Annotated in this window: 41 protein-coding genes (1 of these 41 running past the window's edge); 30 read left to right on the top strand and 11 right to left on the bottom strand. The window is 36.5% G+C overall.

Annotation, left to right across the window (positions count from 1 at the left end):
* The 12 genes from EPI11_RS18040 to EPI11_RS17985 all read left to right on the top strand — a co-directional run.
* A protein-coding gene (locus EPI11_RS18040; RefSeq protein WP_128391392.1) for a hypothetical protein crosses the window boundary here: on the top strand, positions 1–459 show its 3' portion. Its footprint begins 534 nt before the window's first position; only the last 459 of its 993 coding nucleotides appear in the window; its start codon lies beyond the left edge, outside the window; the stop codon is at positions 457–459.
* A gap of 339 nt (positions 460–798) precedes the next feature.
* Positions 799–2673: a leucine-rich repeat domain-containing protein gene (locus EPI11_RS18035; RefSeq protein ID WP_128391391.1), complete on the top strand. Its 1875-nt coding sequence runs from the start codon at positions 799–801 to the stop codon at positions 2671–2673.
* Between the two features lie 52 nt (positions 2674–2725).
* Positions 2726–3967 (top strand): hypothetical protein, encoded by a 1242-nt coding sequence (locus EPI11_RS18030; protein WP_128391390.1) that lies wholly within the window; start codon positions 2726–2728, stop codon positions 3965–3967.
* Positions 3968–4033: 66 nt separating this feature from the next.
* On the top strand, positions 4034–4720 hold the full coding sequence (locus EPI11_RS18025) for a hypothetical protein (protein WP_128391389.1): 687 nt from the start codon (positions 4034–4036) through the stop codon (positions 4718–4720).
* A 47-nt stretch (positions 4721–4767) separates the two neighbouring features.
* Positions 4768–5343, top strand: coding sequence for a hypothetical protein (locus EPI11_RS18020; RefSeq protein ID WP_128391388.1), 576 nt, complete (start codon positions 4768–4770; stop codon positions 5341–5343).
* Positions 5344–5398: 55 nt separating this feature from the next.
* Positions 5399–6070 carry a hypothetical protein gene (locus EPI11_RS18015; RefSeq protein WP_128391387.1) on the top strand — a complete coding sequence of 224 codons (672 nt, stop codon included), beginning with the start codon at positions 5399–5401 and terminating at the stop codon, positions 6068–6070.
* A gap of 51 nt (positions 6071–6121) precedes the next feature.
* Positions 6122–6640 (top strand): hypothetical protein, encoded by a 519-nt coding sequence (locus EPI11_RS18010; RefSeq protein WP_128391386.1) that lies wholly within the window; start codon positions 6122–6124, stop codon positions 6638–6640.
* A gap of 147 nt (positions 6641–6787) precedes the next feature.
* Positions 6788–7795: a hypothetical protein gene (locus EPI11_RS18005; protein WP_128391385.1), complete on the top strand. Its 1008-nt coding sequence runs from the start codon at positions 6788–6790 to the stop codon at positions 7793–7795.
* 247 nt (positions 7796–8042) lie between these two features.
* A complete protein-coding gene (locus tag EPI11_RS18000) occupies positions 8043–8450 on the top strand; it encodes a helix-turn-helix domain-containing protein (protein WP_128391384.1) in 408 nt (135 codons plus the stop codon).
* Between the two features lie 101 nt (positions 8451–8551).
* A complete protein-coding gene (locus tag EPI11_RS17995; protein ID WP_128391383.1) occupies positions 8552–8908 on the top strand; it encodes a hypothetical protein in 357 nt (118 codons plus the stop codon).
* A gap of 664 nt (positions 8909–9572) precedes the next feature.
* A complete protein-coding gene (locus EPI11_RS17990; RefSeq protein ID WP_128391382.1) occupies positions 9573–10586 on the top strand; it encodes a terpene synthase family protein in 1014 nt (337 codons plus the stop codon).
* A 107-nt stretch (positions 10587–10693) separates the two neighbouring features.
* Positions 10694–11692 (top strand): terpene synthase family protein, encoded by a 999-nt coding sequence (locus tag EPI11_RS17985; protein WP_128391381.1) that lies wholly within the window; start codon positions 10694–10696, stop codon positions 11690–11692.
* Positions 11693–11950: 258 nt separating this feature from the next.
* Here EPI11_RS17985 and EPI11_RS17980 read toward each other — a convergent pair whose 3' ends face one another.
* From EPI11_RS17980 to EPI11_RS17960, 5 genes are all read right to left on the bottom strand, one after another.
* Positions 11951–12925: a polyprenyl synthetase family protein gene (locus EPI11_RS17980; RefSeq protein ID WP_128391380.1), complete on the bottom strand. Its 975-nt coding sequence runs from the start codon at positions 12923–12925 to the stop codon at positions 11951–11953.
* Between the two features lie 237 nt (positions 12926–13162).
* Positions 13163–13354, bottom strand: coding sequence for a cold-shock protein (locus EPI11_RS17975; RefSeq protein WP_128391379.1), 192 nt, complete (start codon positions 13352–13354; stop codon positions 13163–13165).
* Positions 13355–13513: 159 nt separating this feature from the next.
* Entirely contained in the window at positions 13514–13738 is a 225-nt protein-coding gene (locus tag EPI11_RS17970; protein ID WP_128391378.1) for a hypothetical protein, read from the bottom strand.
* A 59-nt stretch (positions 13739–13797) separates the two neighbouring features.
* On the bottom strand, positions 13798–14922 hold the full coding sequence (locus EPI11_RS17965) for a DEAD/DEAH box helicase (protein WP_128391377.1): 1125 nt from the start codon (positions 14920–14922) through the stop codon (positions 13798–13800).
* Between the two features lie 443 nt (positions 14923–15365).
* On the bottom strand, positions 15366–16874 hold the full coding sequence (locus EPI11_RS17960) for a PAS domain-containing sensor histidine kinase (protein ID WP_128391376.1): 1509 nt from the start codon (positions 16872–16874) through the stop codon (positions 15366–15368).
* A gap of 520 nt (positions 16875–17394) precedes the next feature.
* Between EPI11_RS17960 and EPI11_RS17955 the strand changes: the two genes are divergently transcribed.
* The 7 genes from EPI11_RS17955 (at position 17395) to EPI11_RS17925 (ending at position 27328) form a co-directional block, all read left to right on the top strand.
* The gene (locus EPI11_RS17955; protein ID WP_128391375.1) at positions 17395–18189 is read left to right on the top strand and encodes a hypothetical protein; all 795 of its coding nucleotides are present in this window, start codon (positions 17395–17397) and stop codon (positions 18187–18189) included.
* A 355-nt stretch (positions 18190–18544) separates the two neighbouring features.
* Positions 18545–19834 (top strand): HEAT repeat domain-containing protein, encoded by a 1290-nt coding sequence (locus EPI11_RS17950; RefSeq protein WP_128391374.1) that lies wholly within the window; start codon positions 18545–18547, stop codon positions 19832–19834.
* A gap of 25 nt (positions 19835–19859) precedes the next feature.
* Positions 19860–21311, top strand: a complete 1452-nt coding sequence (locus tag EPI11_RS17945; RefSeq protein WP_128391417.1) for a glycosyltransferase family 2 protein — start codon at positions 19860–19862, stop codon at positions 21309–21311.
* Positions 21304–24156 carry a tetratricopeptide repeat protein gene (locus EPI11_RS17940; RefSeq protein WP_128391373.1) on the top strand — a complete coding sequence of 951 codons (2853 nt, stop codon included), beginning with the start codon at positions 21304–21306 and terminating at the stop codon, positions 24154–24156. The genes EPI11_RS17945 and EPI11_RS17940 overlap by 8 nt, the downstream gene beginning before the upstream one ends.
* Positions 24157–24158: 2 nt before the next feature.
* A complete protein-coding gene (locus EPI11_RS17935; RefSeq protein ID WP_128391372.1) occupies positions 24159–26294 on the top strand; it encodes a DUF4838 domain-containing protein in 2136 nt (711 codons plus the stop codon).
* A gap of 11 nt (positions 26295–26305) precedes the next feature.
* On the top strand, positions 26306–26833 hold the full coding sequence (locus EPI11_RS17930) for a DUF1573 domain-containing protein (protein ID WP_128391371.1): 528 nt from the start codon (positions 26306–26308) through the stop codon (positions 26831–26833).
* Positions 26834–26944: 111 nt separating this feature from the next.
* Positions 26945–27328: a hypothetical protein gene (locus tag EPI11_RS17925; protein WP_128391370.1), complete on the top strand. Its 384-nt coding sequence runs from the start codon at positions 26945–26947 to the stop codon at positions 27326–27328.
* A 23-nt stretch (positions 27329–27351) separates the two neighbouring features.
* Here EPI11_RS17925 and EPI11_RS17920 read toward each other — a convergent pair whose 3' ends face one another.
* Positions 27352–30726 (bottom strand): CheR family methyltransferase, encoded by a 3375-nt coding sequence (locus EPI11_RS17920; RefSeq protein ID WP_128391369.1) that lies wholly within the window; start codon positions 30724–30726, stop codon positions 27352–27354.
* Positions 30727–31211: 485 nt separating this feature from the next.
* On the opposite strand from EPI11_RS17920, the gene EPI11_RS17915 reads away from it, so the two are divergent.
* Positions 31212–31667, top strand: coding sequence for a hypothetical protein (locus EPI11_RS17915; protein WP_128391368.1), 456 nt, complete (start codon positions 31212–31214; stop codon positions 31665–31667).
* A 229-nt stretch (positions 31668–31896) separates the two neighbouring features.
* On the opposite strand, the gene EPI11_RS17910 is transcribed toward EPI11_RS17915, so the two are convergent.
* The gene (locus EPI11_RS17910) at positions 31897–32955 is read right to left on the bottom strand and encodes a 3-oxoacyl-ACP synthase III family protein (protein WP_128391367.1); all 1059 of its coding nucleotides are present in this window, start codon (positions 32953–32955) and stop codon (positions 31897–31899) included.
* A gap of 167 nt (positions 32956–33122) precedes the next feature.
* Complete coding sequence (locus tag EPI11_RS17905) at positions 33123–34661, bottom strand: SulP family inorganic anion transporter (RefSeq protein WP_128391366.1); 1539 nt, start codon at positions 34659–34661, stop codon at positions 33123–33125.
* Between the two features lie 582 nt (positions 34662–35243).
* Here EPI11_RS17905 and EPI11_RS17900 point away from each other — a divergent pair.
* Positions 35244–38093 (top strand): TonB-dependent receptor, encoded by a 2850-nt coding sequence (locus EPI11_RS17900; protein WP_128391365.1) that lies wholly within the window; start codon positions 35244–35246, stop codon positions 38091–38093.
* A gap of 68 nt (positions 38094–38161) precedes the next feature.
* On the opposite strand, the gene EPI11_RS17895 is transcribed toward EPI11_RS17900, so the two are convergent.
* Positions 38162–39238, bottom strand: coding sequence for a zinc-binding dehydrogenase (locus EPI11_RS17895; protein WP_128391364.1), 1077 nt, complete (start codon positions 39236–39238; stop codon positions 38162–38164).
* Positions 39239–39552: 314 nt separating this feature from the next.
* On the opposite strand from EPI11_RS17895, the gene EPI11_RS17890 reads away from it, so the two are divergent.
* Genes EPI11_RS17890 through EPI11_RS17880 form a run of 3 tightly spaced genes read left to right on the top strand, consistent with a single transcriptional unit; the run spans position 39553 to position 42727 of the window.
* Positions 39553–40848, top strand: coding sequence for a DUF5690 family protein (locus EPI11_RS17890; RefSeq protein ID WP_128391363.1), 1296 nt, complete (start codon positions 39553–39555; stop codon positions 40846–40848).
* A 33-nt stretch (positions 40849–40881) separates the two neighbouring features.
* Complete coding sequence (locus tag EPI11_RS17885) at positions 40882–42042, top strand: TIGR03364 family FAD-dependent oxidoreductase (protein WP_128391362.1); 1161 nt, start codon at positions 40882–40884, stop codon at positions 42040–42042.
* 1 nt (position 42043) lies between these two features.
* Positions 42044–42727 (top strand): phosphonatase-like hydrolase, encoded by a 684-nt coding sequence (locus EPI11_RS17880; protein ID WP_128391361.1) that lies wholly within the window; start codon positions 42044–42046, stop codon positions 42725–42727.
* Between the two features lie 32 nt (positions 42728–42759).
* Here the strand turns inward: EPI11_RS17880 and EPI11_RS17875 are convergent, their stop codons facing one another.
* A complete protein-coding gene (locus tag EPI11_RS17875) occupies positions 42760–43338 on the bottom strand; it encodes a helix-turn-helix domain-containing protein (protein ID WP_128391360.1) in 579 nt (192 codons plus the stop codon).
* 500 nt (positions 43339–43838) lie between these two features.
* Positions 43839–44438 carry an FMN-dependent NADH-azoreductase gene (locus EPI11_RS17870; RefSeq protein WP_128391359.1) on the bottom strand — a complete coding sequence of 200 codons (600 nt, stop codon included), beginning with the start codon at positions 44436–44438 and terminating at the stop codon, positions 43839–43841.
* 183 nt (positions 44439–44621) lie between these two features.
* Between EPI11_RS17870 and EPI11_RS17865 the strand changes: the two genes are divergently transcribed.
* From EPI11_RS17865 to EPI11_RS17835, 6 genes are all read left to right on the top strand, one after another.
* On the top strand, positions 44622–44993 hold the full coding sequence (locus EPI11_RS17865) for a winged helix-turn-helix transcriptional regulator (protein ID WP_128391358.1): 372 nt from the start codon (positions 44622–44624) through the stop codon (positions 44991–44993).
* Between the two features lie 355 nt (positions 44994–45348).
* Complete coding sequence (locus tag EPI11_RS17855) at positions 45349–46257, top strand: PhzF family isomerase (RefSeq protein ID WP_128391357.1); 909 nt, start codon at positions 45349–45351, stop codon at positions 46255–46257.
* A gap of 77 nt (positions 46258–46334) precedes the next feature.
* The gene (locus tag EPI11_RS17850; protein ID WP_128391356.1) at positions 46335–47213 is read left to right on the top strand and encodes an alpha/beta fold hydrolase; all 879 of its coding nucleotides are present in this window, start codon (positions 46335–46337) and stop codon (positions 47211–47213) included.
* Between the two features lie 759 nt (positions 47214–47972).
* Positions 47973–48479 carry a DUF4402 domain-containing protein gene (locus EPI11_RS17845; RefSeq protein WP_128391355.1) on the top strand — a complete coding sequence of 169 codons (507 nt, stop codon included), beginning with the start codon at positions 47973–47975 and terminating at the stop codon, positions 48477–48479.
* Between the two features lie 63 nt (positions 48480–48542).
* Positions 48543–49400 (top strand): fimbrial biogenesis chaperone, encoded by an 858-nt coding sequence (locus EPI11_RS17840; RefSeq protein ID WP_128391354.1) that lies wholly within the window; start codon positions 48543–48545, stop codon positions 49398–49400.
* Positions 49401–49457: 57 nt separating this feature from the next.
* On the top strand, positions 49458–57671 hold an 8214-nt coding region (locus EPI11_RS17835; RefSeq protein ID WP_164879211.1), incomplete at its 3' end, for a beta strand repeat-containing protein.

Below are 57671 nucleotides of genomic sequence, written 5' to 3'. Positions count from 1 at the left end.
AACAAATCTGAAATCGCCGAATTAAAATCTTATCTGGTCGAATCATTCGCTGCAAAAAATGGTATAGCCGATGCGTTAAAATTATGCGCACATAAAAACCTGGGTGCTAAATATCATTCTAATGCGTTGTTGGCGTTTGCCAAGACGGGCAAATATGCTGAATTAAAATCGATTTTTGACCAGTATCCGGAATTGAAACATAATGAAACAGAGCTTGGCCTGTTATCTACAGCATATTATCAGGCAAAGAAAAACAAGTTTGTGGTAGATGACGATTTTGAAAGCCTGTTTGAAAGGGCTTTACAGCTGGACAGGAAAATTAAATACGGAGATATAAAAATGCAGGATGCAGTGTTGTTTGATTTATGCCTGGCTGAATTTGATAATAAAGAGCGAAGGGAAAAGTGCCGGAAGGCTATTAAAAACAATAGTATTAAAAAAGAACTTAATGATTATTAGATTTAATCAAAGTCTTAATTTATTTTCAGTAAAACACTGTATAAAAATATAAAAGCCTACTTAAAAAATTTAAGCAGGCTTTTTTTGTGGACTTGGCCGGACAATTTTCGAATACTTTTATAGAAGACTTATTAGTATTGATGGGACTTTTTGCCAAATAAGTTTTAACCGACTGTTCTTGTTGATAATTATTCAAAAATTATCCTAAATATCACGAAATAAATTTTGCAATTATTCACATAATGAATATGTTTGTTATGATCAGAAAATGATTACTAAAAAAGTTAAAACATTACGATTTTAGTATTTAGAAAAAACGAACAAAATTTGTGCAATTTTATGGATAAAATTACTCTAACAGGGCTTATCGAAACATGGGATGCCGAAAGCATTGCTACTGCATTATTGGCATTGAAGAAAGATAAAACTCTCGAAGCTGATATCTTATTGCACTACAATTATTTTCTCGAAGCCATTAGTGGAAAAACATTGAAATCTCTCGTGGACTTACCGAAGAAGTGGGATAAATTGTCTAACACTAAGAAAGCTTATTTTATTAAGGATTTCCCGGATGGATTGCCATTTCCGGTAAAAATACTTAACCTCAATGCATCAAGAAGGGTAGATGCATGGCGTGACAGCCATTATTCGAACCAAGTTTCATTTCCTGAAAAAATATTAAAATTTAAAGAGTTGACCGAATTGCACCTGATTCATCAACAATATGAGGAAATGCCCGAAAGTATAGGTGATCTTGAGAATCTTGAAGTACTTAATCTACATGACAACGATTGGAAGTCGCTTCCTGAATCGCTTGAAAAACTTACTAAACTGCGTATTTTTAACGTTAGTCAGAATTATAGACTTTCTAAAATACCTGACCTTTCTAAATTCCCTGATCTTGAAGAAGTCGATTTCAATTACACCAAGATTGATTCACTTTCCGATAGTTTCTTCGATTTGAAACATCTTAAAAAAATCGTTACGATCTCTTCACCTCTTGACAAGAATATGAGCATCATGCGTAAGATCTTTGCAGCGTTTCCGAATGCAGAGATTAACAGTAATGCGAAGAAAGCTATTGAACTCGAAGACCAATCTGATGCGGGTGTATATGCCGGGCAGGAAGAGATCAAAATAAGGGATTGGAACATCAATAAACTTCCTGCGTCACTTTTTATGGCCGATTCGGTAAAGTCATTGATCATAGACTGTAACAGCCTAACTGAACTTGCAGACCAATTCGATCAACTGCAAACGCTTGAAATACTTGAATTGAAGGTGAGTGATGATGCGACCGAATTTCCGAAAAGCATATACAAGCTCAAAAATCTAAAGGAATTACGAATCAACTGCGGATTCGTATTATTGCCTGAAGGTATTGATGCTCTTGAATCGCTTGAGGTTTTAGAAATAGATGACTATAAGCTTAAGGAACTTCCAAAGTCATTCGCTAACCTAAAGAATGTAAAGGAAATCAATTTGAAGCATGTTGATTATGATATTTTTTCAAGTATCGCAACTTTCCAGCATCTTGAAACCCTTACGATGGATTACCATGCTTATCCGTTTGAGTTCGAAAAATCACTTTCCGGATTGATTAATCTGCGCACATTCAAAATAAAAGCCAACAAGCCAATTACTGATGATCTTTACAAATTACCTGCAAGGATTGAAATGATCGAACTGATCAATAATGGAAATCCTTCAAAAGATCATATGCTGTCTTTAGATAAAATTATCAACCATTTTACGGGATTAAAACGACTTGATGTAAGAGATTACAATCTTTCGAGTGTATCAGAAGCCATTCTTCCGAATTACAATCTTAAGGAGTTGAATTTTGATAACGTTAAAATCACCCAATTGCCCGATTCATTCTCCAACCTAAAAGCCCTGACCAGTTTTAGAATGTTTGATAATTACCTCCAATCGCTAAACCCATCAATTTATGAATGCAGCGAATTGGAATACCTGCGTTTAAGTAAATCAAATATCAACGTGATCCCAGACGGTATAAGCAGGTTGCAGAAACTCGAGTGGCTCGGTTTTGAATATGGAAAGATATCCAACCTTCCTGAAGATATTTTTGAGATGAAAAACCTTAAAAAAATTGCTATGGAGGATTGTCCACTTTTTAGTGACAAAGATTGGAAAGCACTGATTAAAAAGAAGATAAAAGGCATCAAGGTTGTGAAAGCGTGGTATGATTAATTGAAGTAAGATAAACAACGGTATAGTTTATTATTAACCTGACATAAAAAATATGAATACTGAACAAAATGAATTGACGCTGGACCAAAAAATATTAGTATGGATTGGTAAAATTGCATCCAGAAACGACGTTTCCATTCGGAATATAAAAGTGCCTTTGGGTGAAAAATTATCAAAATGGAGCGAAATACTCCCAAGTGATATGTTGCCTGCGTACAACACATTGAACGGAATTTCTTTTCACTTTGATATTGGAGATAATACTTTCAACGGCCTGGATCTGGTGGGACTTGATGCTGATGGCAAGCGCACCTTCAAGCCATCTAATATGACATACGGATTGCCTTACCAAAAAGCGAAATCATTTGGGGAGTATTTTCTTGACGACGAATCTCAGGCGAGTATCAGTCCTGATGACGAAGTGCTGTTTTTTTTTGGTGATGATTCGTCTTGGGGAATCCTGATGATAGGACGGGGGGGGAACCCTAGCTTCTATAAATGGGGGAATGATGGAGATATAGAGTACATCAATAAATCGTTTACTGAAATTATAGAACAAGGACTTGAACGACACTTTGGCACCAATTGGCTTGCGGATAAAATCCATCCCGAAAATCAGAAATTGATCGATTTGCTGTCGCACGAAAGTCCAAGAAAAACTTTTGAACTCACGGTCAATGAAATGGAAGAACTTGACGCAAATGCGTACCGACATTTCTTAGGGAAGAAAGTATCGACTTACACAACTCATAAATTCATGCAAGCACTCGGTCAGAGTATACCCGAAAATTGGACACCTGACCAATATGGAGACTGGCTGGCAGAAACGTTTTCGGATTCGTCAAATTTCAAAGTTCCGTTAATGAAAGAGATCATGAAAATTATGGGTGGTGAGAAAACTAAAAAAGCATTTGAGAAATATTTTATGTTTGGAGAAACCGAGCCTGTTGTAAGACTAAAAATGACACTTAAAAAAGAAGGTGGCCGATTTGATTCCAGCGGAACTTCAGAACTCTTACTGCGCACCCTTTGCAGTTTGCCTAACAGTACGTTTTGTCACGATTATCCAAACAAGGAGCTAATTTTATATACTATGTATAGAAAATTTGGTTTCTATAGACCTTATTTGTTTGATAGCGACAATTCACTTGATAAAAACCGAAACCCTGACGAGGTAGAATATGAGATTGTAGTGCTGAAATCGCGCGTAACCGGTTTGAAGGCTGGTAAGCAATACGATTCGTTCGTCCTGTCTGAAATTTACGAGAGTGATTACTTGAAAATAAACAAATAAGCTATTTCCTAATCTTGATTACAAGTCGATAAGGTGTTTCAATATACATTCACAAATATGCAAAATATGAGAAAAGAAATAGAATTTGAGGAGACCACAAATCCTGAGGAGTTCGCAACGGCGGTTGTTGATCTTGCCAACCCCGGACAGGTACTGACAGACACTACACTTCTTGAAAAAGAAATGATTCTTCCAAAAATCAGCCTGCCCGGTCATTATGCAAACGATAAATACAAAGATTTGGTGTTTCATTTTGTGGTTACACCAATCTTTAACAGCGTTATAGATTTCAGGCTTACTGCATCAAATCAATATGAATTTTTGACTTTTGATGGAAAAACCATTGACGAATTCTCTGACGAATTCATAGCGAGATGCGCAGATGAAATGGGGCAGGATTTTGACGAGAGATCTACAGAAACTACCTATCATATTCCTGCTGAAGATGCCGATGGGATTGACATACAATTTGGTGCGCCCAGTTGGTGTCAGTATAAATTTCAGCGTGAATTGAACGAGGAAGAGAAAAAAGAACTCGACAGGCGTTCTGAAGAAGAGGAAGATTTTGACTCTAATGATTTCGATTATAATTACGGCTATGAGACTGATTATACCGATCCGGGGCTTCAGGACGAAAACGGCGAACCGTTAGAGTTTATCGCCCAATTAAATGAAGGCGGTATTTTCGGTACCTATTATTTATTCTTTTCACCAACCACACGATTGGTGCGCCAATTTTTCCTTTGCACATAATTCACTTAAAAATATCAAAAATGAGCTTTTTTAAAAAAATTAAAAACATGGTTGGCAGTACGGGAGTAGTGCTTGACTATATCTATGTAGAAAATCCGTTTCCATTTTACGATCCCATGATCAAGGCGACGTTGCGTGCGAAAGCCGAAAAGGACGGTGTAACTATTCTTAGTGTCACCGGAACATTCTATGCAAAACGAATTGTAGAAGATAAAGAGGAAGAATTAGTATTAGGTGTACACCATGCTGATGCCGATAATTGTTATAACGAAACCATTAACGGAGTGCGTCAAAGGCAATTGCCAAGAACGATTGTTGCAGGTGGAGAGACCAATTTTGGTCTTTTTGTAAAAGATATGGAAGTCGCCAAGGCGCTTGAGGCTTGGGGTGTTTCATCTCCTGATGAGGTAGAGGAGAAAGGTATTACGTTTTTCCTCAAGGCTGAAGTTGATGTTAAGGAAACCCTTGATCTTTTCGACCCTTCTTATACAGAAGAAATCTCTGTGCGTGATAATTACGACGAACGTCAAAAATGGCTTGCAGAGGAAAAGGAATATGAAGAGCAGGCACGAAAAGAAAGGGAATTGGAAGATTTGCTTGAGCAGCAGGAATCTGAAGAATAACTGTAAACTATAACGCTAACCGGGTATTAAAAACGAAAAGCAGAACAAATTGTATATGAAAAAACCATTTAAAATTGGATGTCTGGTCATTTTTGTGATTGGATTACTATTAATGATAGGTCAGGCCATTTGGGTATCGAAAGAAGGACCAACGCAGGCTTTCACATTCTTAAATTCAGGAGGTGCAACACGCTCTGTAACCTTTGAACGTATTGATAAAGATGGGAAGCCGCAAGATGTGTATACGATTAATAATGTGATGAAAACAGATCAATTTATTCACAATCAAATTCCTGTAGGAGATTACAAAGTGTCTGTTTGGAATGCTGATAAAAGCTTATTTAAATCCTTTGATTTTAAGGTTGCTCTGCAAGATCCCGAAAAAACCAATCATTACCCTTTTCGTTTGGATGTTGCAATGGACAAAATGTATACTATTGTCAATATGAATGCATTATATGAAGGAAATTCATTGGCAGAATTTATGTCGAAAGCAGCCGGAACCAAGCAATCGGGAATAAAGTTTGAAAAATTCTACGATGGCAGTGTACCGTTTTTTGTTCCGGAAGAATATGCTGCTCGCACATTTGTTGATGTTGACGGTAAGATCCCTTCAAAAGTTAAATATGGTGAAATGGTTTATGGACTGTTTGCGTTTCCTAAATCGCTTCCTAAAGATCAGGTAGAAGCTGAAATTGTTTCACAGATCGCAGAAAAAATAAAGTAATTCCCTCTTGTTGACAGGATAATAGTAATTAATTAATTTAATAATATAAAGATGAGTACAGAAACTACAATTGTTTATAAACTTGATAATAGTACAGATACACAAACTGCATTGAAAAATGTAGCTACAGAAACACTTAATAAGCTGAAGGAGAAATTCGGAAACGAATATATTGTTACCGCCGGCGATTTAGGAGAAGTAGAAAAAAATTGGTCGCATGAAATCAAAGTTAGAAAAGGAAATAAGATCGGGGCTGAAGTTACATTGAAATGGGAACAATCCCAGCCGGAAATTGTAACAGTTGAAGTAGATGATTCCTCTAAAATGGGTTCGTGGATAACATATGGAACTTTACTCCCTTTTGTTGTAATTGGTGCCTATCTTGCCTATAATGACATGGCGCCTCTTGCTTTTTTACCAGGACAAAAAGTTGCCGCAGGTTTAGGTGGACTTATTGCTCTTATTCCAGGATTAATAGCTGTTTCTATTTTAAAAACATTGTTGTTAAAGAATGAAAAAGAGCAAAATACTCAATTAGTAAACGAGGTAAGACTATTGGTAACAAAATAAATTTGAAATAAGAAGGCCGCTAGCTTCTTAGTGTTGGATATTGAAACTGGTGGTGATGCAGCTTTTGGACTTAAACAATGCATCAAAGCCTTTAAATTCGGAATGAAAAAATAACTAATATTAATACTAACCAATTCTAAAAAAAAAATGAAAAAAATTATTCTTCTTGCATTCATAACATTTTCAGTGAGCATTCAGGCTCAATCAAAAGATAATGCAAGGGCCAAGCTTGAACTTTTCCCTGAAGAAAAGCTTGATTTTCCGCAATACCAGAATAACATCGCGAAGGTATGCTTCTCAAATGAGGACTTCAGCCGCACTCTTCCTGAGAACAAATACATCAAAACCTATAACCTTGGCGATAATTTGTCTGTAAGGGCATTTATGGCCAATTCACCTGCTAACAGCGCCATGCTGCAGTTGTTTGAAAGCGGAATAAAACCGAAGGAAATTAATGGAAACAAGAGCACATTTGAGCGCTGCAAGGTTGCTTTTATTCTCTATGTTGACGAAAATATGGTTTCTGGTACGAGCCATGCAGAGACCTTTGAACGTGAAGATATGACAGGCTTGCCAACCATGAGGGCGGAACTGAATGACGGCACCGAGAAGAACTTTTTTGGTGAAAGTATGTACCGTAAACTTCTTGAAAGGCAGGACCTGCTGACTCCGGGAACTCATAAGCTGAAGATAGAATTGGTTCCGGTCATTATGGGTGACGCCACGGGGTTCGAGTATAAGCCAATTGCTGTAGGCGAGATTGATATGGTTGTTCCGAAAGAAATCAAGGTGACCGCAGCGGACTGCTTTCCTAAGAGTGCCATGAACGACCCTAAGCTAGAGGCAGAAGTGCTAAAAGCATGCAAGAACTATTTCAAGGAAAATGCAGGAAATGCCGTAAAAGCCATACTGGCATTCGAAGATATTTATATTGTAAGGGGCGATTACAATGCAATCATTAAGAAATCATTTATTGCCGCCATTGCCTGCAAAAACAGCAAGGGTGAGGTTTGGTACGACTATTATATTTTTGATAAAATGTACGATGGATCCAAGTACCTGCCTGCGAAAGTAAGTTCTGAAGCTACAGTAAATGGTCGCTTTGCTCCGGATGGCAAGAAGGTCAATGCGGGATGCCTTAAGTTCTTAAAATAGTAGGGATGTCGTTTACTGCAATCCTTCGTAAGTAAGCGTTCCGTATTGCCCATTTTGAAGCCGGAAATTGAGCCCAAATCCAAACAGGGGACTAGTAATCATAAGTGTGATCTCTTATAAAATTGATGAGGTGTGTACCAAAAGCGTTCTTAAAAATTGTATTTTTGTTCGAGTTGGTAAAATACCAAACGGAGCTTGTTTTTTACCAGCGGAAAAAATCTGACAGAAAAATTACTATATTTGAACTATGAGCACAGCAACTAACCATATAGGAAGAAAGATAAGCCGTATTAGAGAACTTCGTGACATGAAGCAGGATGCTTTAGCACAGGCTTTAGGTACAAACCAACAGGCAATATCGGCTATGGAGAATAGTGAAACCATAGATGAAGCAAAACTTATAGAAGTGGCAAAGGCATTGGGTGTCACTCCCGAAGCTATTAAAAACTTCTCTGATGAAGCTGCGATAAACTTCTTTAATAATTTCTACGATCACAGTTTTACAAACAGTCAAGGTACATTTAGTGCTACTCAATGTACTTTTAATCCATTAGATAAATTAATGGAAGTGGTAGAAGAAAACAAAAAGCTTTACGAACGTTTACTCCAGTCTGAAAAAGAAAAAATAGCTTATTTAGAAAAGCTTATTAAATAAAGAAATCCCCGCTAATAACGGGGATTTTTATTGTATCAATTAATTAGATTGAGGTTTCATATCTAAATAAAATAACTCTTTTTAAACCACTTTTTTAGTGTATGAGAAATATAACTAATTATATAATTTCAGCTTTTATTTTTTTAAGTATGATCTTCATTTTTTTTAATACATTTTTCCATTCTAAAAATGAAAATTTGACGTTTTATAATTTCAAAATAACGAAGATTGAGATAACACCAACTAAGCAATTTGTGTTTTTTAATGGGGAAAAGGAAATAGGATTATGGAATTATAATATAATGTCAAATGAAAATGTAAAAATTGGGGACATAGTATACAAAGAAAAATGTTCAAAATATCTTTACATCTTACGAGAAAATGAAGATCATGAAAATGAAGAAATATTAAAAGTAGTTTATACAAGTCCCCTTCCCATAGAATGGTTTTGTAATTAAATTTTAACTTGAAAAACTGATGCTGTTGCATCGATGTATAAGTTTTAGCATACCCATTCAAGTAGCCTGTCTTTTACTTTTGAGTTACCACTTCAATAAAATTCTCTCCTGCCTGATCAACAGTAATCAGTAATAGCAGTCTATTATTCTTCAATTTGAACAAATTATTCATCGGGATTTTTCGAATAGCTACAGAAAGAAGCAGATCAATACTGATTTGATAGTAATGTGCTATTCTCTTAAGTATTGCAAGGTTCCATCTTCATATTTGGTGTACTGCTGCTGTGTGATAAGAAGGCTCTTAGCAACTTTTTTCTGAGAAATTTATAAAACTATTTAGAAAAGAGATCCTAGATAAACGTTTGGTTGTTCTTATTGGCAACGTTATCCGAATGAGCTAAATCTTACCTCTGAATTAGGTATTACAACCTACGTTATCATGTCCTCAATTTACTTCTCGTTTTTAATTTTTAATTTAAGAATTAGATTATATCAGAATTAATTAATTCCTACAAATTATTTTTATATTTCAATACAATAAAACTGCTGTTTTGATCTCTATTGTTTTGATTTTAATAAAGTTATGATTGTGTGTTGTGAAATAAAACAACAATTGGATAAATAAAATTCTTACTTTAGTAGTCACATCCAAAACTACTAAATTATGAGAAATGAAAATTTTAACACGCTTAATCTCCTCTGTAAACAGTTTAGGTATCCTTTTCCAACCCTAAAAAACCCCCATGCAGAACAATTGCAGGAGATTACAGAGAATCAATGGATTGATGGAGAATATCTGTGGCTTTATGAACAGAATCCTGATCTTCGTAAAAAGTATAAAAAAACAAAAACGGCGCATATTGCAGCTCAATGGTTCCCCACCGCATCACTTGAACGGTTTAAACCTCTATGTAGATTGATGCTATGGACACTGTACAATGATGACCTTTATGAAGAAAGTGAACCTGATGACATAGGATACGTACACGCCCAATCGATTGCAATACTGAATGGGGAGATAAGTGCCGCAGAATCAGGAATTCCTTTGGGAGCTATGTTAGCTTCATTAAGGCAGGAATTGTTGCAGTTTATTCCACAAGAATCAATCTCTCGTTTTATACAAATGATCAGCAGATATTTTGCAGGTTTAGAAACCGAATTGAAATACAAGAAAAGCAAAACATATCCCAGTATTGCCGAGTGCATTGCTTTACGCGAAAACTCTATATGTCTTTATCCTTTCCTGCAGCTTACTGAAGTGGAAACCGGTATCATTCTTCCTCCTGAGATACATGAGCATCCGGTTATCTGTCGTTTGCAAACGTTGGCCTGTCACTTGGTTACTTTTTTCAATGAGGTACAATCTGTATTTAAAGACGAAGCAACCGATAGTATTTATTACAATATCGTAAAGGTGATTCAACATGAATATAAGATGTCTCTAGAAGAAGCCTGCCTTGAAGACTTGCGACTGCATAATGAAGACTTGAAAGAATTTGTGGAACTACAAGCTTCTCTTCCAGATTTTGGGATATGGCAGGATGCTGTAGTAAACTGGGTGCATTACATGAGTATGGTACTTAGTGGCTGGAAGAATATATCCACAAAACTTGAACGTTACAATGCTAAGGAATTTCCAGATGCTGCTGAGCTTCGGGAAAAGTTGAATCAAATATAAAGAGACATTAGAGAGGAATTAATTGCCCATGGCAGAACCCAGAGGTATTTCTCTTCGAATAAACTTATAACTATTCTATATTTTACAAAATTTAAATCTTAAATAAGATGAAACCAGAAGAATATAATTCAAAAGATTACCTGCCACATGGCCATTATCCTTGGCCCGACCTTATCAATCCACATGCAGAACAGATGGGGAAAGATATGGATGGATGGATTGATAATGACTACACTTTCCTGACAGAAAAACAAAGAGAAAAATATAAGAGAATGAGGTTACATATGTGTACTGCACGTATGTGGCCCGACTTAACCTATGAGCAAACCATTCCATGCAACAGGTTTATGCTCCAGTATGTGGCTCTCGACGATCAAGTGGAAGATTCTTCCCTTGAGGAAATCCAGCAGTTACGGAATCGCTGTGTAGCCATTCTCAAAGGTGCTCAACCAAAGCAGGAAGAAAATGCACTCTATCAGCATATGGCACTAATCGGGGATGAACTCCGTGCTTTGATGCCTGAGATATGGGTTGAACGTTTCATTTACTATTTCTATCAATCTTTCAGATACGGGATTGAATTGGAGTATCCTTATAAAATAGCGCAGCGCCCACCGTCACTCACGCTTTTCAAAACCATTCGTGAGTATTCTGTTCTTATGCGGCCGTATCTGATCTTTGGTGAGATTGAATCAGGCCTTGTCCTGCCGGAACATATCTTTGAACATATTGTCTTTCAAAAGATGATATCTCATATGACCCTGGTTGTTGCCTGGCAAAACGACATCCATTCCCTGCCCAAAGAAATGGCAAAGGGAACAGAGGTTTTTAACCTGGTCTTTGTATTACAACAAGAATTTAATCTTTCGCTGAAGGATGCTTGCGCGGAGGCGTTTCGCATCCATAATGAAGAATTGGCAAGTGGGCTTGCCTTACATGCAGAGTATCGTGAGTTTGGTGAATATCAGGAGCATGTAGATAAATTCATTTATTATGCTGGAGTTGGGCTTCAGGGGGTGAATTCTTTTTATCTTGAAACCGAAAGATACCAGCATGGAGGAGCGGGCTTTGCCTGGCCGGAAATAGGGAATGATATGAAAATTTAAATACTTAATTGACACTACAAACCTTTTTCCTTATTTTTTGGCGTCTTACAGGACGATAGGCATGATCAACCATTATCCCGACCTTAGATATATCAAATTAGGACATATATCTAAGGTTGGGATAATTTCTATTTGCTTACAAATATCTAATCGAAAAAGTAAATTCTGTCTTTGCTTTAATTCCAATAATTACCAAGGATGTAATAGATAGTAAAAACAACAATATTTTGATGGGAGATTTTATACTGATCGGAACGACTAAACATTTCTTCCCATTAAGTTCTCCCCAAAACCTCTCAATAGTACTTTCTTATTTTCGTCTATATTGATTTTGTCTAAAGATTCAAAGGCCTTGAAAGTGTAGCTCTCTATTGCTTCTTGAGTTGCTCTAGGAACTCCGGATTTTCGAAATAATTCAGTTATAGTTTCTATTTTTTTCGCATTATCGTCAAGACGAACCGCATACAATTTTACTAACTCTTCTTTTTCAGTTTCAGTTGCAAATTCAAGAGCCTTTAAATATAAATAGGTTTTTTTATTAGAAATAATATCACTCCCTAATTGTCTTCCAAATGATGGAGTATCACCAAAAAGATCCAAATAATCGTCTTGCAGTTGAAATGCTAAGCCCAAATTAAGCCCGAAATTATAAATTAAATCGCAGTTTTCTTCAGAAGCCTGGGCAATAATTGCACCTATTTTCATTGATGAGGCTATGAGTACTGCCGTTTTATATTCAATCATTTTTAGGTATTCTGAAACAGTAACATTTTGTCGACTTTCAAAATCAATATCCCATCGTTGTCCTTCGCAAACTTCAAGAGCCATCTTAGTCATTACTTTACTCAAAGCTTTAGCAAGACTTGGCTCATAGCCCTCCAGATATTGATAGGTTAGGATAAGCATGGCGTCTCCTGAAAGAATAGCAGTGTTAAGATCCCATTTTTTATGTACTGTTGTTTTTCCTCTCCTAATAGAATCACCATCCATAATATCATCATGAACTAGTGAAAAATTATGAAAAACCTCTACTGCTAAGGCGGCTGGTAATGCTGATTTGAAGTTTATATCAAAAATTTCTGTAGCGACCAAAGTTAAAACAGGTCGTATTCGTTTTCCTCCCAAAAACAAGGTATAGTTTATTGGGTCATATAGATTTTTAGGCTCTTTAGTTATAATTTGGTTCTCTAAATAACGAATAAAAAAATCCTTGTATTCAGCTATTGAATGCATAAAATAATATTTTAAGTAGCTAAAATACAGATTTATATGATTTTTTTAAGTGTAAGTTTAAATAAATTTCAACAAATTTATTACTTGATGTTTTGTCTCAGTTCCACGAATAATTCTTATGGAAAACTGTATGAATGTCTGGAGGGGTGCTCATTTTTTTTATAAAAGCAAATGATTTCTAACATAAAAAAAGCCCCTGTGAATAACAGGGGCTTGTAACTAAACTTATATAGTGTATTAAGCTATGACTACGTTTGTTGCGTTTGGACCTCTACGGCCTTCTTCCACGTTAAAACGAACTTCATCATTCTCACGAATGTTTTCAGATAGTCCTGAAACGTGAACAAAGATTTCTTTACCACCATTACTTGGTGTAATAAATCCGAAACCTTTTTCTTCATTGAAGAATTTTACTGTACCTTCTTGCATTGTAAATATATTATTTTGTGTAAATGTAGTCAATTTTATCGGAACATCCTGATAAATAAGGATTTATTTAGATGATGGAGCTTGTTTTCTACCTATTGAGACAAAAAGAATCACCTTTCTTGGACACAATTTCCAAATCGGGAATCACGCCCTTTATAACTATCTATATTGAACTTCTGATTTGGTGATAGGTGCCCTCTGAATGATCCGGCTTTCAGGCGGTGTTGAGCTAAGGTTGCCGTTTGCGTCCACATAAGCTATCATGCTTTCAAACCCTTTACCTTTATTATTATTTGTTTTTCGCTCCTGCTTTTTGGAAGCCTTAAGTTTTTTTCTTAATACGTTTTTCTTAATATCTTCTTTTTTCTGAAAAGATTCAGCCATATATATATAAATTAAATTGAAAATTATTTTTTGTTGTAGTGCAGTATTTGCGTCATAGTTTAAACTATAGTTTGTAAAGATACTGGCAGCTTAAATCCGATGAGCTTCTCGATGCTCTTAAGGTCTGCTTTCTCTTCACTGCCGCAAAATGATAATGCAGTACCTGTGTTTCCTCCACGACCTGTACGTCCAATCCTGTGTACATATGTTTCAGGTATATTAGGTAAATCAAAATTTATTACATGGGGTAATTCATCAATATCAATACCTCTTGCAGCAATATCGGTAGCTACAAGTACCCGAAGTTTGTTTATTTTAAAACCATTCAGGGCTTTTTGCCTTGCATTTTGGGATTTATTTCCATGTATAGCGGCTGCAAATATTCCTTCTTTGATTAATTGTTTAACAAGCTTATCTGCCCCATGTTTGGTACGTGTAAAGATTAGGGAACGTGAAATCGCTGCATCACTAAGTATTTGCGAAAGCAGCTTGTTTTTGTCATTTTTCTCCACAAAATACACATGTTGATTTATACTTTGTGCAGTAGAAGATACAGGGGTTACTGTGACAGTAGCAGGATTACGAAGCATGCTGTCTGCCAGCTTTTTTATCGATGCAGGCATAGTAGCGGAGAAGAAAAGGGTTTGTCTTGCAGGAGGTAATTTAGCTACGATCTTTTGAACATCGCGTACAAATCCCATATCCAGCATACGGTCTGCTTCATCAAGAACAAATATTTCGATTTGTGAAAGGTCAACATGGCCTTGCTGCATTAGATCCATAAGTCGTCCTGGCGTGGCAATAAGTATATCGGTACCTGTTCGTAATGCTTTTACCTGGTTTACCTGAGATACACCACCGAATATAGGAGTATGCTTTAATTTTAGATTCTTGCCGTAGCAAGTGATGTTATCACTGATCTGAATAGCAAGCTCACGGGTTGGCGTAAGTATTAATGAACGGATCGCCTTAGCTTTTTTTGGTGCTCTTTCGGAAAGGTGCTGTAAGATAGGAATAGTAAAAGCTGCTGTTTTACCAGTGCCGGTCTGGGCGCATCCTATAAGATCCCTGCCTTGTTGTATGAAAGGTATTGCCTGTTCTTGGATAGGTGTTGGTGTAAGATAACCCTGGTGCTCAAGCGCAACTAAGATAGGGGATATAATATTGAGGTTTTTAAATGTCATAATGGTAATTATTGCTATGAGAATAGCTTCGTTTAATTTATAAGGATCGGCAGTGTAGTGTATTATTTCAGATTAACCTGTTAATCTGAAAAGCTTAATCACTATCATATATGATATAACCGAAGTAATGATTGATATACAGAGCGTGCAAATATAAATTGCAAGTACTCAGATAAATTTGGTGTTGGTTTAACGTATCCCGAGATTAGGATAAGATATCAACGTGGTCTCTAAACCAACCTGGTTTAGGTGTAAAATTAATGATTAGATAAATTGGTAACTGAAAACGTCAGACTGACCAATTGGAGAAGTACTATTGTCAGATAATGCAGTAGCAGAAAACGATTATTCTGCAAATATAGCCTTTTTTATCGACATATTCTCATTTAATTTTGAATAGCGCCATTTGGGGGTAAAGGGAGCTATATGAAGTCATGTCCATTTTAAACAAAATCTTTTGATTGCTGTAATGGCAGTTCAATGATAAATTCAGCCCCATCATGCTTTCCGGTAGCTTTTATTGTACCATTATGTCTTTCGACGATATTCCTGCATAAGGCTAATCCTAATCCCGTGCCCTCGTAGGTGTCTTTTGAATGTAACCTCTCAAAAGCATTAAATATACTGTCGGTATATTGTGATTCAATACCAATACCGTTGTCCTGGATAGTTATACGAACTGCATCTGTATTGTCATTTGAAATCATAATATAAGATATGGTGACCCTGGGCGGTACTTCAGCTCTGGAAAATTTTAATGCATTATTTACTAAATTATAAAAAAGCCGCTGCAGCAGAATAGACGACCCTTGGATTATGGGCAGGGAATCTTCAACAAAAATCGCTTTTTTTTCATCAATGAGAAGTTCAAGGTCTTTCTTAATACCCAGCATTATTGCGTTAAGATCAGTTGATTGGACAGGAAAACCTGAGGCAGATGTACCTGAATAGGCTAGGATCCCATCAATAAGCTGCATCATCCTTTCTCCTGCGGAATCAATCTTGCTCATATATTTTTCGCGTGTCTCTTTATCAGCTGTTTTAAGTAGTTTATTAAAGATCTGGATTTTCCGAACAGGCTCTTTCAGGTCATGGCTCACAATATGTGAAAATTGCATCAGGTCATTATTAGAGCGCTGGAGCTGTGCTGTACGTTGCTTAACGAGCTCTGAAAGTTGTTCCTCCGATTGCTTGTGCGATGTTATATCCTGAGCTATTCCAACCAATACTATGGCATCTTGCTTATCATTATTGATGATAGTACCATTTATACGAAGCCAGCGTAGGCTATTGTCTTTATGCAGTATCCTGGTTTCATACGAGACATTACCTGTAGGGCCAATATTTTTCCAAGCCTCATCACGTATATGCGAGTCATCTGGATGAAGCCTGCTTATAATCATTTCCTTAGTAATAATTTGGTCTTCAATATCCCACATTTTCCTAAAGCTGCCGGATACGGTTACCTTCCCATTCTGTAAGTCAATTTCATAGGTTGCTAAATCTGCAGAGTAGATTGCAAGTCTTAATTTTTCTTCAGCTTCCAAAGTTTGTTGACGTGAAATATTAAGGTCTGTCACATCTGCTCCGGTATTCATAACACCAAATACGATACCATTGGCATCTCGCATAGGAGTAAAAGCATAATTAAAGTAGTGTGTTGTGGGCTTCCCATCAATGATAAGGTCCACACGGCTATTTTTTACCTCATAAGCTATACCGCTGTCCAGTACTTCTGATAACTTCTCATAAATGCCCTGGCCCCTTAGTTCCGGAAGGATATCAAAATAAGATTTGCCAATTATATCATCCCCTTTACCCATTGTCTTTACCATACTCTTATTGGCCAGCAGTATTTTCATTTCACGGCCAATATATACACCAATCGGGAATGGTGCATTCTCTACCATATTTTTGAGTTGCAATTCAATATTCTGTAAGGTAATTTTCATAGCTATAAAGATACTATCTGTGCGAAAAAAACATTATGTAATTTTACGCTATCTGTTATAATTTTAAAGATTTAACACATAAAAAATTAACATTTGTTCAATCTCAGTACTGTAGGTAATTATTCGGGAAACAGTTATGATGTAAGTCTTTGATCTTTTTCCTATCTATTATTATCGTTTCTTATTTTAGATATTATAGCAATGATTACAGACAGCCCGTAAAGATTCTCATAGATATAATTTAGTTTTAATTATATATTTTTTATTTCCTTTACTCGCCATCGATGCTACTTTATAGCAACAAGTTCGATAAGAGGTGTTTAAACTGGCAATGCAAGTTTGTAATGTGACATTTAATACTATAAACCGCTGGAGGTGAAATACATTTTCACTCTTCAGCTATCTTATGTGCACTTTAACGATGATTTTAGCATAAAATTGAAATAAAAGAGGTAGATGGATATTTAAAGTATATATTTATTTAGCTTAATACTACTTCATCGTTAATAATAGCAACATCATGAACTTTAAAACAGCATTATCTTCTACCAGCGAATTAATATTTATATATAAGTCCGGTAAAACAAGAAAAACTGAATTTATCGAAGTTTCCTATTATGGAGATGATTATTTATTGGCAAAAACCCAGGGAGATATTTATTATTCCTTGCTTGATTTAGATGGAGATAGAATTGAAAATGATTATAAAATTGTTTACCGATTTTTTAATGGATTATTGCTAACGCATAGCACCAATCAGAAAGTTATCGAATCTGCTGATAAGATTTCTTATCGTATAAATTATAATGTTTACAGCGTGCTCAATTTTGACATGGATACCATTTGTCCAATTAATGTATTCCATAGAGAAGAATCATCAGATGTAATTTCTCAGGAAATACCCTTTCAAAATCTTAAGCCGGTTGAAATAAGGAATTATTTAAACAAGCCGGTACTTCAATTTAAAGAATTTATATTTTCTGAAATAATAGGAGACAGGTATATTTTGTGCTGTAATCTTTCTCTATTGAAGAATTCAGTCGCCCTGCCATTTGAAGAATTAAAAAATAAAAAGATTTGGGAAGCTGCTGATATCTTTAACTTTGACAGGCCTAAGAATCTAATTGGTACAAATAATATCATTACCGGTAAAGTATTGAAAGAAATCGAAACCAAACTTTTACAGCTAATAGAATTAAATAGAAAACCAATCACAGTAAGTTGTAATTCAGATATTGATTTCAGTACATTTAGTTGGACTAAAAATGACTGGTGGAAAATGACAATAACAAAATTTTTAGGTTCCAAAAGTTAATTTTAACATAACTTCAGGTGCTTGCCTATGCGGAAGTTGATTAAGAGGGCGGTTTTACTGCCCGCAAACACAATAGTTGTGAAAGGTTATATTTAACTTATTATTTACCATATGATTAACGTTATCTCCATTCATTAGGATATACATTTGTTATGCCCCCAATAATGGACACCACCTTCTAAAATTGCTTACCCCTCTAGCAATCCTCACCTTTTCTTTATTCCTTTTTCTGTATTTAAATATATGGATCCCACTGTTATATTTTTAAATTAAGCGTGCTTAGCCTTCTGAGTAATTGTTTAGTTATGCATGTTGATAAAATAATGAAGTCTTAATAACAAACCAATAATTACGTATGATACTATTTTCTTACGCAGATATTCTGCAACATATTGACTCGCTCCTAACTGAAATTAGTTACTCCACTTCTTTTCAGTTTATAGAACAATATTGGGTTACACTGAGTTCTTTTCCGTTGGTAATTAAAACTGCCTTTTCCATAATTTTTTTAAGTCTTATTGCTACCATAATTTCCATTACAACAATATTTGGGATACGTGGCAAAAAAGAAAGAGATAGCAGGCTTGCTATGAAACTGCGGCCAAAAATGTTTGCCTTTTTCAAAAATATATTGGTATCAAAAGACATATATACAGATATTGAAATATGTAATATGTTTTTAGAAACTTTTGGCAAACTTAATAACAAGGCTTATGAGTCTATAATACCAAGTCTTGAAGATGTGGTTAATGATGAAAAAGAACAATTAAAATCTATTCGTTATAAGAATATAATTAAAGGACTTAAAATTGATATATTTCTTGAAAAGAAGCTTGACTATGCTGATACACGCACACGTCTTAATGCTTTTCATTCACTTTCGCGTCTTGAATTGACAATCTCTGATTCAAAAATGCTTTTGCATACCTATTCAAAAAATGACTCGCTTCGTAAGGAGTCAAGGGCATCGTATGTTGGGGTTAGTAATAATGATCCGTTTAAATTTTTTAATCAGGTTAACGACTTAAATCATTGGGACCAGATTAACCTTATGCAGCAACTTGAACTCCACCATAAGGATAACTTACCAAATTTTAGTAAATGGATAGTATATTCTGAAGACCCTACACAGACAGTGTTTTTTATAAGGATGGTATCTCACTTTAAACAGTCTAACTCAGTTAGTGCATTGATTGAAGTTTTAGATAATCCGAATCATAATATAAGGGTAGAGGCCATTCTTGCTATAGGTAAAATGCAGTTAAAACACTTAGAGCCACGTCTTATGGATATGTATTATCATCAGCCACTTTCCTGCCAAAATGCAATTATAGAAGCACTGGCATATATTAACTCAGGGGAGGCTTTAGATTTTTTAACGAAAGCATATGATGATATAAACGATTTTGATGCAAAACGCCTGATTGCAGAGGTAATTTATCTTTATAATGAAGAGGGCAGGGAATACTTTGATTTACTACTGAAAAAAGAAAGAGGCTTTAACTATTTAACTTTAGAACACGTTATAAATCCACTAATTCCTTCAGTACTTAGAAATTATGTAAATGCAAGGAACAGCAGAGGCAAAACTTCGCCAGAAACTATTGAATTGCTTCCGGATACTACACGAATTAATCTTGCTTAAATAAATGAATTTTCATATTAATAACATGGCGATAACTTTCCCGGCTTTTGAATATTTTGTTTTTATTTATGCCTCATGCCTAATATTTTTTTATATGGTTTTGGCAGTTTTCTCGATAATTAAAATCATTAAATACAAGACTTATAACTCCAAACTGGATGAGCAATTTCTTATGGACTCGCCACTTACACCGGGTATATCTGTTATAGCTCCGGCATACAATGAGGAGAAAAGTATAATTATTAATGTACGGTCTTTACTTACTCTGAATTATCCGCTGTTTGAAGTCATTATTGTAAATGACGGTAGTAAAGACAGAACACTTGAACTATTGATAAATGAATTTGAGCTTGAGGAGACTGCATATGCTTATCTGGAAAAGATACAGACCCAGCCCTTTAAAAGAATATTTAAGTCCAGAAATGCTCAATACTCAAAACTGACTATTGTAGATAAAGAGAATGGGGGAACTAAAGCTGATGCCTCTAATGCAGGTATCAATGCTTCTCAATATCCTTATTTTTTATGTACCGATGTAGATTGTATGCTGGAAAGAGATACAATGCTTAAGATGATTAAACCCATTCTGAATTCTACAGTAAAAGTTATAGCAGTGGGTGCAACATTAAGAATGTCTAACAGTTGCGATATACACGATGGAGTAATTGAAAGGGTAAGACCTCCACAATCACTTATTCCAAGGTTTCAGGAGATGGAATATCTTAGGGCATACCTGTTTAACAAAATGAGTTGGAGTCTTGTTAATTGTGTACCTAATGTTTCAGGAGGACTAGGATTGTTTAACAGGGAAGTTGCTATAAATGCAGGCGGATATGACGGCTATTCTCACGCTGAGGATATGGACATGCTTACTAAAATGGCTGCACACCAAATTAATAATAATCAGGAATATACTATTGAATACATTCCTATATCCTGCTGTTGGACTGAAGGCCCACCTAATATGAAAATATTGTCACGCCAGCGTATACGTTGGGCAACAGGTTTAATCCAGGTCTTTTTTATACACAGAAAAATATTATTCAATCCACATTATAAACGCCTTGGCCTTGTAGTTTTTCCTTTTGCATTTTTATTTGACTTTCTTGCTCCCATCATTGAGATCTTAGGCTTGGTATACCTAGTATTTTTAATTGCACAGGATGCCGTAAACTGGTCAACAGCCGGGTATATATTTTTATATTCTTACTCGTTTACTATTATGGTTGGTACTCTTGCAATTCTATTGGATAATTATGTTCAGAGGCAATACCAGACGACCAGGGAAATAATAAAGCTATGGCTTATGATTCTTATCGAGCCTTTTATATATCATCCTATCCTTATGTACTTTTCCTTAAAAGGATATTTTAATTTTTTAACATCCCGTGAAATGGAATGGGGAACAATGACCAGGCAGGGCTTTGAAAATAAAGCAAAACCAGGTGTAGCTATAAAACCCCAAACACATGTATAAGATAAAATTCTTAACCTTTACTGTTTTACTTTGTTTACTGTCGCATACTACATATTCACAGACTATAAGTTCTGAGAAATATTATGAAAAGGCAAAAACAGAAGGTAATAAAAACAACTTTAAGAAAGCTGTTGAATATAGTGAAAAGGCCTTACGATTATCGCCTCAGGATATGGACATTAAAGAATATCTTGGAAAGTGCTATATGGAAACAGGCAGGCTTGATGATGCGCGGGTTACACTTTTGGAAGTGTTGGAGGTAAGCCCTAATCGTGAAGATTCAAAATATTACCTGATGAATATCGAAACGCTGTCGAAACGCTATTCAAGTGCTGTGTGTTATGCTAATGAGTTGTTAGAAATTTCTCCATACAACAAAAAGATATGGATAAAAAAAATCAGTCTTTACAGTTTGCTCGACAATAGGGTGGAAGCAGATAGGTCTACTAAGCGATTGTACCAAATTTTTCCGCAGGATAAACAAATCAAGGCCATGTATAACAATATGCTTAAGGGTGATGCTGCAAAAATGTCTAAAGATGACCTTGCCAATGCAGCGAAGCAATATGAAAAAGCATTGGAAGTAAATACTAAAGATCCTGAACTATATTTAAACTTAATCAATGTTTATTTAAAGTTAGGTAATTTTCCTGCGGCACTAAATACAGCCGACAGGGGTATTTATTATGTGCCTGGTAATAGGGATATTTTAAATAAAAAGATTGGTATCCTTGAACAACAACATGAATATCAGAAAGCCTTAGACCTTGTCGCTATCCAGCTGAAAAAAGGCCCCTCAGTGTACTATAGTAATATGCAAAAGTATTTGCTGTCAGAATCTGCACGCTATCATAATAATTCAGACCCATATGTATTGTACGGAAAATTATATGATCAGGATAAATCTAATAAAGAAGCACAAAGTTATCTTTTAAGCACTGCTATAGCACGTGGCTATTATGACGACGCACAGGTAATATTGAAGCAGGGATTAAAGTCTAACCCTAATTCTAAAGAATTGCTGTTAAAACAATTTCAGCTTTATGAAAGCAGGCAAAATAAACAGGCCGCAAGAAGTACTATTAAAAAGTTGTATGCATTGTATCCCCGTGATACCGACATTAAAGAAAAATATGATAGTTATGCTTTTGAAGAAGCTAAAATAGAGTTTAACCAGCAAAATTATAAGGAGGCAATTCCTTTGTTTAAGAGCCTGACAGATACTAAAGAGTATGGCACTTTTGCACATCAATATCTCTTTGGCATTTACATGGCCCAACACGACTATGAAAAAGCATCCGAAACTATAGAAGTACTGATTAAAAAACATCCTAACGAACAGAAATATGTTTTAAATAAAACAGATATGTTGGCTACGATGGGTAATTACGAAGATGCGTATGAAATGGCACGTGCCAATACCAATAAATATCCTGATAATGCTGATCATTCCGGAATGTTTACTGAGGTTTCTATTGCATATATTAAATACTTAAATGAAAATGAAGATTTTGAAATGGTTAAAACTATTTCAGATAAACTGATACTTTCAGATCCTGAAAATCTTAATGCTTACGAGTATGCAATAGGTGCCCGTATAAGTATGAGACAATATGAAGAGGCAATAAGCCTGATCAATAAAGCACTGATTCAATTTCCGGATTCAAAAGAATTGAAGCTAAAACTAGCAGGAGCATATTCTGATGCTGGTCAGTCAGAAAAAGCCATCGCTGTTCTTAAAGAGCTTCAAAAAGAATATCCATATAGCACTAATGTAAAAGGATCATTAATAGAAGAGCTTTATAAAAATGCTTCCTCTGCCGAAAAGAATAGTGACCTTACAGAGGCAAAATCAGGTTATAGGGAAATACTGACTTTAAAACCTTCCGATACACTAGCAGCAATAAAACTGGCAGGCATATTAATTGATACAAAAGATTATGAGGAAGCAATGATTGTGCTTGACACAAGCCTAACCTATAATAAAGACAATGCGGAGTTACTTTATAAAAAAGGTATTCTGTATGAGCAAATGGGTAATTATGGAAAAGCCGAAGAACTGCAGGCTAACTATATACCTCCGGCTCATTTGTATGCTGAGCATAAAGACCACCTAAAGTACCTTGAAGCAAAACAGATGAAGAATCAGGTGAACATCAGTTACCTGAATGTGGAAACCGACTCGCTTGCCATCAACACATCTGTTGCTACACTTGAGTATTTAAGATTAAATAAAAATGATACCTATATAGCCAGGGTAAATTATGGAGCCAGATCAACAGGGATAGGCGTGCAGGGAGAAATTGATTGGTATCATACGTTTACTAACAAATCATATTTTCTTGCCAATGCGGGTGTAGCAACACGTTTTTTCCCTAAGTACAAAGGAGGATTGTCTTATTTCAAACCATTTAAGAACCAATGGCAGGTTGAAGTAGGAGGACGATATGCCCGTTTAACGGATGACAGAAACTTCTTTACCGGAATTTTTGGCGTAGAAAAAACATATGGCAGTGTATGGTTGAACATCAGGGGATTGATCATGACTGATGATACAGATGTCTATAATAACATTTTAGCACAGGCCCGCTTCTACATGGAGAATGAAAGGGATTATGCGATAGTTATGGCATCGGCCGGTACGGCTCCTGAGGACCAAAGGCTGGATTTTCAGCTAAATACATTCCTGTCGTATGTGAATACCATGGTGGGAGCGGGATATTATCATTATTTCAATCATAAAACCAGTATTGGTGTTATGGGAAATTGGTATAACTACGAAATTAAGTCTGACGAATTTATAAATCAGTATAATGTGTTTTTAACGCTGAGAACAAAATTTTAAACATGTATACCAAAGCATTGATTTTTTTCATTATTAATTTTTGCATGGGGTGCCAAAGCAATTCTCAGGAATTTACTTTGTATCAAAAGGGAAAGATTATTCCTGAAGTATTTGTTGTCAATAAAGCGTATCAAAACGCGGCAGAAGATTTTTGTAATCTTTTTGAAAAAGCAACAGGTCAACGCCCAAAGATTGTAAGTGAGCTATCTGTGACTAAAGTTCAGATAATCATAGGAGAATTAGATGAAAAACTGCCAAATGGAGGTTTTAGAATACAGCAGCAAGGGAATGCCTTCTCCATAAAAGGTACGGGTGGGGGCTCCGCTTTATTTGGGGTCAGGTATTTTTTTGCTGTCTATTCTAATAGTAACCAGTTTGATAATGAAACTAAACAAAAACTGGAAATACTTAAAGTTCCAATGGGGTTAAACTACACAAAAGAGTATGCGTTTGAATACAGGGAGCCATATTTCCCGGACAATCAACATACAGAATCACGCTTATGGAATAGTACAAATACTATAGATGATACCTGGGGTTTATGGGGGCATAACATACATAAATTTATTTCAGTAACTGATAAAATGATGGCGGTGGTTGATGGGAAATCAAGCGATGAACAATATTGCTTTTCAAGTCCTGAGTTTGAACATGCACTTGTTTTAGCCGTAGAAAACTCTGGCAGGGAAAATGGGAATGCCTTTAAATTTATGGTAATGCCTAACGATAATTTTATGGTTTGCCAATGCAAAAGATGTAAAGCTATGGGTAATACAAAATCTAATGCAAGTCCCGCGGTTTTTACTTTATTGAACAAATTAGCACAGAGGTTTCCAAAGCAGCAGTTTTTTAGTGCTGCATATAACACTACTATAGTGCCGCCATCGTTTAAGTTAGCTACCAATGCGGGGGTTATGATTAGCACTATGCCTTTCCCGAAAGGTGTAGTCATTGAGCAATCGAATAAAAAAGCGATTGTAGAGAAGTCATTACAGGATTGGAAGAAGATAACGGACAAGATGTATCTGTGGGATTATGCAGTGAATTTTGACAATTATTTTGAATTCTATCCGACAGTTAGCATTGCACAGAAAAATTTAAAATTCTACAAAAAGCAAGGTATAACAGGAGTTTTTATAAACGGAAATGAAGGATCTTATGCTGCTTTTGATAATTTAAAATTTTACTTGTATGCACAGCTTCTTTCTGACCCGGATATAGATTTGGATAAACATATACACCTGTTTTTTGACAAAAAATATCCTGATGTTAGTTACCTTTTATTGGACTACTATTCAAAAATTGAAAAATATGCTTTTAACTCCCGTAATCAGCTCGAAATTTATGGTGGTTTACAACAGGCTAAAGACAAATATTTAAAGGAAGCGGATTTTGATTTTTTTTATAATCAATTTATTGGTCGTTATGAACAACTTAGTAGTGATAAATCTACAGATTTAGCACCGCTAGTTACAGCATTGACTTTTTTAAAGCTTGAAATGCGAAGAACAAATGGCATAGGTGAAAATGGCTATGCTCACTTTGAAAAAGATAAAACAGTTGCAGTAGTAAGCCCTGAAATACCATTATTACTTGCCCGTCTTCGAAAATTATCTAAAGAGACTACTATTGATGTGTATAATGAGTCCGGGGCTTTGATTTCGGATTATCTGGCATCTTGGGAAAATGAGATCAATAATAAAAAATATAAGAATCTTTTTTACGGTAAGAATTTTAGAGTTCTCTCTGTCTTAGATGATGAGTATCAAAATAAGCACATGCTGAATGACGGTGCCATAGGTTTTAATGATTATTACAATAATTGGCTATTAAGCACTAAAGATGCTCTACAACTAGAAATTGCTGCCGAAGATGTAAAAGGCGCCACAACAGTTAGTCTTACTTTTCTTAGCAACACTAAACACAAGATTTATCTTCCTAAAGAAGTCGTGGTAACTATCGGTGATAGAAAGTTTAAGGCACAAATCGATTCTAAGCCTGACACCACTAAACATAAATATGAAGTTAAGATTCCAATAATTATCAACACAAAAGATCAACTCATAAACATTTCTATTATAAAACAGGACAACTATAAAAAGAAGTCAATTGCCTGTGATGAAATACTATTTAATTAAACAAAGAAATCATGAACAACTATAAAATTGCTTTCCTCCCTGTCTTACTACTTATTATATTATTATCAGGTTGTCAAAATGATACTAACCCAAATGGTTTGACAACAATTACGATTGAAGACCCTATACGTCACTATTCTCCTGTTATACAGGGACAGGAACAGGATATTGTTGTTAAGGTATTTAATACAGGAGATAATTTACTTAAGATATCTAAAGTTTATCCATCATGCGGATGCACCATTGCAAAATTTCCGGAATCAGCAATTGCTCCCGGCAAATTTGGCCTTATTGAACTTAAATATAACAGTAATAAGAATATAGGATATGTAGGAGTCTATACAACTATAGTGACAAACTCAAAAAAACGATCAGAAACCGTTTTTTTTGATCTCAATGTAGTGCCGGATGCTGATTATACTAAGGATTATGAGGAATTACACTCATTAAAAAATGAAAAGATCGGATTGACACAAACGTCCTCAACTGATCAGTTTTTAAAAAAAGGATATACAACAAATTCTTATGAAACTTTGTAGTAGAACATTAGTATTCACAGAGCAAAGTTCAATATAACTTAACGATTATAGTTTTGTTAATTGATAGTTTAAATCATGCATCAATATGTACATTTATATAAATCACTCACTATGCATACTTATACTATGACTTTTGTAACCGGCGACATTATGGGTCTGCCTTCTGATACAGAATCTAATGAAATGATTATTCGCGCCATTGTTACTGAAAAGCTTATTAAACAAGAATTTGAGTTAGCAGATTTTAATTGGTCTGGTAGTTATACTTTTGACAATAGCTTATCTTATCTAAATGAGCCATATCAACTTAACGCAGTTGTTGAGGTTTGTGTAAAATTAGACATTGTCACAATGAGAAGCAGAGAAGCTATTTATGCCCGATGCCTACACGCTTTAAAGCTGCATGAAGTTCTTCTCAAGCGTATTAAATGCTTAACAAACCTACCTTTTGGTCCAAAGTGTATTTTGTGTTTTGATATGAATGCAATAGCTTAATTTTCAAATTACAGGTTAGGGAGTTAGCTGTGCAATATAACGTGAAATGTAGCTCCTTCATTTAATTTTGACTCCGCAAAAATTACCCCTCCATGATTTTCTACAATTTTATCGCTTATAGCCAAGCCAATACCTGTGCCTTTATAAACCTCATTTGTATGTAGCCGCTGGAATATAGTATACAATTGTTTCTCATATTTTTGCTCAAAGCCAATACCATTGTCCCGCACAGTAATATCATACCATACTAGACTTTTATCTAATGAAGGATATTTTTTCAGTTGAAGGGCAGACAGTTTTTCGCAGCAAATTTCTATCTGGGGAGAATTATCTGTATTCAGGAACTTTATTGAATTGCTGATTAAATTATAAAATAATTGGTTCATCTGTAATGGTATAGCACTAATGGTAGGAAGATCGCAGTATACAATATCTACTTTTTTTTGTTCGATAAGCAGTTCAAAATCTATTAGGATATTTTTTACTATATTATTTAAATCAGTAGAAACATAAAGCCCCTCGTTATTAGTAAGGTATGAATATGACAGTAGGTCTTCTATCAGTGATTTCATCCTTTCAGATGAACTATTGATCTTATTAAGTAATAGTATAGCTTCATTTGGTAAACTCTGATCCCTCAGTACACTTATAAATGTTTGTATTTTTCGAAGAGGCTCTTGCAAATCGTGGCTTGCAATGTAAGCAAATTGATGTAATCTAATATTGGCACTATTAAGTTCACGAATGGAGAGACTAAGCTCAGAATTAGTCGCTTCGAGTTCTTCAGTTCTTTCTTTTACTTTGGTTTCAAATCCATCGGATAATATCTTTAGCCTTCGCTCCACAAGTTTTCTTTGGGTAATATCCTCAATAGCAAGAAGTATTAATTTTTCTTTGCTCTGTTCATTGGTTACTTGTCTTGCGTTTAATAGTAAAATGCATTCTTTTTCGCTAGTAATGTTTAATGTAATCTCAAAATCATCCAACTGAAGGTTTTGAGGCAGCACTTTTTCTAACATTGATCGCATTAGATAATGTTCAAATAGGCCATTACATATTTCATATATGAGTTTTGTTTTAGCCTCTTCCTTAGTGATACCATATTTTTTTACAAAAGCCCTGTTAATATTCTTAATCCGGAGATCTTGGTCTAATACAACTATAGGCTCACGCAAAGTTGCTACTATTGCCTCAATATAATTTTTAGAATTATTGATCTCCTCCTGTTTTTCTATCAGTTCAGCATTAATTATAATAAGTTCTTCGTTGCTTGATTGCAACTCTTCTTTTGAAGTTTCCAATTCCTCATTGAGACTTTGCAATTCCTCGGTTCCACTTAACAATTCCTCATTAGCGCTTTGTAGTTCCAGATTAGAGGCTTCCTGTTGCTCAGCGGTCGTATTAACGTCGATATGTGTTTGCAGTAATTCTTTTTCGAGGGCACTAATACGTTTAAGGTTAGTACAATCATTATCTATTTGCCCCTGAATAAGGCCAATAATTTTTGTATTACCTTTTTCTAAAACAACGACCTCTGTAAAAATGACAAGAAAATAAGGTTCTATAGTATCTTTCAGCGGCCTTATTTCTATAGTGACTTCAAGAAGTCCTTTGCCTGATTTAAAGGGTATTCCGGTTTTAATAATGGGAGATAAAAATTCTTTTGCTTTCAGTAATGCATTACGTAGTTCAAATGTAAGCCCAGACCTTGCAATCTTAAGCAGGTTAAATGTAGGCGGGCCAGGGATTAATTCAAGAAATAATGTAACATCCCCGTTGATATGCACGATGTCCATATGTTCATTTATGATTACGCTTGCAGGGGTAAAGTCACTTAATAAGAGTGCTTGTCCACATTTAATAAAATCACTTTTATGAGATATATTTTCTGACACTCTACTTTTTAATTTATTTGTAGATATCTCATTTTCGCGCATTGCCTGATGAATATTATAGCCTGCTGTTGTTTTTCGGGTAAATACCCTGCTGGTTTTTAACAGGGGAATAAACAAGTCTGCTGCCTGAGCAGTTGTTTCCGATTTGCCAAGCAGTAAAAACCCCTGATCTGATAGTGCATAATGAAACGTTGTTAGGGCTTTCTTTTGGATAAAAGGATCCATATAAATAAGTACATTCCGACAGGATATAAGATTCATTCGGGCAAAAGGCGGGTCTTTTAAAAAATTATGTACTGCAAATGTACAGAGACTTCTGATGTGTGATTTTATTTGGTAACCATCTGCTTTCTTGTCAAAATATTTTATCAATAACGTTTCTGATACGTTTGATAAACGAGCATCTTTATAAAATCCTTTTCTTGCTTTTGCCAGGGATATTTCAGATATGTCAGATGCAAAAATTTGTATTTGCGTATCCTGACTATTTTTTTCCAAAAACTCGTGAAGTGCAATGGCAATCGAATATGCTTCTTCACCGGTTGAGCATCCAGCTACCCATACCCGTATAGTATTAAAATCTTTTTTTCCCTGAACCAAAGCAGGAAATACGTTTTCTTTTAACTCAGTAAATACATTAGGATCCCTAAAAAATGACGTAACGGGAATTAGAAGGTCATTAAAAAGAAGGACAGGTGCCGCCGCGTCTTCATTAAGGATACTTAAATATTTTGCAAAACTACTAGCTTTAGCTATAGCCATCCTTCTTCGAATACGCCTGTGTATAGTACTTTGTTTATAGAATGTAAAATCGACTCCATTGCTTTTGCGTAAAAGCATTAGGATTTCATGGAAGGAGTTCTCTTCATCCTTCGTGAGATCTTTTTCGTCTTTATTCTCTTCGGTAAGGTTTAACTCTATTAATTTCGCAGGTATTTGATCGGGGCTCAGAATATAGTCAACTGTTTGAGCATTTATAGCATTTAATGGCATCTGGTTATGCCCTGCAGAGGCCTGATCCTGCGCAAATGTAGTACCACCATGTTTTTTAATAGCCATTAGGCCCAGCGTACCGTCAGTGCCTGTGCCGGATAATACAACGCCAACGGCAAGATGAAGATGTACCTCAGCGAGTGATACAAAAAATATGTCAATGGCGGCATTTCTTGATTCCTTTTCACGGGCTGAAAGTTTGAGAATGCCATCAATTGAGGTAAGTAGCTTGTTCTCGGGAATCACATAGATATTGTTGGGTGCGAGATGGATTTCATCCGTTATCTCAAGTACGGGAATATTGGTATATCTTGATAAGATCTCGGGTAGTATACTTTCATGTGAAGGATAAAGATGCTGAACCAAAACATAAGCCATTCCTGAATTTTCAGGTATGGCTTTCAGAAGCTGCCTGAACGCATCAAGTCCCCCCGCAGAGGCGCCTATGCCCACTATTGGGAAATCCTGAGTGGTTTCAGGTGGTGGTGTCGCATTTTCTTTATTCTTCATAGTTTTATAGTTGGATTTCTAACTTTCTGATAATTAGGTGATTTTGTGAAGGTAGATAAATTAAAACTTAGATATTGGTTATTTAACTATTCTAATTTAACAAAGTATCATTTTGAAGCATTGTATTTCAAACTATTATTCTTCAGGCTGTATATTTCAAACTTAGGTTTACAATTTCATTAGTTTTTGTTTTTACATCACAAGAGCTAATGTCAGATTCCGATCTATAGCCCAATTCACAATAGTTTTCGGATAAAATCTTTAATCCGTGCATCCTTCCTAATTTTTTTATCAAAATAGTATTTCAAATACCATTACCTGCCTTTATACTCTAATAAAATGTAAAATATATATTTGACTATGATTATTATCATGAACTCTATTTTTATAATTAATCAATTTTGATCCATCAAATATTCCTTTATATATAGTATATGTGAATAATGAGGTGTAGAAATAAGAACAAAATTAATATCCCTACTATCATGAAAGTATTTATAATTGCGGTTTTACTGTTTACGATGACCTCCCCATACCAATGTACAGAGGAAAACGAAGCGGGCTGGGCAACAGAAATGGAACCTATAGGGTATGAAGCAGAGGATGTAGCTACCCGTAAAGCAATAGCGGACTGGAATCAATTTATTACTGCGTCAGATTTTGCTGTAGATGAAGCATGTATAAAAATATCCAAGGCAAATGATAAATTAGAAGACCCTCAACTTAAAAACAAGCGAAAACTCAGGTATGCCATTATAGATGCGAATGGCAGGATGGACAAGTTAAGTAATATGCTGTTGAGCGCTAAGGCAATTCAGCCCCATAATTTTAAATTAGACGAAACTACAATTAAGGCTATAAAATCATTTAAAAAAGAGTTTAATAACCACCGGAAAAAGCTGGATAAATCGTTAACAGAAATGATGGCACTTACCAAATAACACTAGTAGTGCCGTTGAGGTTCAAACGCAGTAAACGTAGTCGTAGCATAATATACTATACTATAACAGTTAGGGTATAAAGCACCTGCTCAAATCAGGTGCTTTATTGTTTGTAGTCTTATCTACATGATAGCTGATAGGCTTTTTCTTTTTAGTACCTCCTACCAATTTGAATCATTTAATACCATAACTCATAAAAGGTTATTTTTTGTTATATTGTTAGTGTTCTCTAAACTTTATAAACAAAGGCATTGATATTCATACCTGCTCCAACAGAGGCAAACAGTATAATATCTCCACTATTCATATTATGTCCATCAAGCGCCCCTTTTGCTATAAGGTCATATAGAGTTGGAATGGTTGCAACGCTGCTGTTTCCTAAAAAACTGATACTCATTGGCATCACATCTTTTGGTGGTGTTTTTCCGTAAAGTGTATAGAACCGGTTAAGGATAGCCTCATCCATTTTTTCATTTGCCTGATGTATCAGTATTTTATCTATCTTTTCGATGGGTATACCTGCTTTATCAATGCAGCTTTTCATGGCATTAGGTACATACCTGAGTGCAAATTCATATATTTTTCGTCCATACATCTTAATGTATCTTACATCATTAGTATGTTCGGGATTATATGAATTCCCAAAATAGAGGTATTCTGTTTCATCATAGGAGAAGCTGGCACTTTCATGTGATAGTAGTCCTTTCTCATGATTTGATGCTTCAACAAGGGTTGCTCCTGCGCCATCAGCATAGATCATGGAGTCTCTATCACTATGGTCCACCACGCGGGAAAGACATTCTGCACCAATAATCAGGCATCGCTTTGCCATTCCTGACTGTATGTAAGCATTAGCCAGCAGCATACCCTGAATCCAGCCCGGGCATCCAAAAATAATATCAAAAGCAACACAGCCGGGATTTTTAATCTTCAGCTTATTTTTGACCCTCGAAGCAAGACTTGGAACAGTATCGGACTGTACGGTACCGTAACGGACATCTCCAAAATTATGTGAGAGTATAATATAATCTATACTTTCAGGATCAACCCCCGCATCATCAATTGCTTTTTGGGCGGCTATAAAAGCCAAGTCAGAAGTTACAAAATGATTCGGCACATAGCGGCGCTCCTCAATTCCTGTAATAGCAGCAAATTTCTCGATAATACTTTCTCTGGAGTGTTTTAAAGAGTTACCGTTTTCATCCAGAAAAGAGTGATTTTCAAAGTACTGGTTCGGGACTTTGATTTCGGGAATACAACTGCCAGAACCTATAATTCTCATATTCATATTGCCAAAATTTAGTTGGCGAATTTATTGAATTATGTTATTTCAAAAAAAAGTATTTAAAATATTTTATGATTTTTTTCGGAATAGTAGTTTTTGTACTATTTCATCTTCAAGATATGCAACTTTTTACTAACCTATAAGATTAGAAAAAATGATTTAAAATAAAGTTAAACGCTCTCAACAGCAACCCTGTAATTAGGGTCTTCGATAATGCTTACATTGATTACGGATTCAGCATTACGGAGCAGCTGCCTGCAGTCTGGACTCAGATGTTTCAGTTCTACAGTCTTCCCAGCTTCGCTATAGCGTTTGGTAATATTGTTTACAGCCTCAATAGCGGACATATCCGCTATACGGCTTTCCTTAAAGTCTATTATGATATGATTAGGATCCTCTGCTGTTTTAAATTTTTCCTGGAATGTCATTACTGAACCAAAAAATAAGGGTCCATAAATTTCATAGTGTTTGATCCCCTTATCATCAATAAAAGTCCTAGCCCTGATGCGTTTGGCACTCTGCCATGCAAATACCAATGCGGATATTATAACACCTACCAGTACAGCGAGTGCCAGATTGTGCAGTAGTACGGTAATGACGGCCACCATGATCCCAACAAAAATATCGTGCTTTGGCATTTTAGTAATTATATTAAAGCTAGCCCATTCAAAAGTTCCTATTGCTACCATTACCATAACCCCTACAAGTGCAGCCATAGGCAGCTTTCCTATTATTGGGGCACCAAAAAGAATAATCAGCAATATCGTTATGGCAGCGATTATTCCTGAAAGCCTGGCTCTGGAACCCGAAGAAAGATTCACCAGTGTCTGTGCTATCATAGGGCAGCCACCCATCCCGTAAAAGAACCCGTTGGCTATGTTTGATCCACCCTGGGCAATACATTCCCGATTCCCATTGCCTCTTGTTCCGGTAATTTCATCGACCAGATTCAATGTAAGAAGCCCTTCTGTAAGGCCAACCGCGGCTACAATCATGGAGTAGGGCAGGATAATCTGCAATGCTTCTAAATTAAAAGGAATATTAGGGATATGGAAAGGAGGAAAGCCCCCTTCGACAGAGGCAATGTCCTGTACTGTTTTAGTTTCGATACCAAAGGCAACCACAATTATAAAAACCATTATAATTGCCACCAGTGAGGAAGGTACGGCTTTTGTTATTTTAGGGAATAGCACTACAATCCCGATTGTCAGGGCAACCAGCCCCAGCATGATGTATAATGTGGAACCCTGTAGCCAGGTAATCTCACCATTCACTATTGTTTTGAACTGCTCCAGCTGCGACATGAATATTATAATAGCAAGCCCGTTAACAAACCCGTACATAACAGGCTGGGGCACCAGGCGTATAAATTTAGCCATCTTGAAGAGGCCGATAAGTATTTGGATTGCCCCTGCAAGAGCTACAGCTGCAAACACATATTCAATTCCATGGGAGCGCATTAGTGCTATGAGTACAACAACTGTAGCACCCGCTCCACCAGATATCATTCCCGGTCTTCCGCCAAAAATTGCTGTAATAAGTCCGGCAATAAAGGCAGCATAGAGACCAACAAGTGGAGGAAAACCAGCAAGGATTGCAAAAGACAGTGACTCGGGTATCATAGTCATAGCTACAGTCAGGCCGGCTAAAATTTCATTTTTATAATTGACTTTTTGCGTAAAGTCGAAAAGATTTAGAACTTTATTCATAGATATAAATTAATAAAGCACATTATCACTGAAGCAGTTAAACAGAGATTTGTACAGATAACTATAGGTAAAGTGTTAAAGGCAGTGTCTATTGTTTTAAGGGCTAAAGTCAGGGCGGAGTAACAGTCGAGTATGTAGTAGACAGGTGTTTCATACAGGGAACAAAACTAGAAAAATATAATCAAAATACAAATTTACTGGTTTACTATTTGGCTCAGAATAATATAGTTGTTTTGAGCAGAGACAAGTTTTATTGTATAGTAAAATCATGATTAGTTGTTATAATAAAGCAAAATAAAAGGAGAGAATACAAAGAATAGTTGATTTTACAGTAAATCGAGTAGAAGGATCTAAGTCTGAAAGTGAAACCCTCCATAATTATTAAAACAAACAGTTGTCATAGATTCATTATTCGTCAGTGTAAACTAATGTTAACAGCCATTATAAAAATGGTTGTTAACATTCTCCTTACTTAACTATAATAGCGTGTTAAGGATTTCTTAAAGTTCAAAAGTTTACTAATGGTAAAATTATAGGCATTTTTGCAGTAAATAATTTACTAATATTAATAATTTGAACGCAATGAAAAAAATTACACTTTTAGTCTATGCAACTTTTTTGTTGTTTTCATTGACTGGGTTTGCACAAATGGGTTCTATTAAGGGTAAGGTGCTCGATGGATCTTACCCGCTTCCCGGTGCGATAATACAGTTAAATGGAACTCAGAAAAATGCATCAACTGATTTTGAAGGAAATTTTACAGTTATGGGTTTAACTCCGGGTACATATACCATTACTGTAAATTATATGGGATATGAGAAATCCAAACATGAAGCAAATGTAGAAGCAGGTAAAATAACGACGATGCCTGATATACTAATGCAGCCTATTTCTAATGAATTAAATGAAGTCGTTCTCACATCAACAGCTTCAAGATTAAGTGAGGCTAAAGCACTTAATCTACAAAAAAATGCAGTTAATGTTATAAATGTGATAGCTGCCGACGGTATAGGCAAATTACCGGATAGAAATGCAGCTGAAGCTGTACAGCGTATACCAGGGGTTTCTATTGAGCGAGACCAGGGAGAGGGCCGATATGTTGCTGTTAGGGGATTACCGGCAGAATGGAGCTCTACAACTATGAATGGTAACAGGCTTCCAACAGCTGCTGACGAAGGGGCAAGCAGGGCTACTGCGTTTGATTTTTTCCCTACTGAAATGATTGGATATGTGGAAGTAGCTAAGGCTTTGACTCCGGATATTGACGCTGATGCACTTGGTGGCAGCGTAAATTTTGTAACTAAGACTGCACCTTCTAAATTCACGGTAGATGCAACAATTGGAGCTGGTTATAATGAAAAATCTAATAAAGGTGTTTACAGTGGCTCCTTTCTTATTGGTGATAAAAGCAAGAGTGGCAAATTTGGCTATATTTTAAATGTCTCACAATGGAACCGTAATTGGGCTTCAGATAATTTTGAGGCAAGAAGATCTGGCGATGAAGGAGTTTATAGATTAGAGTTAAGAGACTATACAGGTGAAAGGAAAACAACCGGTTTTAACGGAGGTTTTGAATTTAACCCTAATGAAAGAAACAAATTTTATACGAAGCTCAATTATGGTAAGCTGCTTGATAAGGAGCTGCATTATAAACAGCGTATCCGTTTTGATAAATTTAATAGTGCTACTAATGCAGGCCGTATAGAGCTGCAAAATATATATAACGAACTGAACTTTAATTTTTACGGAGCAGAAGTTGGAGGTAAGCATATAGGAAATAAAGGCGTTTTGGATTGGAGCGTAGCACATTACAGTACCGAATTTTACTATGGTAATGTTCCGGATGCAAAAAATAACAGTTACTATTCCGTATTTTTTAAACAAGATGGTGTAGGTTTAAATCCAGCTTATATTGAGAATAGAGGAAATGGGCCAAGAGCTTATTGGAATACAGATGGAGGCCATATGGATACCGATAATATGTTTGGTTATCTGTCAGACCCAAATTTCCAAACAAGTCCGGATAAAATGAATTTTACAACATTGGAATTGTATAAAGTAGGAGTAAAGGAAAGAGATAATATTGTGGCTACCGTAAATTATGAACTTACAGCTAATGATGACCTTACTCTTAAGTTTGGAGGTAAATTCAGGGATAAAGACAGGAGGGCTACTTTTTCTGATGAATTTTATAATTGGACAGGCAATGGTGCGGCACCTACACTGGGATCTTATGGACAGTATAATATTTATCAGCCAGGAGGTAAAGATTATCTTAATGAACTTAATACTAACGTAGGTAATAGTTTTGGGCCAGTACTTTCTAAAGATGGTATGAACCAGTTTTACAACGATAATTTTAATAATGGCAACTTAACGCTTTCTAAAGGCGATTCGGAAATATTAGCTAACGGTGGTGGCCTTGGAAGAAATTTTGATGTAGATGAAACACATACTTCGGGATACGGTATGGCTACCTATAAAATAAATGATAAACTTACATTTCTGGGAGGTATAAGAGCTACTTATACCAACACAAAAGTAAGCGGTTACCAATATGATGTAACAGAAGAAAATCCGGATGGTTTACTTTCTAAGGTAATAAAAACAAAAAGCTACCTGTCGCTCTTGCCAATGGTTCATTTAAAATATATGCCTGAAGAAAATACTAACGTAAGATTTGCTGCAACCAGAACATTTACCAGACCTGATTTTGGTTATCTAGCCCCAGGGGGTACTTATTTGGCCGCTGATAACGAATATGACGGAGGTAACCCTGCTGTAAACCCTACTTATTCGTACAATTTTGATTTGATGAGTGAACATTATTTTGGTAAGCTTGATGTTGTATCTGCAGGTGTATTCTATAAAGTAATTACCGACCCTATATTTATGGATACAAGACAAGGTAACATCAACGGACATACAGGTGTGGAAGTTTCACAACCATTGAATGGTGATAATGCGTGGTTGTTTGGAGCTGAGTTCAGCGGAAATAAGAAATTTGATTTCCTTCCGGGTTTTCTTAGCGGTTTTGGAATGCAGGCAAATTATACCTTTACAAAATCAGAAATGACAATTCCTGGTCGCGAGGGTAAAACCAGTCTGCCAAGACAGGGTGATCATTTGGTAAATGCACAGCTATATTATGAAACAGGAAAGTTAAATGTAAGAGCTGCTTATAATTTTAAAGCAAAATATATTACAGAACATGGAACAAGCGGACTTAAAAGAGATGATGTATACTATGGAAACTATTCAGCTCTTGATGCAAATATTTCATTTAAGTTAAGCAGTCATATTACAATTTTTGCAGAGGCAAATAATCTTCTCAACCAAAAGCTTGAGTACTATTATGGTGATGAGAGCAGGCCAAAGCAAGTGGAGTTTTATGGTATAAGAGGGCAAATGGGAATTAAGTGGAGTTTATAGTAACTTTAGTTTTTATTCTAATAAATAAGAAAGCCGGCGTTTAGCCGGCTTTCTTATTTATTAGAATTTTATTGTTTTATACCAACACGATAATACTTTCCTGAGTTGGCTGTTTCAAAACCGATTGATAAATCTTCTAAACTAAACTCTTCCCCAACAAGTGTCTCAAAAGGATATTTTAAGTGGTGTTCTGCAATAAAATCAATGGCGAAACCAAGATCATTGGGGGTATAATTATGAAGGCCTTTTATTGTTATAAGATTTCTAACTATCATCTCTGCATTTATTTTTGTTGCCGGCTGACCGTAAACAGCTCCTACCCATACGGCTCTTCCACCGATAGCAAGTAATTCAAGTCCGGTTTCCATTACTGATGGCAGTCCGGTGGTATCAATAATTACATCAATTTTTCCTTTTGGAAGAAGTAATTTTATCTCGTCTACAGATAATTTGCTATCAATAAGTCTATCTACTCCAAAATTTTTTGCAAATCTCAAGCGTTCTTTATTAATATCCATAGCAATAACATTTCGGGCACCCCCTTCCTTTGCCATCGCACAAGCTGAGAGTCCTAGCATACCCGTCCCGGTAATCATTACATTTTTATTTTTGAGATATCCTGCCATACGCATTGCACCTGCTATAGTAGCATGTGTACAATTTATTGGTGCTGCCTGCCTGTAGCTTAAAAAATCAGGGAGCTTAAAAATTGCAGTTCCTTTTTTTAATACACAATGGGTGGCAAATCCTCCATTCAGTCCGTCGTCAGGGTTAAATTTATGATGTCCGTATTTATATAATCCCTCAGATTTTTGAGGTATTCCTTTTTTTGCCATTTCGCTTTTATTATCATAGGCATACACGCACCAGGTTACCAGATCGCCCGTATTTAAAAGCAGACCATTATAATCACTCTTTATTTTTTTACCCTGCGTTATAATTTCTCCAATTATTTCATGACCCAGTACACAGGGAGTAGGAGAGGAACGTCTTCCCGTATAGGTGTGGAGATCACTGGTACATATAGTAGTATACACAATACGGACAAGTACTTCATCACTGTCTATATCATTTAGAATTACTTGTTCTTTTACGAATGGTGTGCCTTCTTGGGTAAATACCATCGCTGTAGCTTTTAGAGTCATCAGTATTAAATTTTGTTTACTATTTGTAATAATTTTTTATTTTGTGGAATTGTTACAGCTGTTACTTGTTTAAAGTAAACCTCGTATTCTTTGGCTTAACTTTTATTGACTAATATGTGACTGTAAAGCTTTGTTTGTATTTTGTAAAAGCTTGTTAATCATTGATCTTTGTTAATATTGTCAAAAGTAACCTGTTTTTTATAACATATAAAATTTATTTACTATTTGTAAACTTTAATAACTATTATTTTACATTTAGTTAATCTGATTGTTTGGTTAGAGCCTTATTTTTGTTGAAAATTAATATCAAAGGTATGTCTGGGATAATCAAAAAATTTACAAATAGTAAAAATTTATCTACTTTTGCAATTGTCATTTCGGTCTTTATATGTTACACTGGTATGTATGCTGTTCGCAAATCATTTTTAGCAGGAAAATATACTGGTTTGGTTTTCGGTTATGGTGTTGATGCCAAAACAATATTGGTATTAAGCCAGGTTTTAGGTTATATGGTTTCAAAATTTTTAGGAATAAAAATTATATCAGAAATGCCGAAATCTAAACGAGCGATAGTACTAACCGGTTTAATCTTTTTTGCACTTCTTATGCTGGCATTATTTGCTATTGTTCCGGCTGAATGGAAAATATTAGCGCTATTTCTAAACGGACTGCCATTAGGAATGGTTTTCGGTATTGTATTCTCTTATATAGAAGGAAGAAAAAATACGGAACTTCTTGCAGCAGCCCTTAGTGCAACATTTATTTTCTCGACAAGTTTTGTAAAAACAGTTGGTTTACTGCTTATGCGGGATTTTAATATTGATGAATATTCGATGCCTTTTTATACCGGACTTTTGTTTTTCCCTTTTTTCCTTCTATCGGTATGGGTATTAAATAAGAGTAAGGGGCCTGATGAGAGTGACATAAAAGCACGTTCTGAGAGAGTACCTATGCATAGTAAAGACAGGAAAGATTTTATAAAGGCTAATGGTGTTGGTTATTTTGGGTTAGTTGGTATTTATATTTTACTAACGGTAGTAAGGGATTTCAGGGATAATTTTATGGTTGAATTCTGGTCTGAACAGGGATATTCCAGTTCACCCAATATTGTTACCCTAACGGAAATACCAGTTGCTATTATTGTTTTGGCTATAGCGGCTGCAGGTGTGCTTATACGTAATAATAATAGGGCATTTAATACGGGTATGCTGCTTACGGCAGTAGGAGCTGTAATAATTATAGTTTTTACTTTACTGTTCAATCAAGGGTTGATATCACCAGTAACATGGATGGTTACTACGGGAGTAGGAATTTATCTGCCTTACATACTTTTTCATTGCCTAGTGTTTGAAAGATTGGTGGCGCTCCTTAGTTTTAAAGGTAATGTAGGTTTCCTGTTTTATATGGCCGACGCACTTGGATATTTGAGCAGCGTAATTGTATTACTACTTAAAGAAGTTGTAGGTTTTAAACAAACATGGGGTCATTTTTTTATATGGCTTAATCTTGAATCTGCCGCTTTATTGTTATTACTATCATTATTTGCAATGTGGTATTTTAATAAGCGCATTGATGAAAAAAAAGAAAAGCAGGTAATTGCTTATCCCTGAAAAAAATAAAGACTAAAACAAAAATAAATTATAATGGATAAACAATATGACCTTATAGTCATTGGGGGCGGGGCCTTAGGTGCTTTCCATGCTTATCATGCGCTGCAGGCTGGACTTAGTGTGGCACTCATAGAAAAAGATAAACAGCCCGTAGGTGCAACAGTACGCAATTTTGGACAGGTAGTTCCGTCGGGTATGGATACTAAATGGCAGAATTACGGGAGGGAAAGCCTTAAATTATATAATGATTTACAAAGCCGCTTTGATATTTCTGTACGTAAAAACGGTTCTGTATACCTGGCTTCTAATGAGGAAGAAGTACAACTTATAGAAGAATTGAGTCTAATAAACAAGGGTAATGATTATGAATCGCATTTACTTACTAAAGAGCAATGTCTGGATAAATACCCAGGACTAAGAAATGATTATGTAAAAGCGGGGCTCTTCTTTCCAGAGGAAGTTACTGTAGAGCCAAGGGTAATGATAAACCGTTTACTGGAATATCTTATATCCCAAAAAGGATTAATTTATTTCAGTAATACTAAGGTGATTCGCTGTGAGGCATGGGGCGATGAGGTAGAGATTGAGACTGCCGGTGGTGAAGTGTTCAAATCTAAAAAGGTACTACTTTGCTGTGGTTCAGAATTCAAGACCCTGTATCCTGAGGTATTTGCAAAAAGTGACCTTGAGGTTACAAAATTACAAATGCTGCAGACCAAACCGCAAGCCGGATATACACTGAATGGTTCTATACTTACAGGCCTTTCCATTCGCCGATATGAGGCTTTCTATGAATGCCCTTCGTTTAAAGCTATAAAAGCCAAAGAAAATCCTGATTCTTTCGAAAAAAAATGGGGCGTGCACATCTTATTTAAACAAGCACTTGATGGTTCAGTGATTATAGGAGATTCCCACGAATATGCCGATGCTGCTAACATAGACGATCTGGGATTTGACCTGCGTATGGATATAGATGAATATATGATTGAGGAAGCTAAAAAGATATTTAACCTTCCAACTTTTGAAATACAGAACCGTTGGTTTGGAATGTATTCGCAATGTAAAGAGAATGATATATTTCAACATACGGTTGACAATAATATACATATAGTGACTGGTATAGGAGGGAAAGGAATGACAGGTAGTGCAGGATTCTCTAAAGAAAACATTAAACAGATATTTAATTTAAGTTAGAATGATTGATATAAAAATGGTAGTACTTGACATGGCAGGGACTACAGTTAATGAAGATAATTTGGTGTATAAGACAGTGCAGAAAGTTATAAACCAGGAAGGGTTTGAAATTACATTAGAGGATGTTCTAAAACATGGGGCAGGTAAAGAAAAGCATAAAGCAATCACAGATGTGCTTACGGCCTGTACAGATGAGAAGGATATTGATACAGTAGCTGACAGGGTATTTGTAAAATTTAAAGTAGCACTTGAAAAAGCATACAATGAGTCTGATATAAATGCATTTGAAGGTATGGAAGCGTTCTTTGAACAGCTTAGGGATCGTGGTGTCAAAATAATTCTGAATACGGGCTATGATCTTAAAACAGCAAATAAGCTTATGAATAAGCTTAACTGGCAGGTAGGTATACAGGTGGATGCATTAATTACATCTGATGATGTTGTAAATGGCAGACCACATCCGGATATGATAAAAATGGCAATGGCTCAATTTGGGATTAATGATCCTTCTCATGTATTAAAAGCAGGGGATTCTGAAATAGATATTATTGAAGGAAAGAATTCAGGCTGCGGACTAACGGTAGGTGTATTAAGTGGGGCACAGAACAGGGAACAGCTTGAAACTGCTCATCCTGATTATATTTTACAGAACGTTACAGAGCTCGAAAGTATACTTTTTAGATAATATAGGGGCGTTAACCCACTGTAATGGTGGGTTTACTCATTTTTATGAAAAAAGAAATACAATACAAGCATTTTAGAAGGAACAGTCCCCCTGTTTACAGGCACGTGCGGTATTCTTCCATCAAAAAATATTGAATCGCCGTCTTTTAAAAGAACTTCTTCCTCGCCAATTATATAATAACATTCTCCGGTTAATATGTATTTGAATTCATAGGCATCAGTCTCTACTTTATCGCGTTGTGATCCAGGCTGAACTTCCAGTAGTACTGCTTCAAAACCTACTGAAGATAATTGCTTGCCAAAAAGGAATTTATATTCAAACCCTTTTGCTTCGTCTTCCTTCTCAATAATGTTATTGTCTTCCTTTCTGGAAACGATAAAATTATTCTTATCAGATTTTGGAAGCCCGTTAAAAAAATCAGAAACCTCAATTCCCAATGCCTGTATTATATTTAGCAATACAGGAAGCGAAGGTATAGTTCTGCCGTTTTCTATTCGAGAAATTAGACCGTTGCTCACATCGGCATCGCTGGCAACGGTATTTATGGTCAGGTTATTCCTTTTACGAATTTCCTTTATTCTTTTTCCCAGCCCGATAAGATAGTCTTGCATGTTATATTTTTTACAATAGGTAAAGTACGTCAAATTTCTTAATTTGAAAGTCATCATCAAAATTGAATGGTACTAATAATAGATAATCATAGTAATAAATCCCTAATAAAACTATTATTCCATTGTTTATAAGCTATTTATACTCTTGTTAAGAAATCATTATTTTGGTGATTGTCGATGTTTTTGTAATGTTACTTGTATCGGTACTATTGCCCCTAAATATATGTTTTACCTTTAGTCTTTAAAACTCTTCATTTCATCAACAATAAAGTTCACTGCTATCTGAAGTCTATTATTCTTTAGAAAGTATATTTCAAACTTAGATTTATATTGAATTACGGTGATGAGATAATGAAGATGCGGGAGTAGATGATTATGTTTAAATAATTCTGCAAACTGACATCATAAATTTAAAGTATATCTAAGATCTTGGATTTTAATAAACAGACCTGACAGAACCGTTTTCTACAACTATGAGGAAACTTTCAAAGCCTCATTGCTTAATCAATTATTATACTATTAATAGCTTTTTCCATAGCATGTTCTTTTATTCCCGGTACTTTTAATCCTTCAGCACGGAATGCTGTTAGATTTGTCATACCTAAAAAGCCAAGGAATGCTTTTAAATAAGGAACGACAAAATCGTTAGTTTTTCCAGGGCCCTCAGAATAAATACCGCCTGATGCCATTGCAACATAAACTTTTTTTCCCATAATCATTCCAATAGGGCGACCATCTTCACCATATTCAAAAGTTATCCCAGGCTTTGTAATATGGTCAATCCAGGCTTTTAGTGTTGAATGTATGGTGAAATTGTAGAGAGGGGCACCAATAACGATGATGTCTGCAGCGAATAATTGTTTTAGTAGATCATCAGAAAAGTGGATTGATTCTTTTTCGTTTTGCAGATTTGGTGGAGTAAACAATTTACGAAGAGAGGCAGGATTAAGATGCGGAATTTCCTGTTCGGCCAGATTTAATTCTTCAATTGTACTGTTGGGATATTTTTCCTGAATTTTCTCTATAATAATGTTACCCAGCTTAATGCTGTACGATTCTTTTCCTTGAATGCTGGACATTAAATGAAGGATGTGTTTCATAACTTAGATGTGTATTTAATTTAAAACTTAAATTTGCTCAAAACAGACTATTTGTTTGGCTATCAACGAACGATTAGGTTTTTAGGTTTATTTTAAGCAAAGCTACAGTTAGTAAGTATGCAAAATATAGTACTTACCTAAAGGAAACCAGTTACTTTTAGGAAAGTCTATATCTTTACTGCCATGAAAACAATTGAAAAAGAAGCAATTCCAACAACAGAAGAATGTGCTGGATCCCTTAGGAATATATTGGATGCACTCTATGTTTTAAATGGAAAATGGAAGATAGCTTTAATCCTTAGCTTGGTGCAATCCCCTAAACGCTTTAATGAGATTCGAAAAGAGATCACAAAAATATCACCTAAAGTATTGGCAAAAGAACTCAAAGATTTGGAATTGAATGATTTTGTTAAACGTACTGTATATCTAACAACTCCGGTCACTATAATTTATGAAGCAACAGATTACAGCCTAACTTTAAAAAGTGTAATACGCGAACTTAGTGTCTGGGGTGAACAACACAGGGAGAAAGTCAAGCAAAGTATGCGAAAATAAGGGTAGTTATATACTGTTATATCGTATCTATAGATAAGTTCTACCTTTCAATTTTAAAAATTATTAATTTACTGAATACAATAAATTTTTGTTATCCAAAGCCTGATATCCTCCAGGCAGGCATGTACCTTAATAATAGGGCGGAACACGATCCTCGTTTTATTGAGTGGAGAATACCAAACGGTTTAGGCTTTAAAATTTTTGAATAGGCTAAACATACTTTAAATGGAATCGAAATTGTACATATGTTTAGAAAAAATCAGAGCAAATTTGTATCAGCAAATAAGTTTACAAACTTCAACGCCCTTCAACCTGAAATTTGTATAAATTAGCTAAATAAAAGTCTAAGTCAAATATGATATCGCAACCTATTCTTTATCAGATCGATTCATTTACTACAGAAAAATTCAAAGGAAATCCGGCGGGTGTTGTGCTAAATGCTGAGGAGCTGACTGCTGAAGAAATGCAGTTAATTGCGCGGGAACTGAACAATTCTGAAACCGCATTTTTATATAAACCTATTAATTTTACCGCAGATTTCGATTACTATATACGATATTTTACCCCTACTGTAGAGGTTCCTTCTTGTGGGCATGCTACAATTGCTGCGCTGTATGCAAAAGCTTTTGAAGACAAACTGGATTCGTGTACGATTAATATAAAAACACAAATAGGAATTTTGCCCATTGCAATTGAAAAGCAACAAAATGACTATCGGATTACCATGACACAAGGTATATTTGAACTTAGTGCTCCATTTGAAACAGAAACTAAGCAACGTATTCTGGATGCTTTAGGTTTGAGATTGGAAGATCTTAACGAAAAGTGTCCGGTACAAATCGCATCAACAGGACATTCTAAGGTAATGATTGGTATTAAAAGTCGAACAATTCTGAATGCCTTACGCCCAAATTTGACGGCTTTGACCGATCTTAGTTCAGACATTGGATGTAATGGCTATTTTGTTTTTACACTTGATTCGGATGAACCAGAGGTTTTGACATTCGGCAGAATGTACGCACCAGCTATTGGAATTGCAGAAGACCCTGTAACAGGAAACGCAAATGGGCCTTTGGGCGGTTATCTTATTGTAAATAAAATCGTTGAATGTACCGGTGCTTTTTTTGAATTTACAGGAAAACAGGGGGAGAGCATCAACCGACTTGGAACGGTAAACGTGAACGTTAGTCTTGAAAATGGACTTCCAAAACAAGTGCAAATTACAGGTAATGCTGTGACTATTTTCAGGACAAGCTTGCAATAAAAAGTTTCTATAATACTAATTAAAAGTAGTTTTTTAAAAGCTAATAAAAACATACACACTATTAAATTCTATTTAAAATGCCTCTTGAACAATTAAATAATATAGATATTTTTTATCAAATTCTCGGTTCGGAAAATACAGAAACAGTTTTGTTAGTTTCAGGGTTGGGAAGTCAAATGACGAGTTGGAGTGAAAGCTTTTGTCAAGAATTGGTACAGAAAGGTTTCCGGGTAATTCGGTTTGATAATCGAGATTCTGGTTGCTCTTCATTTATAGAAAATGAAGCGAAAAATGTTGGCGAATTAATACAGTTTTTACAACAAGGAAAATTTCCAAAAGGTGCTTATTCTTTACTGGATATAGCAAAAGATGCTTTGGCTTTATTGGATTTTTTAAAAATTGAAAAAGCGCATATTTTCGGACGTTCAATGGGCGGAATCATAGTGCAGCTTATGGCCTCCGAATTTCCGGAACGTGTTCTTAGTGCTACTATAATCATGTCGACCAGTTTGCGCCCTGATTTACCCCAAGCTCAGCCCGACGTTATGCAGATGATGCTGTCGCCTATGCCAGATTTTAATAAAGAACCTCAAGCTTTTTTAGAAAAAAGGCTAACATTTATAAAAGCAATTTCAGGAACATTTTCTATCGATGAAAAAGCAGAAACAGAAATCATTAATAAAGAGAAACAAAGAGCACCATCTGCCAATATTCTCGGACAAATTTGCGCCATGACTATTACAGGTTTTGATGTGAAGCGATTAGAAAAAATCAATGCTCCAAGTTTAGTAGTCCATGGTACGGAAGATCCTATTTTTCCTTTAGCTTGTGGTGAAGATATTTCGAATGCTATTCCGCATTCAACCTTATTAAAAATTGAAGGCATGGGACATTCCATTCCAACAGTTTTGAACGAAAAAATAATACAGGCATTTTTAAAAATGAATAATAATTGATTTTTATTTAACTGTAGAACATTATCAACTGCTAAGAAAAGGTATGTTCTCAAAGGGGAACATCCGATTAAAACGCCTCACAATTGTCCTTACTAAGAAACTACAATTGTGGGGTGGAGGGCATCAGCTGTAGTAACAATTGTTATTTATGGGTTTTTAATTTAGCAAAAAATAACTGCGTTGAGTTCTCTACAATTTTATTTATATAACAATAAGTTTCTTACAACTTAAACCTGTTTATAATCGATCTCAAAATAATTGGGAACAGTTTTGTAAATATACTGAGCAACAATAGCTTATTTTTTTGTATCATATTTAGCTTTGATACGTCGATATCTACTTTAAAACCTTCTTTTAATCAAACTACAAGTTCCTTTTTTATAATAAAAATTAGATACAATAGTTGTTTTATAACTTTTTTTATCTATTTAATAGATAAAAAAAAATTGAATAAATAAATAAGTTTAATTATTTATTTATTTCCTTTTTCTGATCAGTATTGTTTGGTACCACTTACTTTTTTAATGAAAAGTTAAATAGTTTTTTCATAATTTTTCTCATGTTTTCCTACAAAAAAATAAATAATTTTAAAAATAACTGCATTTTTTTCAATAATTGATTGTTTTATGTATAGATTTGACAATGATAATGATCGGTTTTGGTGCGGTTTAAATTACTTTCTTTTCTTTTTTAATCTTGCCTTTCGCATCCCGTTCTTGACTCCTATCTATTTAATATTAATCCTCCAAATTTTATATCATGAAAAAAGTAATTATTACATTGACTTTCTCTCTTTTTGGTCTTTTATCCACAACTTCTGTCTTTGCACAGGCAACAGCTTCTGCTAATGCTTCAGCAACAATAGTAACCCCTATTAGTATTTCTAAAAACACTGATATGAATTTTGGAAATATTGCTACTAATGGAACTGTGGGTACAGTGGTTTTATCGCCAGCAAGTGGCAGGACATTTACGGGAGGTGTTAGTTTACCTGCAACTACCGGTACAGTAACAGCGGCATCTTTTACAGTTCAAGGTTCCGGTTCTTATACTTATGCCATCACTTTACCTTCTTCAGTTATTATAACAAGCGGTTCAGATCAAATGACTGTTAATAGCTTTACAAGTACACCGGCTACAACAGGAACTTTAAGTTCTGGTACTCAGACGATAACTATTGGAGCAACCTTAAATTTAATAGCCTCGCAGGCTCAGGGTTCTTATACCTCTGCAACTCCTTTTGCGGTTACAGTTAACTACAATTAAGAATTTGTATCTTAATGTACATGAGCTCTTTAGGTAATATAATATCAAATTTATTGTAATATTATGAATAATACCCTTTTTATGAAAGCTGGGATTGCTCTGTTTATCCTATCAATTGTGGTTATGGCAGAGCAATTGTTTCATCCATCAGATAGTATTAATCAGGGTGATCTTGTTATTATGCCTCGAAGGGTAATTCTAGATGCCAGTAAAAGAACCCAAGAGCTTAATATCGCAAATTCAGGTGCTGATAGTGCAAAATATCTTATTTCTGTAGTACAGTACAGAATGCTTGAAAGCGGAGCTTTTGAGGAAATTACTGAGCCCGATTCCGGTCAGAATTTTGCAGATAAAAATTTCCGGTTTTTCCCGCGAAGTGTTACACTTGCTCCAAATGAGTCACAAACTATTAAAATTCAGGCAATAAATACTAATGTGTTAAAACCGGGAGAGTATAGATCACATCTCTATTTTAGAGCTGTTGCAAAAGACAAGCCAATAGAGGATGATGCTTCAAAACTTCCTCAATCATTATCTGTGCATTTGGTTCCTACATTTGGTGTTGCCATTCCTGTTATTATCAGAAGTGGCAACTCAACTGTAAAAGTAAATATAGATCTACAGGTTATATGGGATGTTAATAAGATACCCCAGTTAAGCATGACGTTTAGAAGAACAGGAAACATGTCTGTTTATGGAGATCTTAAAGTAGAACACATTGCGCCAACAGGTAAAATTACGCAGGTTGGTATAGCAAAAGGTTTAGCCATTTATACACCTAATCAAATTCGCAAAACTTTACTTAACCTTGATAGAAACCCAGCTATAGATTATCATAAAGGAAAACTTAATATCATTTATTCGACTTCAGGAGGATCTAAAACTGAAGTAATTACTTCTTCTCAGATAGATCTGTTTTAATAATAACAGAATTTTTAAGAAACGAGCCATTTAGCGGCTATAAAGCCCTTTGAGCACATGAAAAGAAAAATTGGTTTATCGTGTAAGTGTATATTTGTTTTGTTTTCACTGTTTTTAGCCAGTTCAAGAAGCTTAGGTCAATCAATAACAAATTATTCATTTATCGGTACTACTGCTGGTTTTACACCAATTTCTGGTGGAAGTACTACAACATGGACAGGATCTACAGATGATGGGACTTCGGCACTTATTCCTATTGGATTTGATTTCTGGTATATGGGAGCCCGCTACACGGGTATTTCTGCCAGTACCAACGGCTGGATTTCAATGGGTAGTGTCCCTACAGATTATGTATATACGAATAGCCTGTCTACTGCAGGATCACCGCGGCCAGTAATCGCACCACTGTGGGATGACCTGGATATTGTTGTTACAAATAATGTAACGTATAAAACAAGCGGAGCAGTTGGTAGCCGTGTGTTTAGCTTGCAATATGTCAATGTAAAATGGTATTACTTGGCCACGGGTGCCGTATGCTCTTTCCAGGTTAACCTGTATGAAACTAGTGGCAAGGTAGAATTTGTTTACCGTTCTGATGCTGCTGCTGCGGCTTCTGCTTCCGGCTCTATTGGGATTACCGCTACCGCGACCGGATCAGGGAATTTCCTCTCTGTAAATAGTGCAGGCACAGCAGTAAGTTCTACAACTGAGACCAGTATCACTACAAAAAGAGTAACGGGGAGAACTTATACTTTTACTTCTCCAATCCCAATTGCACCGTCTACACTTAGCTTTTCGGCAATTGGAAATACAGCAATGACCTTAAACTGGGCCGATCTCTCTTCAAATGAGCGTGGCTTTACTATATATCGCTCTACAGACGGAATTAATTATTCTTTTGTGAATCAGGTCGCAGCAGGAGCTACTTCTTCATCACAAACCGGACTTAATACAGGAACAACTTATTATTGGAAAGTATATGCCCTGAGCGAAGGAGCATTGAGTACCGCTTTGAGCGGAACTCAGGCAACCAGCTGTAATGGGCCTGCCATCTCCCAATTGCCTTCCAGTCTACTTTCCTATTACAAGTTCGAAGGAAATCCAAATGATGCTACAGGTAATAATAATGGAACATTTCAGGGCGGAACGCCAACTCAAACTGCAGATCGTTTTAACAACGCCAATAAGGCTTATACTTTTAATGGAAGCAGTCAGTTTATATCTGCAGCTAATGCTTATGTAAATCCAAGCACAGTGAGTGTATCTGTATGGTTTAAAACATCCACCGCTGTAGGAGGCACACTGGTTGGTTTTTCAAGTGTATTAACGGGTGGCGGTGGTAGCCGGGACCGCTTTATTTATATGACCAGCACGGGTGTGCTATACTTTGGTGTAGCCCCTGGCTCAACGAAAAAATACATCAGTACAACAACCGCTTACAATGACGGAAACTGGCATTTGGCCACAGGTACAGTTGGGGCAAGCGGTCTGAAGTTATATGTTGATGGCAGTTTGGTCATCAGTGATGCAACGGTTACCAGTGGTGAGAGTTATACCGGATATTGGAGAGTAGGGTACAGTGATTTATCTACCTGGCCTAACGAGCCGGCAAGTTATTATTTCTCGGGAACATTGGATGATGTAATAATCTATCATAAAGAATTAACTGCTGCAGAAGTGGCTATTTTATATAATTCTCCCGATGGTGCAGGGAGCAATTCACCTGTATGTTCTGGAGCATCCCTTAACCTGACAGCAACTACTGTTGCAAGTGCCAGTTATTCGTGGACAGGCCCTAATGGGTTTACGTCATCATTGCAAAATCCAGTTGTTAGCTACTCAGCCACTGCTGCAGGTGTTTATACCGTACAAGTAACAGCAGCAGGTTGTATTACTCCCGCTGTTGCTTATGTAACCGTTACTTCAACAACTGCCACAGGGCAATGGACGGGCAATGTAAGTACAGATTGGAGCACTGCTGCTAACTGGTGTAATGGTATACTCCCAACTTCTACTACAGATGTCACGATTACTTCAACAGCCACTAGGATGCCAAATATAAGCACCAGTGTAAGTTGCAGAAACCTGACCATAAACGCAGGCAGCACCTTAACATTAGCCGGTACAGGAACGCTGAACATTGCGGGTATCCTTGCCAATAATGGGACCTTTACGAATACAGGCACTGTTAATTTTAATGGTACTGGCGGACAACAAACCTTCACCGGCATTACTTCCTTTTTTAATTTATCGCTCAACAACAGCAATGGTCTGCTTTTACCCGCAGCAATTACGGTAAATAACAACCTCCTGCTTACCGCGGGGACATTAAATGCAAATAACTTTAACCTGACCATCAAAGGAAACTGGACAAATAATGTTTCAACCACCGCATTTACAGCTGGGACAGCAACTGTAATTTTCAACAACACAACAGCACAGGTGATTGCGGGCACATTTAGTACCACCTTTAATAACCTTGTAATTGCAAATACAGCCAGCACAGTTACTTTAAATACAAATATCAGTATTAGTGGTAACCTCTCTGTAAACAGTGGAACGTTTGATCTGGGTACTTTTACCGCCAATCGGGCAACTGCGGGCGGCACACTTATGGTAGCCAATAATGCAATTTTAAAAATCGGAGGTACAAATACTTACCCCGTTAATTTTACCGCCAATACATTGGTGGTTGCAAGTACGGTAGAATATTCAGGGACCGCCCAAACTGTGGCAAACCAATTGTATGGGAACCTTACGCTGAGCAGTTCAGTCGGCGCAGCTGTAAAAATCTTTCCAGCAACAGCATTAACCGTGGTAGGTAATCTGAGCAGCAATTTAGGAGCCGGCACTTCAGTGTCTTATACTGCTGCCTCAAATATTACTGTTAATGGAAATGTTTCTATCAGTGCTTCCACGACATTTAATGGGGGTAGTTTTTCACATAGCATAGGCAGTAATTGGGTCAACACCGGAACATTCAATGGCAACACCGGGACCCTTACGTTTACTGGCTCTGGCAGTACGGTAAGTGGTTCTGGTAACCAGAATTTCAATAACCTTACTATTGCCGCTTCATTGGTTAGCTTTTTAGCAGGCAGCATCAGTTTAACAGGAAACCTTGCCACCACAGGATCCGGATCTTTTAGCCAGCTCTCTGGCGGAACAATCCTAATGACAGGCACAAGCAAAACCATTAGCGGAACCGGAATTTCACCCGATAATCTGACGATCAGCGGAACTGTAAGTACAGCTGATGCTTTGGTTATTACAGGCAATTTATCAGTAAGCGGAAGCTTCACAACAAGTGCAGGCGCGATTACTATGAGCGGAACTTCAAAAACAATTTCCGGTGCAGGAACCATGAGTTTTAGTACACTTTCTGTTACCGGAACCATTACTTCGACTGCTAATTTTACGGTCTCCTCCAGCGTTTCGGTTAATGGTAGTTTATCTGCGACGGCAGGAACGGCAACATTTACCGGAACATCTACTTTAAGCGGAACAGCCAACCTTTTCAATACCACCATTAATGGTACCTCTCTGCAATTATCGGCCAGTTCAACACTGGGAATCGCAAATGCCCTTACCATTACTTCAGGTATACTGGATGTTAGCGCTTCAGCGCCTAATACAGTAAATTTTAATGGTAGCGGGGCTCAGAACATCAATGCCATTACCTATAACAACCTTACTCTTTCTAACGGAAATAACAAAACCGCTATCGCGGCTTTAACGATAAATAACAGCCTTACCATCAGCACCGGCACTACATTTATACCCGGTGCATTTACGCATTCCATTTATGGCAACTGGAATAATTCGGGAACCTTTACCGCAGGCACAAGTACGATACAGTTCCTGGGAAATCAGGCTTCAAATATCATCGGTGTCACAACTTTTAATATCCTCACCATAAACAATACTACTGCGGCTACAGGCGCAACTTTACAAAGTAATATCACTGCGGCAACGGTGAACATGACAATGGGCACGCTGCTTACAGAAGCAAATACATTGACCATTACCAGCACCAGGACAGGTAATGGAATTATATTGGGTAATATTCAGCGAAACCATGTTTTTACAACAGGGGTAGCCTATGCATTTGAAGGGCCTGACAATCTCGTCACTTTCTCCGGGGCTTCGGGTATCAACAGTGTAACCGTATCCGTTGTCATTGGGCCTTTGAGTGATTTCCCATTTGGTGGTTCAATTAGCCGGTTCTACACCATTACCATTGCCTCCGGCTCCTATACAAGTGCGACTCTTCGCCTGCATTATGAAGACACAGAACTCAACGGCAGTAATGAGGCTACTATGGGACTATGGCGTTACAATGGAACTTCATGGTCTGCTTCTGGTAAAACGGCTAATGATGCGACAGCCAATTATGTGGAACAAAGTCTCTTACCAAACATCACGAATCGCTGGACCCTGTCCGACAATTCAAATGTAGTGCAATGGAACGGTAGCGTAAGTACAGCCTGGAACACCGCGGCCAACTGGACAACGGTTCAGGGCTCTGCATCAACACCTCCCTCTGCTACAGATATTGTAAATTTAGGAACTATGGCTTTTACCAATCAGCCCACCATCAGCAGTACGGTAAGTGTTAAGAATATAAATTTTGGAAGTGCACAGGCAGTAACCCTTTCTATGGCTGGTGGAGGTTCACTTACTTCAGGCGATATTTATGGAACCTGGAGCAGCAATGTAACACATTCCATCAACGCGAATAATCAATCCGTTACCATTAACGGAAACCTATCCCTAAGCGACGGAACAAGCGGCCATGCCATTAATCTGAACATTGGTACAGGAACGGTAACTTTAAGTGGCTCCCTTACTCAGTCGGGGGGGGCAAATGTTGTTTTTAGCGGAGCGGGAAACCTAATTATCTCTATGAACCATAATTATGTGAACGGAACCTTTACATCAGGCACAGGAACGGTTACTTACAGTGGCGTAACTAACCAGGTTATTGGAGCGGTAAGCTATAATAACCTGACTATAAACAAAAGTGCGGCGGCAGCAGAAATCAACGATACTCTTAGTATTGGCGGCAACCTGACAGTAGCCGCGGGTGAACTGGATAATTTTTCAACCACAACCATTACAGGAAATGTGGTCATTTCATCTGGGGCAGTACTCAACAATAGTGGCATTTTACACATTGGGGGCAACTGGGCAAACAGCGGTACTTATGATGATGCCGGAACAAAAATAATTTTTGATGGTAGCGGAACACAGACCATCACCGCATCGACTTTTAATAACCTTGAAATAAATAAACCGGTAGGCACTATTGCGGTACTTACCGGGGATGTGACATTAAAAGGAAACCTTACCGGAACATCGGGAACCCTGGACATTAAATCGTTCTTTTTTAATAGGACAGTTGTCGGCGGCACGGCTATCATCGCAGATGCGGGTACATTAATTATCGCAGCAGATAATGCCCCTAATAAATTTGCCAATTACGCTTTAAGCACTGCTAGTACAGTAATTTTTAATGGCACGGGTACACAGCATTTACTACTACCCGGTGTTGTATATGGAAATCTGATTTTCAGGGATACAGGACTTAAAATACTCTATACTCCAATTACTGTCAATGGTGATTTAACCATCGAAACAGGGGCCACTTTTGATGGTGGTTCCAATACCCTTACGCTAAATGGCAACTGGATTAATAGCGGAACCTTTACGCCTTCAACCAGTACGGTTTTATGTTCGGGGGCTTCAAAAAACATTACCGGCAATACCACATTTAATAAGATGACCGTTACCGGCAGTTATACCATATTGAATAATGTCACTTTTAATAATTTGCTGAATATTACCAGCACAGGTTCTTTAAGTGGGGGCTCAACTATTACCACCACGGTAAATGGAGACTTAACAAACAGCGGCGTGCTTTATACACTGGGAACATCTACTTTTACAGGAAATGTACAGCAAACACTTAGCTTAATCAATGCGGTAACAACAGTTGCGATAACCGTAAACTTTAATGGAACGATTTCACCAGTACTAAATTCCACCTCTGTACCCCAATTCGGCTTTCTGAATATCAACAATACCGGTGGTGTAAACGCCAGTGTGGGATGGACCATATTGTATGCACTGACTGTAGGAAGCGGTGCCTCATTCAATGGTGGAAACTCCACCCATAATATTTTGGGTTCGGCAACCAACAATGGAACGATAACGAGTTCCGGTACTTTAAATTTTATTCCCGCCACAGCCACTACGATAAATTTAGGAACCGCTTTTTCCAGTACAGGCACCGTTGTTTTCGGAGGTGCCGGTGCTATGACCCTTGCGGGCAGCCCTACTTCATTTCGTAATGTTGTAATTACGAATACCAATGCCGCCGGGATCACGCCATCATCGGTATGGACCATCACCAATAATTTCTCCATAAATAGCGGGGCCATCCTTAATGCAGGCAGCTATTCCCACTTAGTTGCGGGCAATATCTCAAACAATGGCACCCTGAACGGCAACACCTCCACCTTTACTTTGAATGGAGCTGCAGTACAGAATATTTATAGTCTTTCTCCCTTCAATAATTTAACGGTCAGCAATACTGCAGGTTCTGTACTACTGTTATCGAATGTTGGTGTGAACGGGATCCTGAATTTTATAGCAGGGTATATTCAAACCGGCAGCAATATACTTATACAGTCCTCTACAGGTAATGTTACCGGCGCAGCCCAGAATACGGGTTGGGTAAACGGTCAATTACAGAAAAGCATAACTACCGGAGCCACCACAAAAATCTTCGAGATCGGTGATGCAGCAAGCTATACTCCGGTCTCTCTTACTTTCGCAAATGTGACGACTGCAGGCTATCTTATGGCTTCAACTACCTCAGGTGATCATCCCGAGATCAGCAGTTCTACCATCAATGCCGCAAGAAGCGTGAACCGCTTCTGGACCTTAACAAATAGCGGAGTCGTATTGACCAGTTATAATGTAACTTTTAACTTTGTGGCTGCTGATCTTGATGCCGGCGTAACAACGGGCGCTTTTATAGTCGGCGGATTTAGCGGGTTTACAGGCATTGCCAGTGGGTCATGGAATTATCCAATGGTTGGAACCCCAACATCTAGTACCATACAGGCTACAGGGGTTACAGAATTTGGTGATTTCCAGATTGGGGAAATGAGTATTTTTATTAAAACCTGGGATGGCGGAGCAGGAACCAGCAACTGGGGTGATGCGGCCAATTGGAACGTGGATGGCGTACCCACCGCTATTGATAATGTGGAACTAACCGGGGCATATACTATAAATATTAACATAGGAGCAGTAACAAAGAATTTATTGCTCAGCAATACCGGACTTGTATTAACTACAAATGCTGGAAACTCTTTAGCGATATCCGGAGATTTCACTCTCAATTCAGGAACATTCAATACTGAGGCTGCCTTTCCATCAGTATCAGGAACAGTTGATGTAACAAATGGGACTGTAGGTTTTATCGGTGCTACTGCCCAAACAATTCCGGCATATAATTACTACAACCTGATCAGCGGCTCAACAGGTAGCCGTACATTTGCAAGTAGTGGCACCATTGGCATTGCAAATGCATTTACCCCTGGCACCAACACTTATATCATAACCGGAAGCACGGTTAATTTTAATGGTACCGGATCACAGATTATCCCCATGTTTAATTATAATCAGCTTACATTAAGTAATGCAGGGTTAAAAACATTTAATACAGGTACAACAGGAATTGCCGGCATTTTAGCTGTTACAGAAGGAGCTACAACAAATACAGCAGCAAACACTTCAACAATCAGTTATAACGGCCCTACAGATCAAACTGTAACAACAATTCCATATTACAATCTTGATGCTGCAAATTCCGGCGGCATAGTTACCCTTCTGGATGCAGTAATTAACAACAACCTTAGTGTAACATCGGGAACGGTTAGCATTGGGACGAATACAACAGTACAAAAAATCACTGTAGATGGAGCTATAACAGTATCTAGCGGGGCGACACTAAATGTGGCCACCATTTCTGACGCAACACACCTGATAACAATAAGTGGCGATGTAACAAACAATGGAATACTAAACCTAAAGCCTGATGTAAACAGTTTAGGGAACACTACATTTAATAAAGATGGAAATCAAACCATATCAGGATCCGGAATTAGCGATTTTCATGAAATAACTGTAAATCAGGGTAGCAGTAATTTAAATACTTTAACAGTAACTACAGCAGGATTTGTAGTGCCAAATGGTTTT

The sequence above is a fragment of the Flavobacterium cerinum genome (genome assembly GCF_004028155.1).
Classification (GTDB): Bacteria; Bacteroidota; Bacteroidia; order Flavobacteriales; family Flavobacteriaceae; genus Flavobacterium; species Flavobacterium cerinum.
The sequence above is the reverse complement of the archived record's forward strand: the minus strand, read 5'-3'. Positions and strand labels throughout refer to the sequence as shown.

Excerpts from the sequence above, each read along its gene's own strand:
- EPI11_RS18035 (WP_128391391.1), top strand. The coding sequence starts at position 799 with ATGGATAAAATTACTCTAACAGGGCTTATCGAAACATGGGATGCCGAA.
- EPI11_RS18030 (WP_128391390.1), top strand. The coding sequence starts at position 2,726 with ATGAATACTGAACAAAATGAATTGACGCTGGACCAAAAAATATTAGTA.
- EPI11_RS18025 (WP_128391389.1), top strand. The coding sequence starts at position 4,034 with ATGAGAAAAGAAATAGAATTTGAGGAGACCACAAATCCTGAGGAGTTC.
- EPI11_RS18020 (WP_128391388.1), top strand. The coding sequence starts at position 4,768 with ATGGTTGGCAGTACGGGAGTAGTGCTTGACTATATCTATGTAGAAAAT.
- EPI11_RS18015 (WP_128391387.1), top strand. The coding sequence starts at position 5,399 with ATGAAAAAACCATTTAAAATTGGATGTCTGGTCATTTTTGTGATTGGA.
- EPI11_RS18010 (WP_128391386.1), top strand. The coding sequence starts at position 6,122 with ATGAGTACAGAAACTACAATTGTTTATAAACTTGATAATAGTACAGAT.
- EPI11_RS18005 (WP_128391385.1), top strand. The coding sequence starts at position 6,788 with ATGAAAAAAATTATTCTTCTTGCATTCATAACATTTTCAGTGAGCATT.
- EPI11_RS18000 (WP_128391384.1), top strand. The coding sequence starts at position 8,043 with ATGAGCACAGCAACTAACCATATAGGAAGAAAGATAAGCCGTATTAGA.
- EPI11_RS17995 (WP_128391383.1), top strand. The coding sequence starts at position 8,552 with ATGAGAAATATAACTAATTATATAATTTCAGCTTTTATTTTTTTAAGT.
- EPI11_RS17990 (WP_128391382.1), top strand. The coding sequence starts at position 9,573 with ATGAGAAATGAAAATTTTAACACGCTTAATCTCCTCTGTAAACAGTTT.
- EPI11_RS17985 (WP_128391381.1), top strand. The coding sequence starts at position 10,694 with ATGAAACCAGAAGAATATAATTCAAAAGATTACCTGCCACATGGCCAT.
- EPI11_RS17980 (WP_128391380.1), bottom strand. The coding sequence starts at position 12,925 with ATGCATTCAATAGCTGAATACAAGGATTTTTTTATTCGTTATTTAGAG.
- EPI11_RS17975 (WP_128391379.1), bottom strand. The coding sequence starts at position 13,354 with ATGCAAGAAGGTACAGTAAAATTCTTCAATGAAGAAAAAGGTTTCGGA.
- EPI11_RS17970 (WP_128391378.1), bottom strand. The coding sequence starts at position 13,738 with ATGGCTGAATCTTTTCAGAAAAAAGAAGATATTAAGAAAAACGTATTA.
- EPI11_RS17965 (WP_128391377.1), bottom strand. The coding sequence starts at position 14,922 with ATGACATTTAAAAACCTCAATATTATATCCCCTATCTTAGTTGCGCTT.
- EPI11_RS17960 (WP_128391376.1), bottom strand. The coding sequence starts at position 16,874 with ATGAAAATTACCTTACAGAATATTGAATTGCAACTCAAAAATATGGTA.
- EPI11_RS17955 (WP_128391375.1), top strand. The coding sequence starts at position 17,395 with ATGAACTTTAAAACAGCATTATCTTCTACCAGCGAATTAATATTTATA.
- EPI11_RS17950 (WP_128391374.1), top strand. The coding sequence starts at position 18,545 with ATGATACTATTTTCTTACGCAGATATTCTGCAACATATTGACTCGCTC.
- EPI11_RS17945 (WP_128391417.1), top strand. The coding sequence starts at position 19,860 with ATGGCGATAACTTTCCCGGCTTTTGAATATTTTGTTTTTATTTATGCC.
- EPI11_RS17940 (WP_128391373.1), top strand. The coding sequence starts at position 21,304 with ATGTATAAGATAAAATTCTTAACCTTTACTGTTTTACTTTGTTTACTG.
- EPI11_RS17935 (WP_128391372.1), top strand. The coding sequence starts at position 24,159 with ATGTATACCAAAGCATTGATTTTTTTCATTATTAATTTTTGCATGGGG.
- EPI11_RS17930 (WP_128391371.1), top strand. The coding sequence starts at position 26,306 with ATGAACAACTATAAAATTGCTTTCCTCCCTGTCTTACTACTTATTATA.
- EPI11_RS17925 (WP_128391370.1), top strand. The coding sequence starts at position 26,945 with ATGCATACTTATACTATGACTTTTGTAACCGGCGACATTATGGGTCTG.
- EPI11_RS17920 (WP_128391369.1), bottom strand. The coding sequence starts at position 30,726 with ATGAAGAATAAAGAAAATGCGACACCACCACCTGAAACCACTCAGGAT.
- EPI11_RS17915 (WP_128391368.1), top strand. The coding sequence starts at position 31,212 with ATGAAAGTATTTATAATTGCGGTTTTACTGTTTACGATGACCTCCCCA.
- EPI11_RS17910 (WP_128391367.1), bottom strand. The coding sequence starts at position 32,955 with ATGAATATGAGAATTATAGGTTCTGGCAGTTGTATTCCCGAAATCAAA.
- EPI11_RS17905 (WP_128391366.1), bottom strand. The coding sequence starts at position 34,661 with ATGAATAAAGTTCTAAATCTTTTCGACTTTACGCAAAAAGTCAATTAT.
- EPI11_RS17900 (WP_128391365.1), top strand. The coding sequence starts at position 35,244 with ATGAAAAAAATTACACTTTTAGTCTATGCAACTTTTTTGTTGTTTTCA.
- EPI11_RS17895 (WP_128391364.1), bottom strand. The coding sequence starts at position 39,238 with ATGACTCTAAAAGCTACAGCGATGGTATTTACCCAAGAAGGCACACCA.
- EPI11_RS17890 (WP_128391363.1), top strand. The coding sequence starts at position 39,553 with ATGTCTGGGATAATCAAAAAATTTACAAATAGTAAAAATTTATCTACT.
- EPI11_RS17885 (WP_128391362.1), top strand. The coding sequence starts at position 40,882 with ATGGATAAACAATATGACCTTATAGTCATTGGGGGCGGGGCCTTAGGT.
- EPI11_RS17880 (WP_128391361.1), top strand. The coding sequence starts at position 42,044 with ATGATTGATATAAAAATGGTAGTACTTGACATGGCAGGGACTACAGTT.
- EPI11_RS17875 (WP_128391360.1), bottom strand. The coding sequence starts at position 43,338 with ATGCAAGACTATCTTATCGGGCTGGGAAAAAGAATAAAGGAAATTCGT.
- EPI11_RS17870 (WP_128391359.1), bottom strand. The coding sequence starts at position 44,438 with ATGAAACACATCCTTCATTTAATGTCCAGCATTCAAGGAAAAGAATCG.
- EPI11_RS17865 (WP_128391358.1), top strand. The coding sequence starts at position 44,622 with ATGAAAACAATTGAAAAAGAAGCAATTCCAACAACAGAAGAATGTGCT.
- EPI11_RS17855 (WP_128391357.1), top strand. The coding sequence starts at position 45,349 with ATGATATCGCAACCTATTCTTTATCAGATCGATTCATTTACTACAGAA.
- EPI11_RS17850 (WP_128391356.1), top strand. The coding sequence starts at position 46,335 with ATGCCTCTTGAACAATTAAATAATATAGATATTTTTTATCAAATTCTC.
- EPI11_RS17845 (WP_128391355.1), top strand. The coding sequence starts at position 47,973 with ATGAAAAAAGTAATTATTACATTGACTTTCTCTCTTTTTGGTCTTTTA.
- EPI11_RS17840 (WP_128391354.1), top strand. The coding sequence starts at position 48,543 with ATGAATAATACCCTTTTTATGAAAGCTGGGATTGCTCTGTTTATCCTA.